Consider the following 57,671-nt stretch of genomic DNA (forward strand, 5'->3'; position numbering starts at 1 on the left):
GGTACTAACTATTAAAGATCCGGTTACGGGAACTTCCTGTACAAGAGATAGATGTATATCGCCTGTTCCCGGTGGAAGGTCTATTAAAAGAAAATCCAGTTCTCCCCAATTCGCATCATGTAGCAATTGGTGAATAGCCTTGGATGCCATGGCACCGCGCCATATAACAGCTTGGTTTGCACCTGCAAAAAAGCCTAAAGAAAGAAGTTTAACTCCATAGCTTTCCACAGGTATGATTTTATTATTATCAGATAACGGCTTTTCATTGGATACATCAAACATGGTAGGTATCGATGGACCATATATATCGGCATCTAATAATCCTACTTTAAACCCCATTTTAACTAAAGCTACAGCTAAATTGGAAGCAACGGTAGATTTTCCCACTCCACCTTTTCCTGAAGCTACTGCTATTATGTTTTTAATACCTGGGATAGAATTCCCTCTGGAATCTTTTTTTTCAGGCATCTCTACAGATATATTCAATTTAAGCTGAACATCTTTTCCAAATTTTTGTTCAAAAGCTGTTTGCATAGCTGTTTCCAATCTTTTCTTTTCATGTAGGGCAGGTGAATGAGAAAGCATATCTATTATAATGGTATCTCCCATTATTTGTAAATTTCTAACTAAATCATCGACCTCTATTTCCTTCAAAAAAATTTTAATTTCTTCTTTACTTGCCATGTTGTATTTTCTAAAAATAAAAAAGTATAATATTCTTTTTTATTGCTTTTACAAATGTATTAATCTTTACGGATTTATAAATACTTTTTATTAAAGAAATTTAATAATCAAATTAATGAAATTAAATAAATTTTTTTAAATTTTTAATATAATAATTATTATCTGTACTTAAATAAACTTTAAATTTACAATAATATTTATTTTTAAGGTAAAAAATAATTTTATAAAAATTCAATACATGGAAATAATGTATCTTTACCAAAGATAACGTATTCAACTTATTATGGAATTGAGAAACGTACACGTTACAAGATACATTACACCATTAAGAGAAGGAGGATCCTTACCTGCTTTAGCAGAAGCAAATGATGGTTTCAACTATGTTGTAAAATTTAAAGGAGCGGGACATGGTACTAAAGCCTTAATTTCTGAATTAATTGGAGGGGAAATAGCACGATTGTTAGGATTGAACATTCCGGAAATTGTTTTTATCTATTTAGATGAAGCATTTGGTCGTACAGAAGCTGATGAGGAAATACAAGATTTGCTTAAAGCAAGTAGAGGTCTTAATTTAGGCTTACATTTTCTATCCGGTGCATTAACTTTTGATCCGGTTGTTACGCTTGTTGATCCCTATTTAGCTTCAAAAATTGTATGGTTGGATGCCTTCTTAACTAATATCGACAGAACTGTAAAAAACACGAATATGCTTATTTGGCATAAAGAATTGTGGCTTATAGATATGGGTGCATCTTTATATTTTCATCATTCCTGGATAAATTGGGATAAGTTATCGGCTACTCCTTTTGCTGAAATTAAAAATCACGTATTATTACCTTTTGCTTCGCACCTTAATGAAATTGATAATAAGTTTAAAGAAATTCTAACTTGGGAAAAAATTGGTGAAATTGTAAATTTAATACCTGATAATTGGTTGGATTGGAAAAGCCCGTGTGAAACAGTACAAGATATCAAAGAAATATATATTAAGTTTCTTGGTAATAGATTAAATAATTCACAACTATTTATAAAAGAAGCTAATAATGCAAGAAAAACGATTATATGAATATTCAGTAATACGATTGGTGCCGAGAATTGAAAGAGAGGAATTTATCAATGTGGGAATAATTTTGTTTTCAAAAGAAGCTAGTTATATTAAAGTTGAATATATAGTAGATAAAGAAAAATTAAAAAGCTTTATCAAAAAAGAAAATTTCGAAATAGATTGTATTATAGACGCATTAGAAGCATTTAAAAAAATTAGTATTGGTGATTCTTCGGGGGGGACTATAGCTGTTATGGATATACCGGAAAGATTTCGTTGGTTAACTTCTGTTCGAAGCACAATAATACAAACATCCAGACCACATCCCGGATTTTCTTCGAATCTTGATCAAACCTTTTTTAACTTATTTAAAGAATTGGTGTTATAAATTGAATTAATATGCTTAGCTAAACGTATGAATAAATATCTATAAATTTACTCGCAAAGTATATCGGGATTTAATACTTATTAATTACTAATTCAGCAAGTTATATCCTGCCTGTTTTTATAAACTTATAACATTCTACTATCTACGATTAACGGTATTTTTCTCCCAATACCAGTAAAAAATTTATTATTAAAAAGAGTTATAAAAATTATTTATGGAAATTATTAATTTATGCATCTTTATTGTAATAAACTAAATGTAAATATTTTATAATTTGAAATAAAATAATATGAAATCGATCTATTTATTTTTATGTGTTTGGATAATTCATATAGGTATGGCACAAGAAATTAATTATGAAAAAAAGTGGCAAGAAATAGATAAAGAAATGAATAATGGAGAGTTTAAATCTTTACTCCCCCAAATTAATCAACTATATAATCAGGCTAAAAAAGAAAATAACACTTTAGAAATAATTAATGCATTAATTTATCAATACCGTATTATATCACAAACGAAAGAAGATAAAGATTATGATCCATACAAATTAGTTATCCATAATTTCGAAAAAGAAATGAATTCTTTTAAAGGAATTACATTATCCATTACAAAATCTATGTTAGCTAAAATTTATGAAGATTATTTATTTCGAACAAGTTGGGAAAGAAGAAATATTATTAACACTGAATTTCTTTCCAATGATATAAGCAATTGGTCTACTAAGCAACTAATGCAAAGAAGTCTAAGTCTGTACAAGGAATCTGTTGAAAATGATCATTTATTAAAAAAAGAGACAACTTTAAACTGGAAAAATATTTTAAACACAGATGAAAATATAGATTTATATCCTACTTTATATGATATTTTAGTTTCCCGTTATATAGAAGCCTTAAAAGAAATTTTTTCACAAATTGAATTTAATTCTTGGTCAGATATGGAAGAAAATAAAGAAGTTATAGGTATCAAGATTAAAGAAGAAATCGATAATCTTTATAATGGCTTGTTAGAATTTCACAAAAATGATGTTGATAAATCAGCTTTTTTAAATAATAAGCTTAATCAAATTGAAGAAACTAATCGTTCCTTGGAAAAGACAGAGAATAAAGCCCATTTAATTGAGAATTTAGCAAACTCATACTCCGACCAAAAGTTTACTGCCTATTTATATTACAGAGCAGCCGCTACGTATGTAAATACAAATAAGGAAAAAGCATTTAAAATATGTAAAAATGTTACTTATACACAAAATAATCCTTGGTCAATAAATTGTAAAAATCTTATCGATGAAATTCAGAAAATAAACATCCATGCTTCATTGGATGAAATATTATTGCCGAATGAAAATATTCCTTTGATCATAGAAGCTACCAATGTTAATAAGGCTTATTATAGAATTTATCAAGTAAATCCGGATATTGATTCGATCAATACTTCAAGTAATACAGAATTTAAAACTAATGGAATTTATTCATTAAATAAAAAACTTGTTAAGAATGGTATTTTAGAATGGAAATCGTTTTCAGATTTTGATTCTCATTCAACTTTAGTTAAGTTAGATGGATTACCTGAAGGAAATTATATCCTGGAATTGTCAACTAATTCAGAGTTTTTGACAAAAAAAGAAATTAATTCAGATATAAATGGTTCGTTGTACTTTATGGTTCATGATTGGAGTATTGTTAAATTAGGAAGATATGTAGATCCACTATTTCAATTATTGAATCGTAAAACCGGAGAAGTATTTTCCAATAGATCAATTACCTTATATAAAAAACAGAAAAGTAAAAATAATTCAAAAATTCTCTTTGAATCCTTTTCTATTAATACAGACTCTCATGGATTTTTTGACTTGTCTAAACTCAATGCACAGTATGGTGAAATATATGTTTATGTTCCGTCTTCACATTCTTATATGAAACTTCCTTCAAACTTTTATAATAATGAAGTTGAGGAAGTTAAAAATGATTTGGAAAAGATAAGCGAATTTTTTACGGATAGATCCATGTACAGACCCGGACAAAAAGTTTTTTTTAAAGTTATAATATATACTAAAAATAAAAATAAAACTTTATTAGTAAAAAATCAAAAAGTTATTCTTTCATTAAATAATGCGAACGGAAAGGAAATCTCAAAACTAGAATTAATATCTAATGAATATGGAAGTGTATTTGGAGAGTTTATTTTGCCACAAGAAGGATTGACAGGTAATTATTATTTAACTTCCAATTTTAGTAATGATGCTTATTATTTTTCAGTAGAAGAATATAAAAGACCAAAATTTGAGATAATATTTGATGAGTTTTCAGGAAATTATAAATTAGATGAACAGGTTACAAGTAAAGGTAAAGCAATTTCTTATAATGGAACTCCTGTTTCCAATGCAAAAGTTCAATACAGAATTGAAAGAAAAGACCTATTCCCTTTATATCGGCTGTATAATCCAATACCGTATCTAGATAATTCAGAAATAATAACCCAAGGAGAATTGACTACAGATAAAGAAGGGGTTTTTACAATCTCCTACCCAGCTATCGCAAAAGACATAAAAAAAGATAATGAATATAGATATTATACGTATATTATATCGGTTGATGTAACAGATATAAACGGAGAAACGCAAACTAAAAAAACTAAAGTGACCATTGGAGATTTACCCATACAATTAACACTACAATTACCGGAAGTATCCACACAAAAAGATTTTACGAAAATAATTATACAATCTACCAATTTAAATGAGGTAAGAGTATTTTCTCAAGGTATAGTTAACCTATCAAAATTAATTAATCCTTCAAGGGTGCTTCTTCCTAATAAGGTAGTTTATATTCCGGAATATCAGCTATATGACAATGTATCTTTTGAACGATATTTTCCACATTTACCCTACTCCAAAGAAGAGCAGAATCCAGCATCCTGGAAAAAAGAAAAATTATATACTTATAATTTTGATACCAAAACATCAGATACTCTAGTTGTTTCCTCCCAATTGCCTAAAGGATTTTATCTCGTAGAAGCTGAAACTTTGTTGGGGAAAGATACCATTAAAACTCAAAAAATTATTGAAATTAAAGATAATGAATCATTAAAATCATCAGATAGTGAATATTTTAGTGTGAATACTTCTCAATCCTCATATAAAATAGGAGAAAGAATTACAATTAACTTTTATTCAGATTTAAAAAATTCAACTGCTATTTTACATTTAGAAAGTAACGGAAAATGGATTTTACATAAAGAAATACCTATAGTTAAGGGTAAAGGAACTTATACCTTGATCGCGAAAAAGGATTTTATTACTAAGGGTCTTTATGTTTTATCTTATTTAATTAAAGATGGTGGATTTCAAGCAAAAAGCTTTCAAATAGATATTATGGATGAGCCTAGGGACTTAAAAATTACTACTAAAGTTTTCAGAAATAAATTAATTCCGGGAGAAAAGGAAAGCTGGGAATTAACCGTTAGTGGTAAAGACAAAGACAAAATTGCTGCAGAAGTTCTTGCTACCTTATACGACGAATCATTAGATCAATTTGCTCCTAATGCTTATACATTCACTCCTTGGAAGTATTTTCCTAGTGGAATATTATATTATTCTGTATTTGAGATGGGTTATAATTCTTCATCAACCAGATTATCTGAAAACATTCCTTATTTAATTTATAAAAATCCAAAAATCGTTAATTTGAAGGATATAACTATTAATAAAATTTATGATAGAGATGGAGTTGCTGCTTCCGCATTTGCCATTCCTATAAGAGCTGAATATATGTTATCAAATTCAATTTTGGATAACAACCTGAATAAAATGCGTACCGGGGGAAAGGTTTCTAAGCAAGAGGTTATTAAAGATAATAGTCTTTCAATGGTGAAATTTCGTACTAATTTAAAAGAAACAGCTTTTTTTTATCCTAATTTATATACTGATGAACAGGGTAATTTTACATTTTCATTTACCTGCCCCGAGGCCTTAACTAAATGGAAACTCCTTATTTTGGCTCACACCAAAGATTTATATTCAGGAACAGCAGAATTTCATGTACAAACACAAAAAAATCTTATGATAGTACCTAATACTCCTAGATTTTTAAGAGAAGGAGATGAAATAATTATTAGTGCGAAAATTAATAATTTAACAGGTAAAAGTATGGAAGGGAATGCTCAACTTTTTCTTTTTGATGCACTTACCCGAAAACCGGTAGATACCAATTTTAATAATTTGTCTCCCATTATTCCCTTTAAAGCCGAACTATCTAAAAATGCAGAGGTAAGTTGGAAAATAAAAGTTCCAAAAAATATCCAAGCCGTTTCTTATCGCATAGTGGCTCAAGCGGGTAATTTTTCTGATGGAGAAGAAAATTCGCTTCCCATAGTAACCGATAGAGTGTTGATAACAGAAACTGTACCTATCAATATAAAAGAAAATGAAAAAAAAGAATATCGTTTAGATAAGCTTATTACTAATTCTTCAAGTTCGCTTTTGAATTATAATTTAAGTCTTGAGGTAGCTACAAATCCTGTTTGGTTGGCATTATTCTCCATTCCTTATTTGAGAGAATATCACTATGAAAATTCTGAGCAGGTATTTAGTCGTTTGTTTGGGAATGTGCTATCGACATTTATATTGAATACATTTCCGAAAATTAAAAATGTATTGAATGATTGGAATGTTAAAGGGGTAAATCCATCTAATTTAGAATCCAATCAAGAATTTAAAAATATACTTATAGAGGAAACACCTTGGATACGTAATGCTGAAAATGAAGCGGAGCAGAAAAAGAGAATTTCTTTGCTATTTGATTTAAACAAAATGGCTCAAGAAAACTCTCAAGTTCAGGAAAAACTTATCAAATTGCAGAATACAGACGGCGGCTTCGCTTGGTTTGAAGGAGGAAACTCCAATCCATATATAACTGATATTATTATATCCGGAATAGGGCAATTAAGAAAAATGTTAGGTACTCAATATTCAATCTATATTCAGAGTGATTTGGAAAATGTAATTAAAAAAGCTGTTGCCTATTCAGATCGAGAGGCATTACATTACCTAAACCAAAAAGAATTCGAAAAAATAGGCAAGGAGGGTGATTTAATACAATATTATTATATCAGAAGTTTTTGGAAAGACCGGTATCCGTTACCGATGCAAACTGAAAAACACATCCAAGATATAAATAAAAATATTACGAAGTATTTGAAAAAATCGGGTACACAAATAAAAGCGATGTTGGCGATAATTATGCAGAGATTTGGATATGCTTCAACAGCAAGAACTATAATTCTTCATTTAAAAGAAACTTCGGTGGAATCAGAATCTATGGGCATGTATTGGAAAGATAATCAGGCAGGATGGGATAGGTATCAAACTCCCATAGAAGCGCAAACCAAAATAATAGAAGCCTTTGCAGAGGTAACTCCTGAAGATACAAGGTCGGTAGAGGAAATGAAAATTTGGCTATTAGGTAATAGACAGACTCATTCTTGGAGCTCTACTAAAGCAACTACTCATGCTATTTATGCTTTGATGAATTTCGGAAAAGATTGGTCTGATGAAAAAAATAACATTAAAATTTTTAATGGAAAAAAGCAAATCTATCCAACTTCCGATTCTACAATGATTCAAACTACAGGATATTTAAAAAAATCTTGGAATTCTGAGCAAATTCAATCCGATATGGGTATAATAAAAATAGAAAAAACATCTCCCGGTATAGCATGGGGAGGATTATATTGGCAATATTTTGAAAATTTAAATAAAATAACCAATACAGGGAATGAAATTAAAATTCAAAAAAAATTATTTATAAAAACTGTATCAAATAAGAGTTTTGAATTACAAGAAATAACCAACCAAAATTACATTAAAATTGGAGATATTATCACGATTAGATTAGTGATTAAAGCCGATCGTGATATGGATTTTATTTATGTCAAAGATATGAGAGCTTCCGGATTTGAACCGATGAATATATTTACTGCCTACCAATATCAAAATGGTTTAAGTTATTATGAAAGTACTCGAGATGCTGCAACTAATTTTTTCTTTGAACATATGAGAAAAGGAACGTATGTATTTGAATATGAGGTTAGAGCTGCTTATGAAGGAAATTTTTCAAGCGGTATTACCTTAGTACAATCCATGTATGCTCCTGAAATGTCCGCATACAGTGGTGAAAATCATATAATTATTAAAAAATATAAGTAGTTGATATTTTAATTGAAGTATTATAAAAAACATATGATTGTTCATATGTTTTTTATATTTGCATCGAAATGTATGATCTATGAAAAAATATTTTTGCCTAGTTGTTATTTATCAATTCTGTTTCTTTTTTTCTCAAAGTCATAATTCGTTTGCATTGGATCTTAAAGAGGGCGATTTAATATTTCAAGAATCCTTTTCTAAAAATATGGACAGCGCAATTAAGCAAGTTACATCGGGGATTGGCAATTATAATTTTACTCATGTAGGAATAGTGTATAAAGATTCATTATCGGATTCTTTTTATGTAATTGAGGCTACTCATCCCAGAGTAAAAATTACTCCATTAGAAGAATATTTAATTCAAAAAAAAAATGAAAATTATCCTCCCATTTCTGTGGTAGGTAGATTAAAAGCTCCTTATCAAAAATTGATTCCTCAAGCGATAAAAGAGGCCCTAAAATTAGTTGGGAAAGAATACGATGATGCTTTTGATTTAACTAATGATCGTTATTATTGTTCAGAGCTTATATATAAAATATTATATATTTCCAACCAAAATAAAGAGATATTCCCTTTAAATGTAATGACTTTTAAATCACCTAAAACAGGCGAATATATCCCATATTGGGTAAATCATTTTCAAAAATTAGGAATCCCCATTCCGGAAGGAGGATTAGGTATCAATCCGGGGGCCATGTCAAAATCAGACGTGATTGATATTCTATATTCTTATAAACCTTAATTTTCAAAAACTAGTGTCAATTTAAAAATCTTTAAATTTTTTATTAATTTGAAATATAATATTCTTAGTTTTTCAAATTAGTTACTTTATTGCTGTTCACGAATTATTTACATTGGATCATTTGACGGAGATATAGGATTTTCATTATATATTTAGTAATTTAAATTAAACCAATCGCCCTCCAATGAAAAAGCAAAATAAAGTTCATAGATTATTTTATTTTGTTGATAGTTAACCAACTAATATTGTCTAAATATTTTGTTTTAGTATTATATTAATGAGAATATACTACTCATAATAAATATTGCATACCTGTTCTATATTGAACTTTATAAATTAATAATGATATAAAAATCTATTTTATTATCATAAAAGAATCATATAAACTCAAATTCAAAGTAGATAGTAAAGTAACTAATTGTATATTCCCATATAGGCCCTTTCTAAAAGAAAGGGCTTTATTTATAGGCATATATAAACTTCTAAATAGTAGTAAAGTTATATAATACATTGTAAAAAATTGTTACCATTTCTTGAAATGGTATATGTTTTTAATAAACATATTTTCAGTACAAAATTTGCATTATAATCTATAAGTTTTATACATAATTTGATAAAATATAAATAAAATTAAATTTTGCTATATAAAAGATGACTGAAGGAAAAGTATCTAAATTTTTACCATGGATAGCGGCAATGGCTATATTTATGCAATTTCTGGATTCAACCATTTTGAATACCGCTCTTCCTTCTATAGCTAAAGACTTAGATAAATCTCCACTTGAGATGCAGTCAGTACTTATAGCTTATGTATTAACTATAGCGTTATTAATCCCGTTAAGTGGTTGGCTTTCAGATAAATTTGGCTCTAAAAATATATTTATTTTATCAGTAACTGTTTTTACCATAGGTTCATTTTTATGTGCATTGTCAGTATCTTTAAAAATGTTGGTATGTATGAGAATAATACAAGCTGTAGGAGGTTCCATGATGGTGCCTGTTTCCAGATTAACACTTATATATTCGTATCCTAAACATCAACTTTTAAGAGTTATAAATTTTATAACCATACCCGGCTTACTAGGACCGGTTATTGGACCCACTTTAGGAGGTTGGTTGGTTGAAATAGCGAGCTGGCATTGGATATTTCTAATAAATATTCCTATTGGAATTTTAGGAATATTAGTCGCTGGGAAATCGTTTCCAAACTATAAAATAATTAATGGAAAATTCGATTTTATCGGATTTATTTTATTCAGTTTAAGTTTAGTATCACTGTCCTTAAGCTTAGAATTTGCGGTAGATGGAAAAACGACTATGGTGAATATAATGATTTTATCATTATTAAGCATGAGCTTACTATATACATATGTAATATATTCTAAAAAAGTGGTTCGGCCCATTATTGATCTAGATTTATTTAAAATAAGAACCTTGAAGATTGGAATAATTGGAAATTTAATAACCCGATTAGGTATCGGTGGGGTTCCGCTAATGCTTCCACTAATGTTGCAAGTAGGTTTCGGTAAATCACCTACAGTATCCGGAGTGATGCTTATATTTTCTGCCATCTCCACCATTGTTGCGAAATCCTGGGTAATTCCATGGGTAAAAAGGTTCGGTTATAGAAAATTATTAATTTATAACACAATCATTTTAGGCATTTCTATCTCATTATTTTCTTTGCCTGATAAAAACACTCCTATATTTTGGTTGATTCCTATTCTTATATTATATGGTTTTTTTAATTCTGTTCAAATGACCTCTATGAATAGTATTTCATTAGCAGAGTTAACACCTGTTAATGCAAGTGGAGGTAATACCATACTATCCGTTACTCAACAATTATCCATAAGCTTTGGAATATCTCTAAGCTCCATAATTTTAAGAGGATTTAATCTTTCGGATGTCTTTACAGAAGTAAGTTCAAGCTTTAGAGCAACTTTAGTGGTCTTGGGTTTAATTACTATAGTTTCCTCATTCACATTTAAATATCTTAAATCTGAAGATGGAGCAGAAATGTCAGGAATTAAGAAAATTAATTAAACTTATTTAAAATTACTAGTATACAATTTACTACTTAATTATAAATTCCAATATTTAATGTAAAATATATGGCATAATATTTTTAATAAGCTTTTATTTTGTGATACTCTAAACAATTAAATAAACAATTAACCAACTGTCCACAAAACTTTTATAAATTAATATAATAAATTGAAGGTTTGTATAAAAAAATAAGGTAAATTTGCAGTTATACATATTTGTGTATTTTTGCGTAAATAAACATTTTTATATGAAAAAAACTTTTTTGAGTGTATTGGTATGCATACCTATTTTTTTTATGGCACAAAAAAAAACACTTTACTCGCAAGCCGGAGAGAGAATTGATCCTTCCTTAGTTAATGAAAAAGTTGGGGATAGTGTTAAAAAGATAAATACCATTTTTCATTTTAAGAATGATATAAAAAATTTTTACATTAAAATTTTAAATCTGGATGGTAAAACCTATGCACAAGGAATAAGTGAATTTATAAAAATTGATTTTAATAGTAGAAAAGGAGGCGATTTACATCGAAAGGTTGAAAAATTAACCAATATAAAAATTGAGGATGGAAATTTTACTTCAGATCAGATTAAGGCATCTTTTATATTTTTAAAAGAAAGAGAAAATCCAGAAAAGGAATATCAAACAAATATTAAATTGATGGTCTGTACTGAAGATGAGATCGGAAATAGAAATTGTCGTATTAATGATGACGAAGTTATCTTAACACCTCGAGAATTTCCCGGTAAATATCCGCAAACTGCTTTTACCCGTTTAGGAGTAGAAGATTTAAAAAATAAAAAACCAAAAGAATTAGATTTGATGAAAAAAGAAATTTATGCCAGATATGGGTATCGTTTCACAAATCCTGAAGATGTAAACTATTTCTATAAGCAAGAATGGTATGAACCGGTTATTGAAAATAAAGATATAGAGTTAAATGAACTTGAATCAGATAATGTGGCTATGATTGATTTATTTAAAAAATTAATAGCCTATAAAGATATAAATAAAAAAACGTACAGTCATATTTTGCCTTTAGAAACTACCAGTAATACTTTATATGATAAAGATGCGCTAAAAAGAGTACAGCATATAGTTAAAGATAGTATTTATGGTAAAAAATGTAAATTGACGGAATTTAACAAAAAAGGAATTGCAATATTTCAGCAAGATTGTGTAGCTAAAAAAGATATTTATGTTAATTATTTTCATAACGATTTTCTTATACAGCATATAGATGATTTAAATGATACCTTTTATTATTATAATGAAAAGGGACTGCCCTACAAATCTGTAAAACTCGATTATACTAATCAAACAACTGAAATATCATATTTTAATTACGATGCAAATGAAAATATAATTAAAAAAGATATTTATCAAAATAATGATTTTAATAGTTCCATATCATATGATTATGATGTTGAAGGAAATTTGAAAAAAGAATATTATAAAGATGAAGATGGATCTGAACATATGGTTAAGGAATATATATATGATGATAATAATATTTTGAACGGATATATAAAGGATAAGGATCTAAATTGTAAATACACTTACAATCATTACAAGGATGTACTTCTGCAAAAGAAATGTTATAAAATCATCAATGATACAGAAAAGATTACTCAAAAAAAGGATATAAAAGTTTTTGTTACCAATAGAGGGAAAGACAAAAGGTTAATATCTGTAATATTCAAAGAAAAAGATAGTAATAATTCTTCATTAAATAAGATTGAAGTTAAATATAACAAATAATTTATTACTGATTTTTAAATGTTAGATATATTAATGCATTAATTATATCTAATATTTAAAATAAACTATTAAAGAAATAAAAAATAGATTATACAAAACAAGTATCCGATTATTAAATAGCAACTTCTGCTTTAATATGAGGATGAGGATCGTATCCATCGATAGAAAAATCTTCATATTGAAAGCTAAAAATATCTTTTATTTTAGGATTAAGATGCAAATTGGGAAGGAGGCGAGGCTCTCGTGTTAGTTGAAGTTTTACTTGATTAATATGATTTTTATATATATGGACATCCCCGAAAGTATGTATAAACTCTCCCACTTTTAAATTGCAAACTTGAGCCACCATATGTAACAATAAACAATAGGAAGCAATGTTAAAAGGTACACCCAAAAAAACATCAGCGCTTCTTTGATAAAGCTGTAAAGATAATTTTTTGTCTGCAACATAGAATTGAAACAGAGCATGACATGGTGCTAGAGCCATTTGAGGAATATCTGCAACATTCCAGGCTGAAACAAGAATTCTTCGTGAATCGGGATTATTTTTAATTTGATCTATTATTTGTGAAATTTGATCTATATATTGTCCATTCGGAGTTCCCCAGCTTCTCCATTGATGGCCATAAACAGGACCTAAATTTCCATTCTCATCAGCCCATTCATTCCATATTCGAACTTTATGATCATTCAAATATTTTATGTTAGTATCACCTTTCAAAAACCAAAGCAATTCGTAAATTATGGAACGTAGATGAAGTTTTTTAGTAGTTATAAGAGGAAATCCATTTTGTAAATTAAATCGCATTTGATATCCAAAAGTGCTGATTGTACCCGTTCCGGTTCTATCTTGCTTACTAGTTCCTTTGTCTAATATATGCTGTAAAAGTTCTAAATAGGCCTGCATAGACGATAAATTATATTTTTTTTCTTAATCTTGCAACAGGAATATTTAGCTGATCTCTATATTTGGCTATGGTTCTTCGAGCTATATTATATCCCTTATCATTAAGTATTTTCATCAAATTATCATCGGTAAGAGGCTTTTTGGTGTCTTCATTTTCAATTACTTCTTGTAAGATGGTTTTAATTTCACGCGTGGAAACTTCATCTCCTTCCGAATTGGTAAGGCTTTCAGAAAATAAATCCTTTATAAGCAAAGTTCCATAAGGAGTATTTACATACTTACTGTTCGCAACCCTTGAAATAGTGGATATATCTAAACCGGTAATTTCAGCTATATCTTTAAGTATCATCGGTTTAATTTGTTCTTCATCTCCGGTTAAAAAATAATCCATTTGATAGTCCATAATTGATTTCATGGTTATATATAAGGTTTGTTGACGTTGTTTAATGGCATCAATAAACCACTTAGCAGAATCTAACTTTTGCTTAACAAACATTACCGCGTCTTTTTGTTCTCTCGATTTATGTTCGGTATTTTTATACGTATCCAACATTTCAGAATATTCTCGGGATATTTTTAACTCAGGGGCATTCCTTCCATTGAGTGTCAGTTCCAAATCACCATCAACAATTCGAATAGTAAAATCAGGAATAATTTGTTCGGTATTTTTTGAATTATTTGTAAAAGCTTTTCCTGGTTTCGGATTTAAACGTTCAATTTCATTAACAGCACGTTTAAGATTTTCTTCAGAAATAGAAAATTTTTGCTGAATTTTATTATAATGCTTTTTTGTAAAAGCATCAAACATTTCATTAATAATTTTGTAGGCAAGTTCTGTAGATTCAGTGGGATTTTTTGTTCTAAGTTGCAGTAATAAACATTCCCTGAGATCTCTAGCTCCAATACCTGTAGGATCTAATCTTTGAATATAATTTGTTAGTAATTTTTCAATTGTTTCTACATTAGTATAAATACCTTGAGTAAAGGCTAAATCATCAACTATAGAAGATAAATCTCTACGTAAGTATCCGTCATCATCCAAATTTCCAACAATAAAATCGGCTATTTCTTCTTCATTTTCAGTTAATCTAAATGTATGTAATTGTGAGCTTATATGTTCTTGAAAAGATTCATATTGAGCATACGGTAATTCCTTATTTTCATCATCGTCATTATAGTTATTAGATTGAACACGATAGCTGGGAACTTCATCATCACTCAGATATTCATCTATATTAATGTCCGGAGCATCAATAATTTCACTATCTCCTGAATCATCAAAATCATTCTCAGAATCAAAGGAATCTGAAGAATCATAATAATCATCATTGTCATCTTCCAAGGCAGGATTTTCTTCAATTTCTTGTTTTACTACTTCTTCAAATGCAAGGATTGGAAGCTGAACTAGTTTCATTAGTTGAATTTGTTGAGGAGATAGTTTTAAAAGTTGTTTTAGTCTTAAATCCTGTTTTAACATAAAATAGTTTCTTTATAAAAGTAGATTAAGTAAGGTTTATAAATTCAAATTTACACTATTAATATTTAAGATACAAATAAAGGCATAATTTTTGTGATAAAAATTTTTTGTGAAAGTTTTAATTTATACTATTTATATTAAAATAGAACTTTACTGCATTTATTAAGTAAAGCGCTTATATAATCACACATTGACTAAACTTATATAGTTAATCAACTATATAAATTTAATTAATAGATAAAAAAAATGAATTTATGTTTTAATCTAATAAGGTGCTTAAACCATTTAAAAATCCTGTTAGTATATATTTTTTAATGAATTTTTTAGAATTCAGCATTTTTAGGAGTTCTTGGAAATGGTATTACGTCACGAATATTATTCATACCTGTAACAAATAATACTAAACGTTCCAGACCTAGCCCGAATCCGGAATGAGGGACTGTACCAAATTTACGAGTATCTAGATACCACCATAATTCTTTTTCATCAATGTTCATATCCTTCATTTTTTGTTTTAAAACATCAATTCTTTCTTCCCTTTGCGACCCCCCTATGATTTCACCGATTCCGGGAAAAAGGACATCCATGGCCCGAACGGTTTTATGGTCGTCATTTAAACGCATATAAAATGCCTTTATTTTTGCCGGATAATCATATAATACGACCGGACTTTTAAAATGTTTTTCAACCAAATATCTTTCATGTTCAGATTGTAGGTCTGCTCCCCATTCATCAATAAGATATTTAAATTTTTTCTTTTGATTAGGCTTGGAATTTTTAAGTATTTCGATAGCTTCAGTATAGCTGAGCCTAATAAATTTATTTTTTAATACAAATTCTAATTTTTCCAGTAAATTTTGTTCCGATTTTTCTTCTTTTGACTTTTGTTTTTGCTCTTCTTCAAATCTTTTGTTTAAAAATTCTAAATCTTCCTTACAATTTTCTATAGCATATTGAATACAGTATTTTAGAAAATCTTCTGCGAGATCCATATCATGCTCCAAATCATAAAAGGCTACTTCCGGTTCAACCATCCAAAACTCTGCTAAATGTCGAGTAGTATTAGAATTTTCTGCTCTAAAAGTAGGTCCAAATGTATATACTTTTCCAAGCCCCATAGCAGCAGTTTCTGCTTCCAATTGTCCTGAAACGGTCAGATTGGTTTTTTTACCAAAGAAATCTTGAGAAAAATCTATATTTCCATTTTTATTTTTAGGAATATTATCTAAATTAAAGTTGGTTACGGTAAACATTTCCCCTGCACCTTCAGCATCTGATCCGGTAATTATAGGGGTATTGATATAACAAAACCCATTTTTGTTAAAATATTGATGAATGGCAAAGCTTAGTGCGTTCCTTACTCTCATTACAGCAGCAAAAGTGTTAGTACGAAAACGAAGATGGGCTTGTTCCCTCAGTTTTTCCAACGAATGTCTTTTAGGCTGCAAAATGGTTTCCTGAACATCTTCAGGAACAGCATAACCATAAATTTTTATTTTACTGGCCATTACTTCTATTTCTTGTCCTGCTCCTTTACTTTCAGCAACTTTTCCTTCAACATATAAGGCAGATGCAGTTGTAATTTGTTTTAATGTTTCAGTATCAAAATCGTTGTAATTGATAATTATTTGGATATTATTTTGCCCGGAACCGTCATTTAACGCAATAAATTGATTGGAACGAAATGATCGTACCCATCCTTTAATTACTACTTCTTCCTGTAAAGCTTTTTTCCCTTTAGCTAACAATTCTTTAATACTGTAATCGTTCATTTAATAATTTTTAATCGATAAGCAAATATAACTAAATTTCAACGTAATTTATGGTATTACTATATTCAAATATATTTAGATATGATTAAATATTAATATAGTAATTGAATATGCTGTTTATTGATATTTATATTTATTTATATTTGGTAGAGGATAGTCTCCGAATAAAGGCGCTAAACGTATAGCTGAATATACCATATTAGAATACTTGTTTCCTATAGCTATTATCGTAACTTTTTCATCTAATAAATGAATAAATATTGCATTGCTGCCATGCCACCATCCGGTATGGTAAATTAATTTTTTACCGTTATTAAATACCATCAATCGTATTCCTAATCCGTAATTTTTAATATTCGGTACTTCATTACTGTAGGGAGTAAACATTTGATCTAATAAGTTTTTACGTAAAAAATTAGGAGCAAACATAGCCTGACTTAATCTGAAAAGATCTTCCGGAGTGGTATATACGTTCTTATCCCCATAAACCAAGTCGAGATGATTGAATTTATATGGTCTTCCGTCAGGATAATAGGATACATTAGCTTGATTTAAATCTTTTTCTTGAAGTACATAGGAATGTTTCATTCCCAGAGGTGTAAATATCATAGTATTTATTGCTTCTGGAAAGGACATTTTTGTTATTTTTTCTACTATTAAAGCTAAAAGGGCAAAATTAGTATTTGAATAAGAAAAATGAGTATTCGGTTTTGATTGTAATAAAGGAATATGAGTAGAAAATAAATGTAAAACATCTTCATTTGACATTTTTTTTCTTTTATCCCACGTATTGATTATATCAACCAAATGAGTATATTCAGGAAGACCGCTTCGGTGCGTTAATAAATCATGTATGGTTATATCCGAATAAGGAAACTCCGTAAGTATAGAATTTACTTTTTCGTCCAATTTAATCTTATCGGCTTCCACTAATTTTAAAACAGCTAAGGAAGTTAAAATTTTACTTACCGAAGCCACATGTAAAGATGTTTGAGAAGATATTAATGTTTTATTTTGCAAATTTGAGTATCCATTATATTTTTCCAGTAAAATAGTATTGCCCCGAGCAACTAAAACCCCTCCGCTCAAATTTTGAGATTTCCAAACATGGGTAAAATATTTATTCAGTTGATTTATAATAGTTTGGTCTTCAGATGAATAATTATCTTTTATTGTAAATATAGTGTCAAAATTTATGTTGTAATATCCGGGAACTAAGGGTATATCATTCTGAACAACTTTATTAGATTCATAATTTGACTTTTTGCAATGGATTAAGGTTAGATTAAAAAGGCTAAATAATAATAAAATATATAAAATTTTTTTACACATTTTTTTAATGAATATTTTAATAATTAGTTCTTATAAAATGATTTTGCAAGTTAAATTTAATATTGTTAATTATTTCTTAAATTAAATATAAAATGTTATAAAATTAAATTATATTTGAAACTATAAATTTAAATAATTTCCGCTAAAATGCAATGATTCCGTTGTAAAGAGCGTGTAAAAATTAAATACTTATTTCCACCATCCATTAATTGGTATTTTTTTTTGATTTCTTCAGGTTTAATTGGGTAATTTCTACTGATTATATTAAATTTTTTATGAACAGATTTTTTAGGATTAAAATTTTTATCAATAATTAAAAATGTACGTCCCGGAAAATTTTCCAATTTATTTTCTGATGTGTAAATATGTGAATTCGAATGCAGTTTACTAATTTTAAATTTGTAACTTATTTGTTTAAATGCTCCTGATTTTAATAGGGAAGAGTTGGGTAGATATAAATATGATTTTGGGTTAGAGTAGGGGGGGGGGGGTGATATTTTTTCCTCTTGCCAATAAAAGCAAAAATCCGGTTGATCTGATTGAAGATTGACACAGTGAATATATGGATTGAATGGATGCATTTTATTTTGAGGATTTAATTGAACTAGTAATTCTTTAGTTTCATTTTTAACAGATATAATATAAATTTTCAAGATGGGTAATTGTTCAATCGCTCTTTGCAGATCAAGAAGAGGAGAAAGTTTTATAAAAATGGATGTTGAGAATTTGAAAAGTTTATTCAGGAGGTTTAAAATATTAGGTAATAAATCTTTTAACTCAATTTTTTTATTTTTATTTTCGTCTCGTCTCGATGGATCTATATAAATAAAATCAAATAAACAAGTATTTTTAGAAATAAAATCTTCGGCAGTTTTATTGATAAATTTAACATTTTTTTTGCCAAGAACTGAAAAATTATGTTTTACTATTTCCAACAATTCAAGGTTCGGTTCAACATAATAAAATTCTTCAGTATTTTCCGATAAAAAAAAACTATCTATTCCTGTACCTCCGGTTAAATCAATTCCGGTTTTTCCGGTTATCATTGATTGTTTAAAAATAGCTGTGCTTTGTGATGAAGCTTGTTCAAGATTAATATGTGGTGGATATATAATCCGATTATTTTCATATAGAATAGGAACTTTTTTTTGGGCAATTTTCTTTCCTTGAATTTGCTGAACTAATTCAAGAGAAGATAAATCTGTAAAAGGAGATTTTTTTACTATTAATTCAGATAAATTAGAATATAAATTATTGTTAATATATTCTTGAACATCTTTATTTATTAATTGGGCATTAATCACTATTAAAGAATACAATATTTATTGCAAAAATACATTATATTAAATAATTTTAATACTTCTTTAGCAAACACTATACGTACAATGGATATTAGTAAAAAATACTATTTTATAATTAAATATAAAATTTGACTTACTATAAATTTTTAGTTATTGCTTGAACAATTTTAAAACGGTTAAAGAAACTCTTCATAACAACCCTTAAAACAGTATAACCGGGAATTGCAAAAGTAACACCTAGGGCACCAAATAGTATACCGAAAATTAACATAACTAAAAAAATTTCTAAAGGATGAGATTTTACACTTTTTGCATAAATCAATGGCTGAAAGATTGCATTATCAATCAATTGTGCAATTAAATATAAAATACTTATCCAAAATATAGTAGGTATAATTTGTGAATTAAAGTCCATCCCCAATGATAACATGCTGCTCATACTTAATAAACTGATGATAAAAAAACCAAGCAAAGGACCCAAATAGGGTATGAGATTACAAAATGCACAAAACATAGATATTATTACCATATCTTTTATGTTAAAACCACCTAATATAGCCAAGTAAAGTAAAAACATGGAGAATATTTGCAAACATAATCCAAGAAAATATCTTGTTAATAAATCATTAATATTAGAAAGAACTTGAATGACTTTTTTGATATCATTTGTTGGTGCGGCACCTATTATAATTCGGTTAAATAAATCTTTTTCTCTTAAAAAGAAAAAGGTAATAAAAGTGACAGAAAATATGGAAATACCCAATTCAGCTAAAAAAGAAAATCCACTTTGAAGAGTATCCATATGTATTCTAAAATTAAATTTTGAAGTAAATAATTGTGCATAATTATCTTCAAATAAATAGATATGTTTACTTTTCAGAGCTTCGTCAATTAATTTTACCTGTTCTGTAATTGAATTTTGTAATTTATCCGTATCTAAAAGAGATAAATTTGAGGCTTGTTCTAAGGCTAATGGAATTACAAAGCTTAAAAAGGTAAGAATTGTTCCCACCATAACTAAAAGTGTGATAAAAGCAGAAATGGTATTAGATATATGTACTTTTTCGCTTAAAAAATTCATTATTGGTCTTCCCATTAATGAAAAGGCAAAAGCGACAAAGATATATCCTAAAACAAAGCGGATTTTCCATAATAGAAAAAACAAAAGAACTGTGAGGAAGATTACTGTTACAGCACTGATTATACCTTTACTAATATCTTTGTAATTCATATATCATAAATATCTATTGCCTTATTAATCTATTTTTTAACACATATTCCATTGGATACTATTATACTTTATTCATATAATGAACAATTAATAATACAGAAATACTAAAATTATCAACATTAACAAAATTATTTTCTTTTATAAGAATATTTTTAACTATACTTTATAATATAAGTTGTTTTATAATTTATTAATTACTTTAATAAAGTAACGTAATATACATTATATATTCTCATTAACAAAAAAGAATTTAAATGAGGTTTTTATAAAGTAAATTTAAAGTTTCGTTTTTGGCGCAATAGAATCATCTTTTGTTACCATAATAAAAATATCTTCATTATTTTTTTTAAAAAAATAATTTTCACGAGCATATTTTTCACGAGCTTCTTTATTATTTTTTAAATTTTTATACTGAATATTTTCAGAATCTAATTTACTCTTATAAAATTCTTTTTCATGCTTTAATTTAGAAATTTCATTATTTAATTCTTTATGAGTTAAATAGGAATTGGTATCAAAAAAAAGCATCCATATTATAAACATAATTGAGAGTATTAAATAAATATTGGAATACCAATGTTTACCGAAAATAGATTTTTTATCTGAGGATTTATTGCCGTTTTTTTCCATTTAACTGGAATGATTTTTCAAAGTATTTTGTATAACCGTACTTAATACATCTATGGCTACTGTATTTTTTTTCAACGTTGGAATTATAATGTCTGCATAAGCCATAGATGGTTGTATAAATTCCTCATGCATGGGTTTTAAAGTGGACTGATACCTTCGTAATATTTCTTCTAAATCTCTTCCCCTTTCCTGTATATCCCTTCGTATTCTTCGAATTAATCTTTCATCTGAATCTACATTGACATATACTTTAACATCAAATTGTTTTCTTAATTCTGGATTTGTTAAAACCAATATTCCTTCAACAATCAATATTTCTTTTGGCTGTATAATGGTAATATCTTCGGTTCTGGAATGAGTTATAAAAGAATAAATTGGTTCCTCAATAGCTTGACCGGATTTTAATTTTTTTACATGTTCAATTAATAGATCAAAATCAATGGCTCTTGGATGATCGTAGTTTAACAATTCACGTTCATCAAATGAAAGTTCCGGATTATAGTGATAATAATTATCTTGAGTTAGAACATTCACATTATTGGAATCCAATTGTTTAAGGATATTATTTACAACAGTTGTTTTTCCTGATCCGGTTCCTCCGGCTATACCAATGGTTAACATTTATTTCGTTATATTTTTAAGTTAAAATTTCAATGCAGAAAATAATGTACCAAAATTAAGTTAAAGTAAAAGATTAAAGCTCTTTAAGCTTTCCTTTAAAATCGGATAATGAAGTATAATTTTTAGATTTCATAATTTCTTTCAAATCAGAAGATAATTTTGAAAATATTTTAACATCATCTTTCATTAGCTGTGTTCCTACTTGTACCATGGAAGCACCGCATAAAATATGTTCGAAAACATCTCTGCCGGTTTCAACACCTCCACAACCAATAATTGATATATTTTTTCTTAATAATTTATAAAACATTCTTACGTTGGCTAATGCAGTAGGTTTTACATAAGCACCTCCAAGTCCGCCAAAACCACTTTTAGGTTTTATAACAACGGATTCATCTTCAATGTACAATGCATTGCCAATACTATTAATACATGTTACAAACTGGATCGGATACTTATTTATAATTTCTGCGATCATTTCAAAATGTACCATATCAAAATAAGGAGGTAGTTTAACCCCTAAAGGTTTAGTATAAAATGAAAAAACCTTTTTCAAAACTTCTTCGGTTCGTTCAAAGTCGTATCCGGTTTGAGGTTTTCCCGGAATATTTGGACAAGATAAATTCAATTCAACTAATCCTTGAAAATCAGAGTTTTCAATTTGAGTGAGCATTTTAATATTATTTTCCAAGGTTAAGCCGGCAATTGAAAAAAATAAGTTATCATTTCCCATTTCATGTTCAGTAAGAACATAATCAAGATAAAATTCAAATCCTAAATTAGGTAGTCCCATTGAATTAATGCTTCCTAATTTTAAATCAACATATCTAGGAGAAGGGTTACCTTCTCTGGGAGATAAAGTACAACTTTTTGTTATCCAAGTTCCTGATTCGGAGTTCTTCAAATTTGATAGTTCTTCTATGGTCATACATTTAACTCCCGAAGCATTCATCAAACAATTGCTAAACTTTTTATTGAAAATGGTTGTTTCTATAGAAATCATTACTATACTTTTTGCAAATATCAGAATATTTATGATGAATAGAAAAGTTATTTAATGTTTACCCAATAAAAAAAATACTTATACATAAACAAATTCGTAACTTAATCAAAGAAAATTTTTAAACCTGAAAACTTTTAAAACTTAAGGTAACTATTATAACTTTTCTTTATTATGATGTAAATTATTCATTAACGTATATATAACGACTTTAAAGATCATTTGTTGAAACCAATTTTACAATAAAGGTATAATTTTTGCATTTATTAAGTTAAGTAAAAAATAATTTTTATTTTAATCAATTAAAATTAATAATAGGAAAAATTTATATTAAGTAAATATTCAAATAAATTATTAAATATATCTCACTTCCTTTTGTTTATAAAATATTAGAAATTATAAACAATATAAAAAATACAGTCATGGAAGAACAAGATTTTAAAATGCAAAAGGAAAATTCGAATAATCTATCTGTTTCGATTAATGATAAAAAAGAAAAATTACCTAATAATCATATAACTTTTGCTATTATTTCAACTATTCTTAATCTATTTACTTGTAATTTTATAGGGTTGATTTTTGGAATTTTGTCGATCATATTTGCGAATCAGGTCAATATAATATATAATACCGGAGATTATTTGGGGGCAATTTTGAAATCCAAAAATGCTCGAATTTTATCAATAATTTCTTTAATCATATTTTTTTCCGGTATCTTAATTTTTATTATATATATACTTTTTATAATATTTTTTGGTAATATCACTTATTACCAAGGATGGTTCAAAAATACTTATAAAATTGTATATAACAATTGAATTTAACATCCATAAATATGAGTTAATTTTTAATTAAGAAATGTCAATCAAGATTTTTCTAAATAGAAGTTTTTTGTGGATCTGCTTACTATTGTTATTTACATTAGTATGTGTTTATTACTATATTACTAATCCGAGCAAATCTAATTATTTTGTGCCGTGTTTATTTAAAAAAATAACCGGAATGAATTGTGCAGGTTGTGGCGGACAAAGAGCATTTCATTTATTGTTACACGGAGAATTTTTACAAGCATTACGTTATAATTTTTTAATTTATTTTTTACCCTTTTTTTTATATTTATTATGGGTATCCATAGAAATATATATTTTCAAAAATAGAAGGTTTGTATCTAAATTTATCTTTTCTAATAAGTCAGGAATAATAGTTTTAGCAACTATAATTATTTATACAGTCTTAAGAAATATCCCCTATGAACCATTTATTTATTTATCACCACCTAAGTAACATGACAAATATCAATAGGATAAAAGTATAAATACAAGATAATATTTTTTTCATGTTTTCTTACTTTGTACCTTTGTTAAAGATTGTATGTAGCAATTTTTTTAACAAAAAATAAATTATTAAATGAGTAGATATACTATAACTACAGCTCTTCCCTATGCAAATGGACCTTTACATATAGGTCATTTAGCAGGAGTATATATACCTGCAGATGTATATGCCCGATTTTTAAGAAGAAATGATCATGATGTTATATTAATAGGGGGATCGGACGAACACGGAATTCCTATTACTATAAGGGCAAAAAAAGAGGGTGTTACTCCTCAGGATGTGGTAGATAGGTATCATGAATTAATGAAGCAAACATTTACGGAATTAGGAATTTCGTATGATAATTATTCCAGGACAACAGCACCTATTCACATTAAAACAGCCCAGGAATTTTTTTTGAAACTACATCAAGAAGGTAAGTTCATAGAGGAAGAAACGGAACAGTATTTTGATGAAAAAGCAAACGAATTCTTAGCAGATCGATATATCGTAGGAACTTGCCCAAAATGTGGTAATACGAATGCCTATGGTGACCAGTGTGAAAAATGTGGTACAACATTAAGTCCAGATGAGCTGATCGATCCTCATTCCATGTTAAGTGGAGAAAAGCCCATATTAAAAAATACGAAACATTGGTATTTACCCCTTCATGAATATCAAGATTTTATTTCCGATTGGATATTAAAAGGTCATAAAAAAGATTGGAAACCTAATGTGTATGGTCAAGTCAAATCTTGGTTAGAAGATGGGCTTAAACCCCGTGCTATGACACGTGATTTGGATTGGGGAATACCGGTACCTTTAAAAGGTGAAAAAGGAAAAGTTTTATATGTTTGGTTTGATGCTCCTATAGGCTACATATCTTCTACTAAGGAGTGGGCCGAGAGAACCGGTAAAGATTGGAAGCCTTATTGGCAAGATAAAGATACTAAGCTTGTTCATTTTATTGCAAAGGATAATATTGTATTTCATTGCATAATTTTTCCCGCCATGTTAAAAGCTCATGGAGATTATATATTACCGGATAATGTACCTGCCAATGAATTTTTAAATTTAGAAAACGATAAAATTTCCACATCAAGAAATTGGGCAGTTTGGGCGCATGATTATCTTACTGATTTTCCTGGAAAGCAAGATTCTTTAAGATATACATTATTAGCTAATGCACCTGAAACTAAAGATAATAATTTTACTTGGAAAGATTTTCAAACTAAAAATAATTCTGAATTAGTAGGAATATTAGGTAATTTTATTAACAGAGTTTCTGTTTTAATTAATAAATATTATGAAGGTATAATTCCTGAAGTTAGAGATAACTTTCAATCGGAAGAGTTGGAAAATCTTTCTAAAATATCAAAAGAAATATCGACATACTTGTCTAAATATGAATTTAGAAACGGATTAGGCTCATTAATGAATTTAGCACGTTTAGGGAATAAATTTTTGCAAGAGCAAGAACCTTGGAAAAAAATTAAAGAAGAACAGGAAAAAGTAAAAGAAACCTTATATGTAGCAGCTCAAATAGCAGCTTATCTTGGTGAACTGTCAGAACCTTTCATCCCTTTTGCTTCAAAAAAAATAATGCAGGGTTTTAACTTATCTTATCATTCTTGGAAAGAACTTGAATCGGGTAAGATACTGTTACCATCAGGAGCTAAAATAAATCTTATTCCACTACTTTTTGATAAAATTGAAGATAAAGAAATTAATTATCAAATAGCAAAGCTTGAAAATTCAAAAAGACAAAATGCGATTGAAAACAACAACACCTCAGAACCGCAAAAAGATATCATTAGTTTTGGTGATTTTGAAAAGATTGATTTAAGAATAGGTACCATATTGGAAGCAAAAAAAGTTGAAAAAGCTGATAAATTGCTGCAAATTAAAGTGGATATAGGTGTTGATGTTCGAACTATTGTTTCAGGAATTGCTGAAAGTTTTTCACCCGAAGAATTAATAGGTAAACAAGTTACGGTAGTTCTTAATTTAGCTCCTAGGAAAATACGCAACATTGAAAGTCAAGGTATGCTGTTGTTGACTCAAAATTCAAATGGAAAATTTTCATTTATAACCCCTGATGATATAATTGAAAATGGTTCATCTGTAAAATAATTAAAAATTTAATTATTATAATATAGAAATCCCTTATAATTAAGGGATTTTTTATATAAAATATATATATTATATCTAAATAAAATAATCTTATTTAATTATATATTAAATATTAATTGGTATAATTTTTGTTTTAAGCTTTATCAGAATATTAACGCTAAAAAATTATGGAATACTTATTTAATTCAATTTCTGAGTTTATTACACCTGATATAGTCTCAAATATTTCTAAAATTTCAAAAGAAAAAGAATCCAATATTACACAAGCTATTCACACAACAACCGCAAGTCTTTTAGAATTAATTTTGGAGAAAGGGGAGCAAAAAAAAATGGAATCTATATTAAAAGGAATCGCTAACATGCACATATTGTTTAGCGTTTCCAATTTATTTTTAGATAAAACGAACCTAAAAAAGCAATGTGCAAGTTTAAAGTTTTTAACTTATTTACTTAAAGACCGTTTAGAAGAATACTATTCATTAATTGCTACTTCTTCTCATGTATCTTTAATAAATAGTAAGAATATTGTTGCTAGATTAGGCTTATTAATACCTGCTTTTCTTGGTGAAAAAATAGTTTCAAATATAAGTTTAGCAACTTTACTGAACCAACTGCAAGATGAAAGAGATGATTTTCAAATATATATACCTTTTGAAATGTCTGAAATTTTAGAACAATCACGTATAAAAGCTTTTCTTGAACAAAAATTTTGGATGTCGTTTTTTTAAAATGTTTTAATGAAATATTTTTATAAACTTTAAAAAAATATTTTAAAATTTACGCTTTAAATTAGTTTTATATTGCTTTAACGTTCTGCTGTTTTAAATTTATTTAGGTAAATTTTACTTTTACTAACATAATTTATATAATATTGAATCATGTTTGATAATAGTATGTAAATCAATTAATATTCATAATAATTTTGCAAATAAGATTAATGTAAAAATCACAAGTATATGATTTTATACCACAATTTAATATAACTACTGATTTTTTATAGAAGTTTTTATAGTATTCTGGTAATAGAAAAATATTTACCATCTATTAGTCTGGGAATAGATATTGCATTATGTTATACAATTAATAACTTTATGAATTAATAAATACTTATTAAAATTAAGTTAGTTAGGATATACAATTAATACATTAGATATATAAATCATATTTATGCACCATACCATTGCATTTTATAATGTTGAGAATCTATATGAATCCGATATTTATAAAAATAAATTAATCAGTAAATTACCATTTCAAGGAAGTCGTTCCTGGGATATTTCAAGATATAGAAATAAACTACTTAAAATAGCCAAAACTATTAGTAGTATAGGAGTTAAAGAAACTCAAAAGTTACCCACTTTTTTTGGCTTATGTGAAATAGAAAATAAAAAAGTTATTGATGAACTACTCGAAAAATTCCCTTTTAAAGCAAATTATGGATATGTTCATAAAGACTCATTGGACGAAAGAGGCATAGATACAGCTTTTTTTTATAATAAGGAGTTTTTAACAATTCAAGAATCGGAATTTTTACGTATTCCTATTTTTAACGATGATGGTACAAGAGATTACACAAGAGATATAACTTATACCAAAGGAAAACTAGAAGGTAATATGGTTCATTTTTTTGTTTTGCATTTACCCTCTAAACGAGAAAATAATATCAATGTTTCTAAACGAATTTATATTCTGCGCGAATTAAGAAAAAAATTAAATGAAATTTTTGATAAGGATGCGTTTGCAAATATAATAATAATGGGAGACTTTAATGAAGACCCTACTACAACATATTTATATCAACAGCTTTGGAATAAAAAAACGGTACAGGAGTTAAAAGAGCGCGAACTCTATAACCCATTTGAAAACTTATATAAAAATAATGTTTATAGTACTTTTCATGAAGGTAAAGGAATGCTCTTTGATCAAATTATTTTTTCCAAATCCTTTTTTGAAGAAAAAAATAAATTAAGATATTCAAGCTCCAATGTTTTTAATGCCCCATATCTTCAAAATACGGAAAGGGAAAAATTAGGAACACCTTGGAGAACCTATTCCGGTAGCAGATATTTAGGGGGATATAGTGATCATTTTCCAGTATATGCTATTATTGAAAGTATAAAATAAACTAATCTTATATTTTAAAATATTTCTTTTTTAACATATAGATAATATCTGTTTGAGTTATAAATATTTCATCAATAAATGAATCAGAATGTTTTGTTGATAAATTGACTTTAGAGATATCATCAGTTTTTGATAATAACATAGGTCCATTTCCTGTAAGTAGCCATGTAGGATTTAAATCCGGAAACGTTTTCAATATTTTTTCAATGGTGTCAGTATGTAAACCGGACTTTTTCCTTCGTGCCCTACCGATAAGTCCGACAGATAAATTTGCTAACTTAGTCAGTTTATTATCATTTAGGTTTTTAAAAACCATAAAATCTAGTAATCTATCAATAGTGGTTTTATGTTTATTTTCCATAATTTTATGATTAAAATAATGAATATATATAAAATAATGTATGTTTATTAATGGTACAAAAATAAAAAAAAGTTTTATATTGATAATATTCAAGATTAAATAGTTATCTTTACAATGTAACTATTTGAATATATGATACAAAAAGAATTTATAGAAAACATTATTGAAATTTTTAGACAGAATGATAAATTTGAGTATGTTGACTTTAAAATTGATATAAATCAAAATACTATTAAAATTATATATTTAATAGAACCCAAATATTTTATATTATGTAAGGATGAAAATTATTTCATTGAAAAAATAGATAATGAGAAATATAATATTTCAGGAGAGGTGGTTCCAGGAAGATTTTCAATGCATGAAAATTTTGTACTTGATAAAATCAATGATGTTTATATTAGAATTGAAAAATGGCTAGATGTTATATGGAATGAAATTTCTTTAACATCTCCATTAAGCCTTTTGGCTGAAGAGCAAGAACAAATAGATAAAATTTGTGAAAAATTTGATGAATATGATGATTATTTCAACACTGAAGAAATTATAATAATTAAACAAAAGCTCAAGCTTCTTAGAAAAAATCTTGAAGAAGAAATTATATCTATTGTCGATGATTATGAGTTAAGTAGATTGGAAATTGAAAAAATGCATAAAAATTTTGATACTTTGGAACAAATTCTACCATCATTAAAAAAGAAAGGGTGGGTAAGAAGCCTTACCGGTAGAGTGTTTCATAATACGAAAAGGTTATTGGAACTTAGGCAAAAATTAATATTGAATACATTTAACCAACATAAAGAAGAATAGGAGAATACTATTATGGATTTATATATGAAAAAAATCTATTAAATAAAATTCGGAAGATAAAATATTACGTTAAAATTTTCAAATATTTCAGCATATAATTTTATAATAACTTTAACACTGCCATTATTTTATCTTTTATAATATCGTAATTTATTAATAATCAAATAAATAATTTTTTTAAAACAGTACAAATATATAGTTTTTTATCTATTTTTATAGAAATCAATATAAGCAGTTTTGGATGTTAGAAAAAAATCTATAACTTTGTACTCAAATAAGTGAGGCTAAGTAAAATAAAGATTTACTTATGAAATTAAATATTAAAAATTAAATAAATAGAATAAGAATAATAAACACTAAAAAGTAAAAATTATTAATTTAACACTAATGCTTAACAGAACAACTTAACACTAATAACTTTATAAGAATTAATTAATTATGACACTTTAACACTAAAAAAACTATTAATTAACACTAAGACTTAACACACACACTTTAACACTAAAAACTTAGAAGAATTATTAATTAATTAACACTAAAAACTCTAAAGATCATAATTGATTGAGTATTTATTAAAAAGTCATCTTTTTTGAACTGAAAGGATGGCTTTTTGCTTTGCAATATACATACATAATTTATTTAATACAATTTTTTTATAAATTTTATAAAAAAACAGACTATTTGTTTAATAGCCTGTTTTAAAATATATTTTTAAAAAAAATGGGTCAATGCATAAAAGTATATTAACTTATTTTTCAGTTTTCATTTCTTCAGATTCTTTTTTCAAGATAGCATCAAACTTTTCCAAAGTTACTGTTTTCTCCTTTTTCTGAATTTTAGCGTCGAAAATTTTTAACAATTCTTGTTGAATTAAGTTACCGGATGATTGACGAACATGTTCTTCATTTTTCATGGCATTCGCTACATACTTGTCTAATTCTGCATCAGGAATATCGACATATCCATACATAGCAAATTGTTGTTTCATTTGGTTTTTAGTGTATTCAACCAAATCGTTATATTGTACACTTATCTTGTTATCAGAAAGAATTTGACCTTCAATTAATTGATAACGCAAAGCTTTTACCGATTTTTCGTATTCAGTAGCTGCATCTTCATCACTCATAGGCTCTTTAGCCTTACTTTTAATGAATTTTTTCAAAAATTCTGTAGGTAAATCGAATTTTATAGTATCTAATAGCCATTCTACAGAGTCATTCATAAATTTTGTATCAGATTCTTTTTTATAATAATTTTCGATTTCGTCTTTAATTTTTGCTTTTAATTCTTCCTCACTTTTAACTTTATCTTTACCGTAAACTTTATCAAAAAGTTCTTGATTTAATTCAGCTTTGGTTCTAATAGAAGTTTTTTCAACATTTATTTTTAAATTGGCATTATAATGATGAGCATCTTCATGAGAAAGTCCAAAGAAATGCTGAAGTTGATGAACATCATTAAACAAATCTTGAGCTTGTATAGTAACAATATCTCCTTTTTTCCTACCTAAAAATGAATTTTTATCTTTTAAATCATCTACTAAAAAAGTTATAGTAGTATTTATTCCCTCCTCAACTTGGTTTCCCTCTGCGTCAATTTCTAACACCTCCCCAACAAAATTTCCTCCTTCTTCAATTTTATCTGCATCTGTAACTTCACCCAATTGAGTCTGCATTCTTAAAACAGTATCATCAATTTCTTTATCAGTTGCTTCAATTTTGTAATAAGGAATTTTAGCCTTAGAAAGATCTATGCTTAAATCAGGAGCTAAGCCTAATTCAAATTCAAAGGTCATATCTTGAGCATTAGGGTCCAATTCATTATTTGTTCTTGGTAAAGGTTGCCCTAAAATGGATAATTTATTTTCAGAAATGAAGTTACTTAAAGTATCATTTAAAACTTTGTTGATTTCTTCAAAAGTTACAGCACCTTCATATTGTTTTTTTACAATACTCATCGGGGCTTTCCCTTTTCTAAAGCCAGGCATATTCAGCTTTTTACGATAATCATTAAGTGATTTTTCAACATTGGGTTTATAGTCTTCTGGCTTAATGGTGATTTTAACAATAGTATTTAAATCATCTATTTTGTTTTGTGTAACGTTCATTTATATTCTAATTTATGAGCCGGCAAATTTACAAAAAGTATTTAAAAAAAGGAAATTTTTAACACTAAGGATAAAATTAAAACCTCATTTAATTCTCAATAAATCTGTAATTTATCAAAATTATTTATCTAAGTTTTTATAGATTCTTATATGGATGGCTAAAAAAAGATATTCATTAGATTTATGTTTAACATTGTAAAAATGCCATTCTTTACTACTAACATATATAGGCATATATATATAGCATATAAATTGATTAGAATAAATTTTAATGTATGTAAATTTTAATTTTAAATTGAGAAACTAATAAAAATATAATAGAAAGTAAGTATATAATTTTGATAAAAAATCCAATAAAATTAATTCATTATTTTAAATTGATTTTTTAGATAGTTTATAATATTTATGAAAAATTGTGTATGATGTTGATATGATTTATATTTGCCTTATATAATAATAATCAAGCTTTGAAAAAAAGTAAGCGATTACATACTCCCAACCAACCATTATCTACTACATTAAATTTTTTATTTGAAGATAAAAAAGCATCTTATATTGTTAATAATGAAAAGAAAATTATACATTATGAAAGTATATTGACTCAAGTAGATAAAGAAACTATACAAAATAAGCTTTTAAAAAATAATTTTTTTAACACAAAGTGTAATTTTTTAGATGTCACCCTATTAAATGATAAATTTACGCTGATTCCCCATGAATTTTTTGAAGAAAGAACTGCTGAAATGTTTTTAAATTTAAATGTTCCTCATTTAGAAAATATGGGTATACGATTTAATTTAATACCCAATTTTGATTTAGTATTAGTCTTTTATTATCCTGAAATAATTGAGGCACTTTTCACATCGTTTTCAGACAAAATTAGAATTTCTCATACAGGATTTAAATTCTTATCAAAAATTAATAAAGATTTTTATAAGAATGGTTATTTTATTCAAATTTATGATAATTATTTTGAGATATCCATTATAGAAGAAGAAAAATTAATTTTATATAATATATATCCTTACAAAATAGTGGATGATATAGAATATTTTTTAAAACTTATATCTACTACATTAGACAAGAAACTTTCTATGTATAATTTATATTATTACAATATTCCTCATAGAGTTAAATCCTTAAAAAGATTTGAAAAACTTTTTCATGATGTTATTTTTGGTGTAGAAAACGTTTTTGAAAGAGAAAATTATACAATTTTAGATATATGATACGAATTATATCAGGAAAACTCAAAGGAAAGAAAATTTCTGCACCTAAACATTTTGAGGTTAGGCCGACCACTGATTTTTCAAAAGAAGCATTATTTAGCATCATTACCAACAGATACACTATACCGGATATATCAGTACTTGATTTGTTTTCGGGGATAGGTTCAATAGATTACGAATTTGCTTCACGTGGTTGTAAAGATATTACTTCTGTGGAAATGAATGAAAAACATGTTAAATTTATTCAAGATACCACCAAGATTTTAGGGATAAGTGATATAAACGTGGTGAGACAAAATGTTTTAAGTTTTTTAGAAAAGGGAAGCTATAAAAAATATGATATTATATTTGCAGATCCACCTTTTGATTGGGAAGATAAGCAATATGAAAATTTAATTCAGTCAGTACTTCAACATAATTTTTTATCAGAAAACGGTGAATTTATTTTAGAGCATAATACACGCAAAGATTTCTCAGAATTTCCCAATTTCACTGAATCCAGAAAATATGGGAATGTACGTTTTTCTTTTTTTAATTTTAAAAATTAAATTTTTACCTGAAAAATAAATCTCAAAAATTTATAAATAATTTATAAATGATCATATATTTTTTTATATCACTTATCTAAATTTTGAAATAATTTAGTACATTAAAAAAATTGTGTCTATTGATTATTTCGTTTATCGAAATAGATTATTTATATAATTTATGGTTGGTTATTATTTCTTATTTTTTCAATAGGCATAAAAAAAGAGTACTCGGTGTTGTTGAGCCCCATTTTGACCGAATCAATTCAGTATACTTCTCAAATATAAATTATAATTACACGACGCGGACTTTTAAAAAATATATTTCAGGCAGTTTATTTATGTATCTGTGAATATTCAATTTATTTGATGGTTATACTATTCTAATCATAATGAAAAAATTAATTTAAAAAATTATCTTTATATAAAAATAGATCAAAGCATTAATTGAACAGCTTAAATAATATAAAATAGTTAATCATAAGAACAACCATAACCCAAATTAAAAATTGTGACGAATCTAGTTGTTTTAAGAAATAATTCATAAAAAATAAAAATTTATCAATCTCACATTGTATTTCATAAAAAAATTAACATTTGAATATACTTGGGTTTGTATTTTATTCTTTTGTAATACAACTTTGTATGTTTTTAATTTTTAAAGATAAATTTATGTTGTAAGTTGTGATTTAAATTAATAACTTTGAATAAATTTTATTAGTATGAGCACAAAAATTGATTACATTCCATATAAAGTTAAGGATATTTCATTAGCTGATTGGGGAAGAATGGAAATTGAATTAGCAGAAGCTGAAATGCCCGGATTAATGGCACTTCGTACAGAATATAAAGAAAAACAACCCTTGAAAGGAGCTAGAATTGCCGGTTGTCTTCATATGACTATTCAAACCGCTGTTTTGATTGAAACCTTACAAGCATTAGGGGCTGAAGTTTCTTGGAGCTCATGTAATATTTTTTCCACTCAAGATCATGCTGCTGCTGCTATAGCAGCTAAAGGCACATCGGTATATGCTTGGAAAGGTATGAATGAAGAAGAATTCAACTGGTGTATTGAAAAAACCCTTTTCTTTGGAGAAGATAAAAAACCTTTGAACATGATTTTAGATGATGGAGGAGATTTAACTAATATGGTTTTAGATAAGTATCCGGAATTAGTTTCAGGGATTAAGGGTCTTTCTGAAGAAACCACTACTGGAGTACATAGATTACATGAAAGAGTTAAAAACGGTACTTTGTTAATACCGGCTATCAATATTAATGATTCCGTTACAAAATCAAAATTTGATAATAAATATGGATGCAAAGAGTCTGCTGTTGATGCAGTACGTAGAGCTACCGATTTAATGATTGCAGGTAAAGTAGTAGTAGTAGCAGGATATGGAGATGTAGGTAAAGGTTCGGCTGCATCATTTAGAGGAGCCGGAGCGAGAGTTATTGTCACGGAAATTGATCCTATATGTGCCTTGCAGGCAGCAATGGATGGATATGAAGTTAAAAAAATGGATTATGCCATTACTAAAGCAGATATTGTAATTACCTGTACGGGAAATTGTGATATTATACAAGGTAAGCATTTTGAAAAAATGAAAGATAAAACCGTTGTTTGTAATATAGGACATTTTGATAATGAAATTGATATGGCTTGGTTAAATGCCAATTACGGTTCCACTAAAGTTACCATTAAACCACAAGTCGATAAATATACAATTAACGGAAAAGATATTATTGTTCTTGCGGAAGGTCGTTTAGTTAATTTAGGATGTGCAACCGGCCATCCAAGTTTTGTGATGAGTAATTCTTTCTGTAATCAAACACTTGCTCAGATAGAGCTATGGCAGAACTCTAATAAATATGAAAATAAAGTATATACTTTGCCCAAGCATTTAGATGAAAAAGTAGCTAAGCTTCACCTGGCTAAAATAGGAGTGGAACTAGACATTCTTTCAGAGAAACAGGCAAAATATATTGGAGTTCCTGTTAAGGGACCGTTTAAATCGGATGAATATAGATATTAACATATTCATTACTACACTAATATGATCCGGAATTTTTCCGGATTTTTTTATTATATACTAAATTTCATTTAATATTCTTTTGTATAATTCAATATTTTTTTCATTTTCCATTTTTTTTATTTTTTGTAAATTAAAATCCGGATATTTTTCAGAGATGAACTTTTTAAAACGTTTAGGATTTCTTATTAAAAAGAAGCTGTTATCTTCTTCCAGATATATGATACCTCTTGGTTTACAAATTACTGGATACATGATTAATCCACCAATACCTCCACCTAATAAACCCGAACTAAAAGCAGCTGAACTACTTCCATATATACCCTCAGCATAGAGAAACTTGCCTTGTTCTTGTATCTTTAAAAAATTATTAGCTCTTTCCGGACCAAAATCTTTTCCTTCAGAGGTAAATACTGATTTAATTTTTTTAGGACTGATATATAGATTTCCTTCATATACTATAGCAAAAACATTTTTTACTCGTTTATTTTTTTCATCGTAAAATTTATAATCCGTAATCTTTCCTATATGAGTTTTTACCGTTAGTTGATAATTAGTTTTTGAAGGTATTTTTTGAGAGAAATTTTCAAATGAATCATAAATGCCTTCAGGATAATCCTTTATTTTAGTTTGCGAGTTTACAAATATACTCAAGAAGGATAAAGTAGATGTGACAAGAAAGATTTTAAACATAATGAATATTTTTTGATTTTTCAAATATAATTAATATTTTAATGAGATAAACTAATCCAGTAAATTAATTATTGTTTAAAATACTTAAAAGCTATACTTTTGCATTAAAAATTATTAGGATGTTAATATTAGTTATTAATGCGGGAAGTTCTTCTATTAAATATCAATTGCTAAATATGGATTCAAATTCTGTAATTGCTAAAGGATTGGTAGAAAGAATAGGTACTACTGGCGGAATTATCACACACAGGTATCTGAAAAACGGAGTTTCAGACAAAAAACAAATTCATCAAGAATTTCCCACTCATGTAGAGGGAATGAAACTTATTGTTGAATTGTTAACAGCAAAAGATTTTGGAGTAATTAGTGATCCATCAGATATTAAAGGAGTGGGGCACAGAATTGTACAAGGGGGAGGGAAATTTAACATTCCGGTTTTAATTACCGATGAGGTTAAGAGTGAAATTAAGGAAATGAGTGCTTTAGCTCCATTACATAATCCTGCTAACTTATTAGGTATAGAAGTTGCACAAAAATTTTTTCCCAATATTCCTCAGGTAGCTGTTTTTGATACTGCATTCCATCTTACTATGCCACCCAAAGCATACAGATATGCAATTCCCAACAATTTTTATACAGAATATAAGATAAGATCTTACGGAGCTCATGGTACTAGTCATAAATATGTTAGAAGACAGGCCGTAAACCATTTAAATAATCAAAAAGCAAAAATCATAACTATACACTTAGGAAATGGATCAAGTATTACCGCTATCAATGAAAAAGGTGAAAGTATAGATACATCCATGGGCTTTACTCCTCTTAACGGTTTAGTTATGGGTACTAGAAGTGGCGATATAGATCCTTCTGTTTTATTTTATATGGTAAGAGAATGCGGGATAAAATTTGAAGAATTGGATGATCTTTTAAATAAAAAGTCAGGAATGTTGGGACTTACCGGAAAAAGTGATGCGAGAGATGTAGATGAAATGTATTTAAAAGGTGATCAAAATGCTATTTTATGTTTAGACTTGTATTCCTATAGAGTTAAAAAATATATAGGTGCATATATAGCAGCTTTAAATGGGGTGGATGCGATTGTTTTTACAGCAGGAATAGGGGAAAATGATGCCCAATTAAGATCATTAATATGTAAAGACTTAGATTACCTTGGTATTAAATTGGACGAAAATAAAAATGTTGAATTAAGCGGACCGGATACGGTTGAAGAAATTCAGGCATCCGAATCAAAAGTTAAAATAATGATTATTCCTACTAACGAAGAATTAGAAATAGCTAACGATACTTTGAATATTTTAAAAGAAATGTAATGTCTATATCTAATATTTAAAAATAAATAAAAAGCTGCAAATTATTGCAGCTTTTATTGTATTAAATTTACTTATTTTATATAAACTACTTCCACATTCTGTTGATGAGGAAGAGTTTTAGATCTAACATCATCAGGAGATACATTTGCATTAATTTTACCTCTATTTTCGGCAATACCGTATGTTAACCAATATGGAAGGATACATACCAAAAAAGTAAGGCACCAAAATCCTAAAAAGGCAATTAATAAAAATAGAATAAATCCTATAAATTTCATAAATGGCCAAGCACCTATATAAAGCAATGTCACCATAATACAATTATTATATATTGTTTTGCTCAAATGTAATAATTAATTTTAATCAAAACAAAAAATAATTTGATTTATTGTAACCCAATTCATCAAAAAAATTTCAAGTCTTAAAAATTTTTAATAGAACTTAATTTTAAATGCTGTATCTTTATGCTGACTTTTAAAACTAAAACCTATTATATATAATTGAACAAGATGTTTTATTCATTTATAATCTATTAGTTTTAAATAATACTCAAATAAACATCAAGCTTCTTCTACATGTTTTAATGAGGTTTTTACTAAAGTTGAAAATAATTATTTTGTTAGATTAATTGCTTTGTTAGTATTAACAATAGCTCTATTATTTTTATAGTCAATCCATTTTTGACCTTGTTTTTTTCTCATAAAGTTATCATAATTTCTTTTAATGAAAATATTTAAAACTGCATTGATAAAATTTGACGGTTTTTTAGCTAAAGATCGTAAGCTCATTGAAAAACTTGGAGTTAAATATTGCATATAATGCCACCATCCTTCAGGCATATATAACATTTCACCATGAGATAAATGTGCCTTATAAGGAGTAATATATTTTAATCCTGGCCATTTAACAAAATCAGGATTATCAAAATTTATATCTTCTCTGCAAATAGTTGCATAGGGAATCTTATACATATACTTCGTATCTTGAGGTTTTATCAGTATACATTGTTTTTCACCTGCAAAATGAAAATGTAAAATATTTGCTAAATCTATATCAAAATGCATAAAGACATTAGAACCTGCTCCTCCAAAAAATAACATAGGTAAACTTTTAAATAAATTTAGACCAAGATCAGGAAATTTAAAATCTTCCTGCATGGCAGGTACTTGTTTCAAAATATTAAACAAAAAAATCCTTAAATCAGTAGGTCCCTTTTGTAATAAATCTATATAATCAGTCATTTTCATTTTGGCATCCGGTTCATTTACCTTTTTATCTGCACTTACCGGATCGTTATTATACAGTGGAACGATTTTATCTCCGGCAATTTTTTTTATATAGTCAAAATTCCATTTTCTATAAGCAGGCCAATCCTCTGTTAGTTTTTCAATTATAACTGGTTTTTGAGGTTTATAATATTGATTGTAAAATTCATCTTTAGATATTTTTTCAACTCGGTCAATTACTTCATAATTAAACATAGGTTTTAGGTTTAGGGGTTATTTCTATTAAAATTGTTATGAATTCATTAGATCTTCTAATTCTTCTATTTCAATAGGTATGTTTCTCATTAAATTATGTGGATTCCCATTGGACTGAATCACTACGTTATCTTCTATTCTTATCCCGAATCCTTCTTCAGGTATATATATACCCGGTTCAACAGTAAATACCATATTTGGTACGAAAGAGTCAGTTAATATTCCATAATCATGAGTATCAAGACCTAGATGATGGGAATTACCATGCATAAAATATTTTTTATAAGCGGGCCATTTCGGATCTTGATTTTTTACTTCTTCTGAAGTTAAAAGATTTAACTTTAATAATTCTTCAGTCATTATGTTACCAACTTCTTCATGGTAACTATACCAGTTATTGCCCGTAATTAATAGTTTAGTGGATTCATTTTTTACATTTAAAACTGATTGATATACTTCTTTTTGTCTTGAAGTGAACTTTCCGTTAACGGGAAGCGTTCGTGTCATATCCGAAGAGTAATTGGCATACTCAGCCCCTACATCTAACAAAACTACCTCTCCATCTTTACATTCTTTATTATTTAAAATATAATGCAAGATATTACTGTTTTTACCGGAAGCTATAATAGGAGTGTAGGCCCATCCTTTGGAACGGTTTTTAGTAAACTCATAAATTAATTCCGCTTCAATTTCATATTCCCATACACCCGGTTTAACAAAAGGAAGAATCCTTCTAAATCCTTTTTCTGTTATATCACAAGCTCGTTGAATTATATTGATTTCTTCAGGCTCTTTAATAGAACGTAAATGTTGTAATATAGGATTGCTCCTCAAATACCCATGCCCTCTATACTTATTTTGCAATTTTTTAATAAACCTATCTTCCCTAGTTTCTACTACTTTTTCAGCACGATAGTGTTCATTTATATTTATGTATATAGTATCCATTTGAACCACGACCATGTCAAGAATTTTCTCAAAATCTTGTAACCAATAAACATTTTTAATTCCGGATACCTCTGTTGCCTGTTCTTTAGAATATTTTTCTCCTTCCCAAATTGTAATATGTTCATTGGTTTCACGTAAAAATAGCATTTCTCTATGTTCCTCTAAATAAGCATACGGACACAGTACTAATATGGATTCTTCTTGATCAATTCCTGAAAGATAAAATAGATCACGTTGCTGTTGAAAGGGGAGGGTACTATCAGCACTGACAGGATAAATATCATTACTGTTAAATATAGCTATTGATTTTGGAGCCATTCTTTGGACAAATTTTTTTCTATTTTTAATAAATAAATTTTTGTCTAAAGTACTATATCTGGTATTCATTTAAATTTTTTTTATTTATCAAAAATAACAATAATACTTAAACTCTTTATAATTTTAATGAAATTATATGACCTTTTTTAGTTTATTTATATATTTATTGCTAGGCAAGTAAATTTTTTTTATTACAAAGAGAACTAAAATGAATAATTAATAACAAAATGAATAATAAAATTTATAATTATTATGTTAAATATTGTTATTGATCTGATGTATAAATAATAGATCAACAAAAACGTTAAAAATGTTCAGTATTTTTAATTGATTCAGCAATTAAAAATGCATGTTTTTTTATAAAAAAGACGAAATTTGTTTAATAGAATTTCCCTTAATAAGATAAGATATGAATAATAACACTATTAAGAAATTGAAACCTGAAACTATATGGAATCATTTTGCGGATTTAAATTCCGTACCCAGACCCTCTAAGAAAGAAAAAAAAGTTATCAAATTTATTAAAAATTTTGGTGCTTCATTAAATCTTGAAACTATTGAAGACACCTGTGGCAACGTAATTATAAAAAAACCGGCAACCCACGGATATGAAAATAGAAAAAAAGTAGTTTTACAATCCCATTTGGATATGGTTTGCCAAAAAAATAATGAGGTAGAGTTTGATTTTGAAACTCAAGGAATACCAATGACCTATGAGGGAGATTGGGTTTATGCATTAGGAACGACATTGGGGGCGGATAATGGAATAGGAGTGGCTGCCATCATGAGTGTGCTGTCTTCGAAAGATATTGAGCATCCGGCTATTGAAGCATTATTCACCGTTGATGAAGAAACCGGTATGAGCGGAGCATTTGAATTAAGCAAAGATCTTTTATCGGGCGATATATTATTGAATTTGGATACGGAAGAAGATGATGAAATTGACATAGGCTGCGCAGGTGGAATTGATGTAACAGCTAATGCGCTCTACGAAGAAAAAGATATTAATAGAAATTTTTTAACCTATGTTATAAATCTTACCGGCTTACATGGAGGTCATTCCGGAATGGAAATTCATAAAGGATTAGGTAATTCTAATAAATTACTGAATAGGTTTTTATATGATTTTTTAAAATTAAATATTCAATTGGTCAGTTTTAATGGAGGTGGTTTAAGGAATGCAATACCCAGAGAAGCTTCCGCTACATTTTCAATTTCTTCTGAACATAAAAATGAATTGCAAGAAAGATTTAGCTATTTATATACTGAGATAAAATCAGAGTTCAGTTGTATAGATAATAATTTGACTATTCACCTGTCTCAACTGGATAATGCCAAAAAAGGATTAAGTATTGAAAACAGTAAGAAATTTATTTCAAGTCTGCAAGCTGCTCATAACGGAGTATTTCGAATGAGTCCAGATATTGATGGACTGGTTGAAGCTTCAAATAATATCGCCAGAGTTAAATTGGAAAATGGAAAAGCTGAAATACAGTGTTTAACGCGATCTTCTGTAGAAAGTACTAAAATGTGGGTAGCCACTTCACTTAAATCAGCATTTGAATTAGGGGGAATGAAGGTTGAATTATCCGGATCTTATCCAGGATGGAAGCCGAATGCATCTTCAGAAATTTTGAAATTGGCCGTAAGCATTTATGAAAAAATACACGGAGAGAAACCTTCCGTTCAGGCATGTCATGCCGGATTGGAATGTGGTATTATAGGAGAAAAATATCCACATATGGATATGATTTCATTCGGACCTACCATAAAAGGAGCGCATTCTCCCAAAGAAAAAGTAAGTATATCATCGGTACAAAAATTTTGGAGTTTCTTATTAGAAATCCTTAAAAACATACCGATTAGATAAAATATTAGTTATTTATATGATGAAAAATGATTGGTAATAAGAAGAAATATTTAATACACAACATATAGTCAGTAATTAAAGTTCTGAAACACATATTTTATATAACTCAATAAATACACAACAATTAATTGTTACTCTTACTAAGTTTTGTTAAAAAAAACTTATTACTTAATTGGTAAAGTATTACCGATTAATAATAAACAATTATTTTTGCAAAAAGAGTTAATTTTTTTTAATTAAATTTTTATAAAAGAGGTATAAAACTAATATAAATTAAACTTATATGTCAACATACGTAGTTGTCGGCTTACAATGGGGCGACGAGGGAAAAGGAAAAATAACAGACGTTTTAGCGGAAAAATCAGATTATGTAATACGCTATCAGGGAGGAAATAATGCCGGACATACTGTATATGTAGGAGAAGATAAATTTGTTTTACATCTTTTACCTTCCGGAGTTCTTCAATGTAAAGGAAAATGTATATTAGGAAATGGAGTAGTGGTAAATCCTCAAGCATTTTTTAATGAAATTGAACAAATTGAAAAAAGAAGATTGAGTGTCAACCATGTATTCATTAGCAGCAGGGCTCATATTATTATGCCTTATCATATCTTACTTGATACCTATAGAGAGGAATTTGCAGGAAGTCCTCAAATTGGAACAACAAAAAGAGGTATAGGTCCTTGTTATGAAGATAAGGTAGCAAGATCGGGAATCAGAGCTATTGATTTATTAAATCCCGATGTTTTAAAAGCTAAAATAAATGAAAACCTAGTTGTTAAAAATGCTTTATTTCAAAAGTTGTTTGACAAAGAACCTCTAAAATTTGAGGATATTTATACAAAATATCTGGAATATGGGATGAAGCTTAAGAATCGTATTATAGATTCAGAATATGAAATAAATAAAGCTATAAAAGATGATAAAAACGTGCTTTTTGAAGGTGCACAGGCTCTTATGTTAGATATTGATTTTGGGACTTATCCTTATGTAACATCATCATCTCCCACAACAGGAGGCAGCACGGTAGGAGCCGGAGTTCCGCCAACCAGTTTAAAAAATTTAATAGGAGTTTCCAAAGCTTATTGTACGCGAGTAGGTAACGGAGCTTTTCCCACAGAATTAGAAAATGAAACAGGTGATCTTATACGTAAAATAGGAAATGAATATGGAGCATCGACAGGGCGACCGCGTCGTTGCGGATGGTTAGACCTGGTAGCTTTGCGTTATTCTTGTATAATTAATGGGATTACACATTTAGTAATAACTAAATTGGATGTATTAACTAATTTTGATAAAATCAAGGTGGGTATAGCTTATCGAACACTTGAAGGAAAAGTTAAGGATATTTTTCCATCGAGTATTGAAGAATTATCAACCTATGAAGTGATTTATCAAGAATTAGACGGCTGGAAAGAAGATATTTCAAATGTAAAATCGCATGAAGATTTGCCTATCTCAGCTAGGAAATATTTACAATTTATTGAAGATTTTCTCGGTGTTCAAATATATTTGGTTTCTGTTGGTCCCGAAAGATCACAAAATATCATTATGTCCAATTTAAATTAATTCATACTTAAACATTAATTTTTTTAGATATCCTTTTTCCGATACTTCATTAAAAAATTGTTTTATAATTCATCAGTAAGTTTGTATCGTTGAAAAATTAATGATTTAAAACTATATTTATTAACGTATTTAATAGTAACGAAAATGAAATTCAATCATAAAATTTACACTTTCCTTTTTTATTTTATTTAATTAATTTATTAATATAGTAATTAAATCTATATCGATTATTTATTATTAAAAGTTATTTAAGATGTTTTATTGGTAAACATAAAACATATATATTATAAATTTATATATATAATATGCTTTATATAAAATTTATAAAATCAAAAATTTTTATTGTTTTTAGTTTTCATTATAAAATATTAATTATATAATAAATATTATTCTATTTTTTTAAAATAATTTGTTATTTATGATAAATTATTGTTTAAATTGCAAATTATTTGATTGGGTAATACCGTATTTAAATATAAAATTACTTCGATCGTCTATTAATATTTAAAGATAAATTATACCAAGCTTAATTTTAAATATTTTTTTAAAAATTAATTATACAATTAAATCTATTAATAAGTTTACTAGTATTGTTCATCTATTATAACGAGAAAACTAATTATTTATACACTTATGAAAGAAAAATATTTACTTATTATTCTACTCATGTTTACTATTTATAATGCTCAAGAAACAGAGAATAAAACATATGTAGATTCTTCCAACACCAATAATTCTTATCGTAAAGAACGTTTAAAAAATTCTATACCATCGTATAATCTTTCTAAAATTGAAAAGCTGATTGCTAAATCGATGTCAATGAATAGTTTTGAAGAAACAAAAAATACAGATAATATTAATTTTCATTTATCGGAAAAAGATTTTAATAAACTTACGATAAAGGAAAAATTTACCTACACTATGATTTATCCGGAAATCATACCTTCAAATGTTAATACTGATTCCACAATTATTCATGAAGAAAATAAAATTTTCGGTATGCTGCCTTCCTCAAATAATTATCCAAAATGGAGTGTAAGACAGAAAAAGTTTTTAAATCAATACCGAAAAAATATACAAGAATTTATACAAGAAAGTTCTTCAAAGAACCAATATATGGGATTAAATTTTAAAAAAGCATTATTGGAAATCAATGCAATAGAATCTATACCTTTTCTGATAAACTTTTATAATTCAACAGATAAAAATGATAAAGATTTATTAACTGTATTGATGCTTTTAGTTAAAAACGGAAAATACTATCCGTTTATTCGATCAAATGTTTATCGCCAATTGTACAATGACAACGAAAATATACAGGAATTCTACATTGATTATTCGGATAAAAATGAAGAATATATTTTAAAAACCGCCCATAATTTTTATTTACAGTCTCCCAAAATTAAGTAAGCTTGATTTTATAATATAATAAAACAGAAGCTATATTTTTGTTTGATTATTTTTAAAAGTAAACATTATTCAATGATAAGTTTTCCTTTCATGGTAGCACTATGAGTAGGAAATGTACATAAATAATCATAAGTTCCTTTTTCATTTATGATAAATGTAATAGTATCTTGTTCTCCACCTCCTAATAATTTAGTATGAGCTACAATCGACGGATCGTTTTTAGGAATATAATGGTCCATAACATCCCTAGCGGCACGGTTTACAAAATCATTAAAATTGGTACCGAGCTTTATTATAACTAAATTATGTCCCATATCTTTAACGCTTGCTTTACCTACATGTTTAAGAGTAAGAGTTATGAGTTTTCCTGCTTTTGCTTTTAATTCATGTATGTTGAACTGCATAGCGTCATCTGCTTCTATTATAAAAGTATTTTCAGGCAAATTTGCAATTTCTTCCATTTTTCTTTGTCTGTGTCCTCTTTAGTCATTGAAGCTGCTGCTGATAAAGGGTCGATCTTTTTAGATGAATCATTTTTATTACAATCAATGAAAAGAGTTAATGATGTTAAAATGAATGTTGACAATAAAATGATTCTGTTTTTCATGAAAATATTTTTTAATTATATAATTATATTTTTTTTAAATATTAAGATTCTACAAAATTTAGATATATAGAGTAGAAATATAATTTTATTCAAAATTAATAATTTTTTTGATAAAATATAATTAAAAACTTTTTATATATAAAAGCTATGTCAATTAATGATATTTATTGATGATAAAATGATATAATATTTAAACTCGGGAATTAATCAAAAATAATAATTTATCTAACTGAATTATTAAAGTTTTGTTAGTATTTTAAATATTGTTATATTTATATAATATTATATTCTAATATATTTCTATATTAAAATATATTTTTTTATATTGATGGTAAAATTTGTTTTAAATTATAAATAGTTAAAGGTGGATTTGCAGAATGTTTTAAAACGTCTTCCGGTTAAGATAAATAAATGTAAACCTATTTCGGGGGGAGATACGAATAAGTAGAATCAGACCAAGGGAATTTATTTATTAAAATTAATAATACTAAAGAATTTCCAGGAATGTTTAGAGAAGAAGCAAAAGGATTAAAAATTATTGCTGAAACCAATAAGTTAAGAACCCCAAAAATTATTAAAGTAGAAGATAGTGATAAAGAACAATATTTAGTTTTAGAATTTATTTCTAAAGGAGAGCCAAGTAAAAAAATATGGGAAAAATTTGGAGAGTCTCTTGCATTAATGCATAAAATTCCTCAACCGTATTTCGGATTCAATAACGATAATTATATTGGACGTTTACCCCAAAAAAATACTCAAACATCAACATGGAGCGAGTTTTATGCTCAATGTCATTTACAACCTTTAATAAAAAGATTAAATGATTTGAATGCTTTAACTAATCAAGAAGTACAAGCAGCAGAGAATTTTTATAAAAAAATTGATGAAATTTTTCCTAAGGAATCTCCATCGCTAGTTCATGGAGATTTATGGGTTGGAAATTTTTTAATTTCAGATACCGGAGATCCCGTGGTAATAGACCCTGCAGTTTGCTATAGCCATAGAGAAATGGATTTAGGTATGACGCATCTTTTTGGTGGTTTTTCTAATTATTTTTATGAGGCATATAATTCATCATATTCTATGGAACAAGGATGGGAGAAGCGTATACCTTATGCTCAACTATATCCTTTACTGGTACATTCTATTCTATTTGGAAGCTATTATATTGAGAAAGTCAAAAATATTTTAAAAGATTTTTAATATCATTTATATTTTGGTACTTATCTATGGTTTAAAATTTATTATTTTAAGAAGATGTCTCTATTTTATTTCTTTTATAAACCAGAGATGATACTAATATACTGGCTTCGTATAATAAATATAAAGGGCAAGAAGCAACAAGCATAGAAGGAATATCACCGGGAGTTATAAATCCTGCAATTATTAATATTATGACAAGGGCATGTCTTCTGTATTTTTTTAAAAATTTTGGAGTTAAAATACCAACGCTCGTAAGAATATATACAATAACAGGCAACAGGAAAATCAACCCCATACCTAAAACTGTTTGTAATAAAATCCTTATATAGCTGGACAAGTCTATGTTGACTTTAATAGTTTCTGAAATATTGAAAAAATAACCAAAGTGCATGGTTAAAGGAGTAACAAAAAAATAACCGAAACAACATCCTGTAATAAATAGAAAATAGGTGGATATAAAAAATGTCAAGGAGTTTTTCTTCTCATTAGGTTTCAGTCCGGGAGAAATAAATTTCCATATTTCATAAATAACATAAGGAAAAACTAAAATAAAACCTCCAACTACAGAAACATAAAAAGCAGTGTTTAGTTGCTCAAAAATTCTTCGAACTTGAATTGGGAATTCATCAGGCATTTCAAACACATCATCAGAGCTAAATATTCTACCAACTAAATTCATAAGCTTAAAAGTTAAAAAATCTTTATGAATTGGACCAAATATAATATGATCCATTACAAAATGAATTTTATATCCGATTAAACATGCACCCAAGCATATAGCAACTAACGATCGTAAAATATGTTTTCTTAATACACCAACATGAGCAAGAAACGGCATACTTGCGTGATCACTCTCTTTCTTTTTAGCCATTGAATTTTTTAGTTAAAAAACATACTAATTTAAATAATTTTATTTAAATCCGTTATCCAACAAAGTATGCAGGTCTATAATACCTACATAATTTTCTCCATCTAAAACAACTAATTGACCAATTTGGTTATTTTTAAGTTCTTCAAAGGCAATACTGGCTAATTCGTTTTTTTGAATCGTTTTAGGAGTTACAGACATAATATCTTTGGCTATTATTTGGTTATAGTCAACATCTTTAGCCAAAGTCCTCCTCACATCTCCATCGGTAATAACTCCCCTGACCTTATGATCTTCGATCACAACGGTAATACCATAAGAAGAGTAGGTTAAAGAATTAATAATTTCTTTGAGATGAGCAGATAATTGAATTTCCGGTCTTCTATCAGGTTTTACTAATTGTTCCACTTTTAAAAGCAGTTTTCTTCCCAAGGCACCTCCCGGATGATACTTAGCAAAATCGGAAGATTTAAAATTTTTTGCTTGAAGTAAAGCAACAGCTAGGGCATCGCCCATAGCTAATTGAACAATTGTGGAAGAGGTAGGAGCAAGATTATTAGGATCAGCCTCTTTTTCAATATAAGTATCAAGAACCACGTCGGCCAGTTCAGCTAATAAACAATTTTTATTTGAGGTCATGGCTATAAGTACTGATGAATATTCTTTAAGAAAAGGAACAATTTCCTGAATTTCTGAAGAAGTACCACTGTTGGAAATACAAATAATAACATCATTTGTATTAATAATTCCTAAATCACCATGTTTAGCTTCAACAGCATGTAAAAATTGAGATGGCGTTCCGGTAGAATTAAAAGTAGCTACTAATTTATTGGCAATATGTGCACTTTTTCCTACTCCACATAAAATAAGTTTACCCTTCGAATCAAGTATATACCGTACCGCTTTAACAAAATCATCACCTAAACGATTATATAATGATTGTAATTCGGTTGTTTCAAATAAAATAGTATCTTTGCCTGCTTTTAGTATCGTTTGATCATTCAAAATAAATAATTTTTTCGTTTAAAAAATTTGTTGTATATTTAAATTAACAAACAGCAAATTTAATAAAAAACTAAAGTTTAAGAATGAAATCTTTGGAAAAAGACTTGCCTAAATTATTAAAAAAGTATTTTGGTTTTAATTCATTTAAAGGGCCGCAAGAAGAAGTAATTACTAATTTGTTGGGCGGCAACGATGTATTTGTATTAATGCCCACAGGGGGCGGAAAGTCCTTATGTTATCAGTTACCTGCTTTACTATTGGAGGGTACTGCTATTGTAGTTTCTCCCTTAATAGCCTTAATGAAAAATCAGGTAGATGCTATTCGAGGTATTTCCTCAAGCGAGGGAATTGCACATGTTCTTAACTCTTCATTAAATAAAACTGAAATTAAAAGAGTTAAAGATGATATATTATCCGGTACAACCAAATTGCTTTACGTGGCTCCAGAATCTTTAACTAAAGATGAATATATTGAGTTTTTAAAAACCATAAAATTATCGTTTTTTGCTATAGATGAAGCTCATTGTATTTCAGAATGGGGACATGATTTCCGCCCTGAATACAGAAATTTAAGATTCATCATTGAAAAAATCGGTAAAACACCTATTATTGCTTTGACAGCAACCGCAACTCCTAAAGTTCAGGATGATATACAAAAAACATTAGGAATGATGGATGCTAAAATTTTCAAATCTTCTTTTAACAGGCCGAATTTATATTATGAAATAAGACCTAAAATCAATCCGGAGAAGCAAATTATCAAATATATTAAAGAAAATCCTGGTAAGTCCGGCATTATATATTGTTTAAGCAGGAAAAAGGTAGAAGAATTAGCTGAATTATTAAAAGTTAATGGAATTAATGCCTTGCCATATCATGCAGGTTTAGATAGTAAATCCAGAGCAGCTCATCAAGATAAATTCTTGATGGAGGAAACTGATGTAATATGTGCTACCATTGCTTTCGGAATGGGGATAGATAAGCCGGATGTACGTTTTGTAATTCATTATGATATACCTAAAAGCTTAGAAAGTTATTATCAAGAAACAGGTAGAGCCGGTAGGGATGGAGGAGAAGGTTATTGCCTTGCTTTCTATGATTATAAAGACGTTGAAAAATTGGAAAAATTTTTGGCATCGAAGCCTGTCTCCGAAAGAGAAGTAGGATTGCAACTTTTACATGAAGTGGTCGGGTATGCAGAGACATCCATGTCCAGACGTAAATATTTGCTTCATTATTTTGGAGAAAATTTTGATGAAAAAAACGGCTTAGGAGCTAAAATGGATGATAATTCCATGAATCCGAAAACTTTGGTAAATGTTTCTCAAGAGATGCAACAGATTCTTACAGTAGTAGAAAGTACTAACGAAAAATTAAAATTAAAAGATTTAGTAAATGTAGCTGTTGGTAGAGAATCGGCAATAACCAAATCGTATAAGTTGGGATTTGAAAATTATTTCGGGTTTGGAAAAAATAAATCAGATAACTTTTGGAAATCTATTATACGACAGGCTATAGTTAATAATTTTCTTTATAAAGATATAGAAACTTATGGATTATTAAAATTATCCGATTTAGGTAAAGAATTTATTAATGAAACTAAGGAAATTTTGATAGCCGAAGATGTTGACTTTGAAAAAGAAATGGAAACGCCTATTGTATCTGTACAAGCTGCAGGAAGTAATGCATTAGATAAGAAATTATTTGATGATTTAAAAGATATAAGAAAAAGAGTTGCCAAGAAAAATGCAATTCCCCCATTTGCAGTTTTTCAAGATCCAAGCTTGGAAGATATGGCATTACATTATCCGACTACCCTTTCAGAGCTTTCCAATGTGTTTGGTGTTGGAGAGGGTAAAGCTAAGAAATTTGGAAAAGAATTTGTAGAATATATAGCCAAGTATGTTGAAGAAAATGATATTGAAAGACCGGATGATTTGGTTATTAAACAAATTGCCAATAAGTCTTCTCATAAAGTTTTTATAATTCAAAGTACAGACAGAAAATTGGATTTTGAAGATATTGCCAAAGCTAAAGATTTAACAATTAATGATTTGCTTAATGAAATGGAAAGTATTGTTTATCAAGGAACTAAACTAAATATTGGTTACTATGTGGATAAATTATTGGATGAAGAACAACAAGAGGAAATTATAGATTTTTTAATGGATTCAGAGAGTGATAAAATGTCTGTTTTACTTGATGAATTTGGAGAAGATTATTCTGAAGATGAGCTAAGGATTATGAGAATTAAATTTATTAGCGAGGTTGCTAACTAAGTTCATACGTGATAAATTGTAATCATTTATCTTATAAACTATTAATAGTAAATAATTTTTAAATAAATTATTTACTATTTAAATAGTAGAATAAAGTAAGTTTTTTATGAGATATAACTATATCTTTTAAGATGTCAGCATTTTAAAATAATCCATGAATATTAGCCTCTACCTTATCGATAATTTTTCCTAAGTCTTCCTTATTGTCTACAAAGTCCATATTATCAACATCGATAATTAATAATTTTCCTTCTGTATAATTAGTAATCCACTCTTCATATTTATCATTTAATCTTTGAAGATATTCTATACTTATGGAAGTTTCGTATTCTCTTCCTCTTTTTTGAATTTGATTTACTAAAGTAGGGACTGACGCTCGAAGATAAATGAGAAGATCCGGAGCTTGGATATACTCTTTCATTAAGTTAAAAAGATTCAAATAGTTATCATAATCTCTTGTCTGCATCAATCCCATTTCATGAAGATTGGAAGCAAAAATATATACATCTTCATAAATCGTTCTATCCTGGATTATATTTTTCTTATGCTCTCTAATTTCTTTAATTTGTTTAAAACGAGAACTTAAAAAGTATATTTGTAGATTAAATGCCCATTTAGCCATATCATAATAAAAATCATCTAGATATGGGTTTTGTTCTGTATCTTCAAATTGTGCTATCCATTTATAATTGTTTGATAATAATTTAGTTAATGTAGTTTTACCTGCGCCGATATTTCCGGTTATAGCAATATGCATTGTTAATAAATTTATTTTTCAATTTCAACAGTGTAAAGGTACATAACCTTAGATTTCCATAGAAATAAATGCTTATTTAAAATATAATATTTTTTACCTAATTTAGGCAATTGTATTTGGAATGGTTTATTTTCAAAATCATAGAGATATAAAAAACCCTTATGTATCCAACAAAAATTCTGTTCATTCCAACCATAGTTTTCTAACTCAGGAACTTCAAAGGTATCTATATTTTGACTATTTTGCTTAATAATTTTGTAGTGGTGAGCTTTATTGGATTCTTCATTACTTTTTAAAAGAAGGAATTTGGATTGTTTGGAACTATATACCGTTTTAATTACATAATTATCTAATAAATCTTTAGACAAAGTATTTGAAAAAAGTATAGTTTTTTTGGATCTGTAATCATATTGGATAAAATTTAAAGAGTTCAATTCATCAAAATACAGTAAAGAGTGGTTGTCTTGAACGTAAATTAAGTCAGGATTTATAAGTTGATTAGTTAAAATTGGAACGTTATCCTGAGTACTTATTAACTTATCATCATAAAATTCAAGAACTTTATTGATTTTATCTAAGGAAACTAAAAATAAGGGATTTACGATAAAAAGCTTTTTGGAAGAGCTAAAACTTTTCAGAATATAAGTATTCTTGGATGTATGATCGTATTTTAATAAAGTATTATCTTCATGAGATACAAAATACAACGAATTGAAAATATCTGCTTGATAAAAAGTAAATGAATCGGGAACATCTATTTTTATACTATCTAGCAAAACCAATTTTTGTCCCCAAGAAAGATTGATGAAAGTTACTAAAACCAGTAAGTTGATAAATCTTGACATTAAAATTTCAAAAATATAAAGTAAATGTAATAGAAATAATTTTATTGTTAAATTATAAAAATTTATTCATTTAAGGAAGAAAAAAATAGTCGTTTAATTGGGAAAAGCTTTTCAAAAAAAGATGATTAAAATTATATGTACTCCTATGCTATCATGTATTTTTATATATTTAAAATAATTTGAGCTATTAAATTTTTTAAATTTGCGATATTTAAATAATTAAATGAAATATACAGAATACCAATTCTATGTGAAGCCTTTAGAGCCCTGGAGAGACATTTTATTGGCCTATTTATCAGAGTTGCCTTTTGAAAGTTTTGTTGATACCGAAAACGGTTTTTTAACCTACATAAAGGTGGAAGAAGATGATGAGCAATTAATTCTGGAATTACCTATTATGTCTTCGTCCGAGGTTGAAATTTCATATGAAAAAAAATTATCTCCTGATATTAACTGGAATGAAGAATGGGAAAAAAATTTTCCACCCGTAGTCATTGAAAATCAAATTTATTTACATGCTGATTTTCATCCTATAAGAAATGATATTCCTTTCTCAATTAAAATTGATCCTAAAATGTCATTTGGAACGGGACATCATGAAACTACTTATAATATGCTTCATGCCATGTTGACCATTGATTTTAAAGGTAAGGATGTGTTAGACATGGGTAGTGGAACAGGTGTATTGGCAATTTTTGCTAAAATGAGAGGAGCAAATTACGTGGAAGCTATAGATATTGATGAATGGTCTTACGGTAATGCTTTAGAAAATTCGAAAAAAAACAAGGTAGAAATAGATATTAAATTAGGGGATGCCGAATTATTAGGAAAATGTACATTTGATATAATTTTAGCAAATATTAATAAAAATATTTTGTTAAAAGATATGTCAAAATATGTTGAAAATTTACATCCTCATGGATATATATTGCTTAGTGGAGTCTTTGAGCATGATTTTGATGACATTATTGCAGAAGCAACAAAGAATGGCTTAAAATTTGTTCGGAAATTGAGTAAAAATAATTGGATTTCAATATTATTTAATAAATTATGAACTACAATAATCAACCCAAATGGAAAGATCAGGAGAGTGTTGATACATTGGTAAAAGAAGCTGCTCCTCATGTAATAATATTGCATAATGATGATTTTAATACATTCGATTATGTAATTGATTGTTTGATTGAAATATGTGAACATACCTTAGAACAAGCGCAGCAATGTACTTTTTTAGTACATTATAAAGGAAAGTGTGAAGTTAAAACCGGGTCCTTAGAAGAACTTACTCCAATAAATCAGGCGTTGCTAAAAAAAGGGCTTTCTTCACAAATTGTCTAGAACTTGTACTTATTCTTATAGTTTCTATACTATTTACTTTGATCTCGTATTTAAAGAAGTAAATCATTAAGGGGGCTTCATTATTTTTAATTAAATTAGTTGCAGTAAAAAAAATACTTTGATGAAAATATTAGTAGCCATTAATTGCGTACCGGATACTACATCCAAAATAAATTTTACAAATAATAATAAAGAATTTGATAAAAATGGGATTCAATATATAATTAATCCACAAGATGAATATTGTCTAAGTAAAGCATTATACTTCCAAGAGAAACAAGGAGCAGAAGTATCCATTATTACGGTTGGAGATATTTCAGTGGAACCTGTAATGAGAAAAGCATTAGCAATAGGTGCCAATAATGCGATTCGTGTGAATATTCAACCGACAGATAGTGAATTAGTGGCTAAAGAAATTGCCTCTGTTGCAAAAGAGGGACAATACGATTTGATACTTTTAGGTAAAGAATCTATTGATTATAATGGAGGGTTAGTTCCGGGGTTAGTTGCTGCTGAACTTAATTGTGCATTTGTCAATGCTGTTACTGGATTGAATATAGATGGAAAAACCATACAAGTAGTTCGAGAAATAGATAATGGAAAAGAAACGATTTCTATCGAATTACCGGCTGTTTTAGCAGGTCAGGAGGGTTTAGTTCCTGAAAATCAATTGAAAATTCCCAATATTAGAGGAATAATGACTGCAAAAAATAAACCATTTACAGTTGTCGAACCTAAATTTTTTGGAAATAAAGTTAACGTTGTAGAATTTGAAAAACCTATCATAAGATCCAATGTAGTTTGGGTAGATAAAGATAATTTAGATGAATTAGTTCGTCTTCTTCATGAAGAAGCGAAAGTAATTTAGGTATGAGCAAATACACTTATTTTTGTAAAACAAACTTTGAAAAAAAATGATTTACGCATATATAGAAAATTCCAAAGGGAAATTTAAAAAAGCTGCATATGAATTAGTTTCGTATGCAAAAAATTTGGCAGATACAGTTGGAGATTCAGTTACGGCACTAACCATAAATTCAGAAGATTCTTCAGAACTATTATACAAATATGGGGCAAATAAAGTTATAAACATTCAAGATGAGGCCCTTAAATCATTTAATCCTAAAGAATATGCTTCGGTATTATCAGAAATAATGCATGGAAATTATATCCTGTTTACGCATACAACAGATAGTGCTTCTATAGCTCCTTATATTGTCAAAAAAAAATCTGCAGCCTATATTACTCAGGCAATTTCAACTCCGCTTTCAATGGTACCGTTTAGGGTTAAAAGATCCGTTTTTTCCGGAAAAGGAATTGCTGTTGTGGAAACTAAAGAACCCATTATAGTTCTTACTCTTTCTGTTAATTCTATAGGAGCAAAAGAAAATCCGGTTTCCGGTACTGAGGAAAATATTACAGTATGTACTGATATTGACCCAAGATATACAGTAAAACAAGAAGAAGTAATAACAGGAAAATTAGATGTAAAAGATGCCGAATTGGTTATAGGAGCGGGGAGAGGAATGAAAGGTCCCGAAAATTGGGGTATGATTGAAGATTTAGCAAATATACTGGGTGCTGCAACTGCATGTTCCAAGCCGGTTTCTGATTTGGGATGGAGATCTCATTCCGAACATGTAGGACAAACGGGTAAAATTATCTCACCGAAATTATATCTATCGATAGGCATTTCGGGAGCAATTCAACATGTAGCTGGAGTTAATAAAAGTAAAACTATTGTTGTTATAAATAATGATCCAGAGGCTCCATTTTTTAAATCGGCTGATTATGGAGTAATTGGTGATTTATTTGAAGTTGTACCGATATTGACAAAAAAATTAAAAGCTTTTAAAGAGGCTAACTAATTTATTATCCTCCAAATCTTTTATTTTTTTACTATTTCACATCTAGCCTGCAGACAACTACCCATTAATATTGAGAAATATTAATTAGTCATCCTAGAAGAAAAACTTTATTTTACTGTGCTTACTATATGGATATGGAATCAGTTTATTCAAGTCTGCTTCTTTATACATATAAGTGTTGGTTATTTTTACGTTTTAATTTTTCTTTATAATAGTGTCTATCCGCCACATATATTTTTTTCTCTAGATAACAAAAAATCTGACCTTTAGTATTAGTGATATTTAAGTTCTTTTTAATAGTAATTTCTTTATCTATAGTAATGAGTTCCTTTATTTTCTTTATTTCATCTTTTTCAAATTCAAACACCGCTACAGCTTTATCGTTAATTGGTTTTATATAATCTATATATGCAGATTTATCCCAAACAATATATTTTTTTCCTAAAATATGAATTAGTTGCAACATATATATAGGATCGGTGGAGGAGAATATGCTTCCGCCAAACATAGTTCCGGAATAATTTCGATTTTTATATGTAAGAGGAATTTCAACAACTATTTTATATACGTCTTCAGAAACGTATTTGATTTTTCCTGTAGTTCTTATATATAAAGGTGAAATGTTAAAAAAATATTTGTATACGGTAGAAGGTTTAAATAAAAAAGTAAGTAGCTTATTTATTTTTTTGTACATTAAAATCTATCTATTTGATCCTATAAAAGTATAATTTTTAACTAAATAATACAAATATAGATGATAACTTATAAAATTAATCAGGAAAATAGATCTTTCCGACTTTTGGAGTAATAGTTTTTTCTGTATTTTTTCTTGCTTTATATAGGTATATATTTTTATCGAAAATATTTAAAATCTGAAAATAGTTGTTGTGATCATAATAAAATTTTAAATTATGATTTAAATAAGCATATAATATAAAATCATTTATTTCATTTTTTTTCAAACCTAATTCCTCAAAGTAAGTATCTCCAAAATATTCTCTTACTTTTTTAATTATATTGGATTGTTCTTCGAAAATGGATAAACGTTCTTTACGCTTACCATCCCCGGATATAAAATCTAAAATTCCTTCAATACCAAATTTCATTGACGATAATTTAGCTAATTCGGTATTAACGTCTGTACTACCGTCCATTTTTTGCGATGGATTTAAATTACCTAATTTTTTTAGAATTTCATTGGTTTTGTTCATCATTGGAATTCTTCTTACGTCCAATTCAATGCTGCCAAAAGTTTTAAATGGAGTAACACTAATATCTTCTAATTGTTTTTCTTTAAGGTCCAATTGAATTTTCATTTGCAATTGATCAAACATTTTTTGGGTTACCAAAATAGTCCTTTTTTCAATATTAAAAGATTGAAATGTAATTTGATCGCCGATTTGAGCTGGAATGATAAAATTACCTGTAATATCGGTTAACGTTGTATAATTGATAGAAATATTTTTAACATAAATCCCTGAAATCATTTCATGATATTTATC

Annotated in this window: 48 protein-coding genes and 1 pseudogene (2 of these 49 cut by a window edge); 25 read left to right on the plus strand and 24 right to left on the minus strand. The window is 27.8% G+C overall.

Annotated features, from left to right (window positions below; all coding sequences use genetic code 11):
- Positions 1 to 684: the 5' portion of an Mrp/NBP35 family ATP-binding protein gene (locus ASC36_RS07360; RefSeq protein WP_055425850.1), read on the minus strand. The gene continues 396 nt to the left of window position 1, outside the view; the window shows 684 of its 1,080 coding nt (coding positions 1-684); its start codon is at positions 682 to 684; its stop codon lies off the left edge, out of view.
- Between the two features lie 283 nt (positions 685 to 967).
- On the opposite strand from ASC36_RS07360, the gene ASC36_RS07365 reads away from it, so the two are divergent.
- The 6 genes from ASC36_RS07365 (at position 968) to ASC36_RS07390 (ending at position 12,869) form a co-directional block, all read left to right on the plus strand.
- Positions 968 to 1,750: a HipA family kinase gene (locus ASC36_RS07365; RefSeq protein WP_055425851.1), complete on the plus strand. Its 783-nt coding sequence runs from the start codon at positions 968 to 970 to the stop codon at positions 1,748 to 1,750.
- Positions 1,728 to 2,117 carry a DUF3037 domain-containing protein gene (locus tag ASC36_RS07370; RefSeq protein WP_055425852.1) on the plus strand — a complete coding sequence of 130 codons (390 nt, stop codon included), beginning with the start codon at positions 1,728 to 1,730 and terminating at the stop codon, positions 2,115 to 2,117. The genes ASC36_RS07365 and ASC36_RS07370 overlap by 23 nt, the downstream gene beginning before the upstream one ends.
- A gap of 289 nt (positions 2,118 to 2,406) precedes the next feature.
- Positions 2,407 to 8,319 (plus strand): alpha-2-macroglobulin family protein, encoded by a 5,913-nt coding sequence (locus ASC36_RS07375; protein WP_055425853.1) that lies wholly within the window; start codon positions 2,407 to 2,409, stop codon positions 8,317 to 8,319.
- 79 nt (positions 8,320 to 8,398) lie between these two features.
- Complete coding sequence (locus ASC36_RS07380; protein WP_055425854.1) at positions 8,399 to 9,061, plus strand: YiiX/YebB-like N1pC/P60 family cysteine hydrolase; 663 nt, start codon at positions 8,399 to 8,401, stop codon at positions 9,059 to 9,061.
- 651 nt (positions 9,062 to 9,712) lie between these two features.
- A complete protein-coding gene (locus tag ASC36_RS07385) occupies positions 9,713 to 11,107 on the plus strand; it encodes a DHA2 family efflux MFS transporter permease subunit (RefSeq protein ID WP_055425855.1) in 1,395 nt (464 codons plus the stop codon).
- Between the two features lie 250 nt (positions 11,108 to 11,357).
- The gene (locus ASC36_RS07390) at positions 11,358 to 12,869 is read left to right on the plus strand and encodes a YARHG domain-containing protein (RefSeq protein WP_055425856.1); all 1,512 of its coding nucleotides are present in this window, start codon (positions 11,358 to 11,360) and stop codon (positions 12,867 to 12,869) included.
- Positions 12,870 to 12,981: 112 nt separating this feature from the next.
- Here the strand turns inward: ASC36_RS07390 and ASC36_RS07395 are convergent, their stop codons facing one another.
- The 9 genes from ASC36_RS07395 to ASC36_RS07435 form a co-directional block, all read right to left on the minus strand.
- Positions 12,982 to 13,776 (minus strand): thymidylate synthase, encoded by a 795-nt coding sequence (locus ASC36_RS07395; protein ID WP_055425857.1) that lies wholly within the window; start codon positions 13,774 to 13,776, stop codon positions 12,982 to 12,984.
- 10 nt (positions 13,777 to 13,786) lie between these two features.
- A complete protein-coding gene (gene rpoN, locus ASC36_RS07400; RefSeq protein WP_055425858.1) occupies positions 13,787 to 15,253 on the minus strand; it encodes an RNA polymerase factor sigma-54 in 1,467 nt (488 codons plus the stop codon).
- Positions 15,254 to 15,576: 323 nt separating this feature from the next.
- The gene (gene asnS, locus ASC36_RS07405; RefSeq protein WP_055425859.1) at positions 15,577 to 17,025 is read right to left on the minus strand and encodes an asparagine--tRNA ligase; all 1,449 of its coding nucleotides are present in this window, start codon (positions 17,023 to 17,025) and stop codon (positions 15,577 to 15,579) included.
- Between the two features lie 117 nt (positions 17,026 to 17,142).
- Entirely contained in the window at positions 17,143 to 18,357 is a 1,215-nt protein-coding gene (locus tag ASC36_RS07410; protein ID WP_055425860.1) for a serine hydrolase domain-containing protein, read from the minus strand.
- Between the two features lie 128 nt (positions 18,358 to 18,485).
- On the minus strand, positions 18,486 to 19,676 hold the full coding sequence (locus ASC36_RS07415) for a class I SAM-dependent methyltransferase (protein WP_245630760.1): 1,191 nt from the start codon (positions 19,674 to 19,676) through the stop codon (positions 18,486 to 18,488).
- Positions 19,677 to 19,794: 118 nt separating this feature from the next.
- Positions 19,795 to 20,889 (minus strand): AI-2E family transporter, encoded by a 1,095-nt coding sequence (locus tag ASC36_RS07420; protein WP_073961242.1) that lies wholly within the window; start codon positions 20,887 to 20,889, stop codon positions 19,795 to 19,797.
- A 276-nt stretch (positions 20,890 to 21,165) separates the two neighbouring features.
- Positions 21,166 to 21,519, minus strand: a complete 354-nt coding sequence (locus tag ASC36_RS07425; protein WP_055425863.1) for an FtsB family cell division protein — start codon at positions 21,517 to 21,519, stop codon at positions 21,166 to 21,168.
- The gene (gene udk / locus ASC36_RS07430; protein WP_055425864.1) at positions 21,520 to 22,140 is read right to left on the minus strand and encodes a uridine kinase; all 621 of its coding nucleotides are present in this window, start codon (positions 22,138 to 22,140) and stop codon (positions 21,520 to 21,522) included.
- A gap of 73 nt (positions 22,141 to 22,213) precedes the next feature.
- On the minus strand, positions 22,214 to 23,143 hold the full coding sequence (locus ASC36_RS07435) for a dihydroorotate oxidase (RefSeq protein ID WP_055425865.1): 930 nt from the start codon (positions 23,141 to 23,143) through the stop codon (positions 22,214 to 22,216).
- A gap of 419 nt (positions 23,144 to 23,562) precedes the next feature.
- Between ASC36_RS07435 and ASC36_RS07440 the strand changes: the two genes are divergently transcribed.
- The 5 genes from ASC36_RS07440 (at position 23,563) to ASC36_RS07460 (ending at position 28,711) form a co-directional block, all read left to right on the plus strand.
- A complete protein-coding gene (locus ASC36_RS07440) occupies positions 23,563 to 23,958 on the plus strand; it encodes a CD225/dispanin family protein (RefSeq protein ID WP_055425866.1) in 396 nt (131 codons plus the stop codon).
- A 40-nt stretch (positions 23,959 to 23,998) separates the two neighbouring features.
- Positions 23,999 to 24,424 (plus strand): DUF2752 domain-containing protein, encoded by a 426-nt coding sequence (locus ASC36_RS07445; protein WP_073961243.1) that lies wholly within the window; start codon positions 23,999 to 24,001, stop codon positions 24,422 to 24,424.
- 123 nt (positions 24,425 to 24,547) lie between these two features.
- Complete coding sequence (metG, locus tag ASC36_RS07450; RefSeq protein ID WP_055425868.1) at positions 24,548 to 26,587, plus strand: methionine--tRNA ligase; 2,040 nt, start codon at positions 24,548 to 24,550, stop codon at positions 26,585 to 26,587.
- 167 nt (positions 26,588 to 26,754) lie between these two features.
- A complete protein-coding gene (locus ASC36_RS07455) occupies positions 26,755 to 27,315 on the plus strand; it encodes a hypothetical protein (protein ID WP_055425869.1) in 561 nt (186 codons plus the stop codon).
- Between the two features lie 439 nt (positions 27,316 to 27,754).
- Positions 27,755 to 28,711: an endonuclease/exonuclease/phosphatase family protein gene (locus tag ASC36_RS07460; RefSeq protein ID WP_055425870.1), complete on the plus strand. Its 957-nt coding sequence runs from the start codon at positions 27,755 to 27,757 to the stop codon at positions 28,709 to 28,711.
- Positions 28,712 to 28,718: 7 nt separating this feature from the next.
- Here ASC36_RS07460 and ASC36_RS07465 read toward each other — a convergent pair whose 3' ends face one another.
- Positions 28,719 to 29,072, minus strand: coding sequence for a hypothetical protein (locus ASC36_RS07465; RefSeq protein ID WP_055425871.1), 354 nt, complete (start codon positions 29,070 to 29,072; stop codon positions 28,719 to 28,721).
- A 132-nt stretch (positions 29,073 to 29,204) separates the two neighbouring features.
- Here ASC36_RS07465 and ASC36_RS07470 point away from each other — a divergent pair, with 132 nt between their 5' ends.
- Positions 29,205 to 29,882: a hypothetical protein gene (locus tag ASC36_RS07470; RefSeq protein WP_055425872.1), complete on the plus strand. Its 678-nt coding sequence runs from the start codon at positions 29,205 to 29,207 to the stop codon at positions 29,880 to 29,882.
- A gap of 748 nt (positions 29,883 to 30,630) precedes the next feature.
- On the opposite strand, the gene ASC36_RS07475 is transcribed toward ASC36_RS07470, so the two are convergent.
- A complete protein-coding gene (locus ASC36_RS07475) occupies positions 30,631 to 31,989 on the minus strand; it encodes a trigger factor (protein ID WP_055425873.1) in 1,359 nt (452 codons plus the stop codon).
- Positions 31,990 to 32,456: 467 nt separating this feature from the next.
- On the opposite strand from ASC36_RS07475, the gene ASC36_RS07480 reads away from it, so the two are divergent.
- From ASC36_RS07480 to ahcY, 3 genes are all read left to right on the plus strand, one after another.
- Positions 32,457 to 33,218, plus strand: a complete 762-nt coding sequence (locus tag ASC36_RS07480; RefSeq protein WP_055425874.1) for a DUF3822 family protein — start codon at positions 32,457 to 32,459, stop codon at positions 33,216 to 33,218.
- A complete protein-coding gene (locus tag ASC36_RS07485) occupies positions 33,215 to 33,766 on the plus strand; it encodes an RsmD family RNA methyltransferase (RefSeq protein WP_055425875.1) in 552 nt (183 codons plus the stop codon). The genes ASC36_RS07480 and ASC36_RS07485 overlap by 4 nt, the downstream gene beginning before the upstream one ends.
- A 701-nt stretch (positions 33,767 to 34,467) precedes the next feature.
- On the plus strand, positions 34,468 to 35,781 hold the full coding sequence (ahcY, locus tag ASC36_RS07490; RefSeq protein ID WP_055425876.1) for an adenosylhomocysteinase: 1,314 nt from the start codon (positions 34,468 to 34,470) through the stop codon (positions 35,779 to 35,781).
- Positions 35,782 to 35,838: 57 nt separating this feature from the next.
- Here ahcY and ASC36_RS07495 read toward each other — a convergent pair whose 3' ends face one another.
- On the minus strand, positions 35,839 to 36,471 hold the full coding sequence (locus ASC36_RS07495; protein WP_055425877.1) for a hypothetical protein: 633 nt from the start codon (positions 36,469 to 36,471) through the stop codon (positions 35,839 to 35,841).
- Positions 36,472 to 36,590: 119 nt separating this feature from the next.
- On the opposite strand from ASC36_RS07495, the gene ASC36_RS07500 reads away from it, so the two are divergent.
- On the plus strand, positions 36,591 to 37,802 hold the full coding sequence (locus ASC36_RS07500; RefSeq protein WP_055425878.1) for an acetate/propionate family kinase: 1,212 nt from the start codon (positions 36,591 to 36,593) through the stop codon (positions 37,800 to 37,802).
- 71 nt (positions 37,803 to 37,873) lie between these two features.
- On the opposite strand, the gene ASC36_RS07505 is transcribed toward ASC36_RS07500, so the two are convergent.
- The 3 genes from ASC36_RS07505 to ASC36_RS07515 form a co-directional block, all read right to left on the minus strand.
- Positions 37,874 to 38,116 (minus strand): hypothetical protein, encoded by a 243-nt coding sequence (locus ASC36_RS07505; RefSeq protein ID WP_055425879.1) that lies wholly within the window; start codon positions 38,114 to 38,116, stop codon positions 37,874 to 37,876.
- A 297-nt stretch (positions 38,117 to 38,413) separates the two neighbouring features.
- On the minus strand, positions 38,414 to 39,283 hold the full coding sequence (locus tag ASC36_RS07510) for a cupin-like domain-containing protein (protein WP_055425880.1): 870 nt from the start codon (positions 39,281 to 39,283) through the stop codon (positions 38,414 to 38,416).
- Between the two features lie 36 nt (positions 39,284 to 39,319).
- On the minus strand, positions 39,320 to 40,618 hold the full coding sequence (locus ASC36_RS07515; protein WP_055425881.1) for an aminopeptidase P family protein: 1,299 nt from the start codon (positions 40,616 to 40,618) through the stop codon (positions 39,320 to 39,322).
- A 340-nt stretch (positions 40,619 to 40,958) separates the two neighbouring features.
- Between ASC36_RS07515 and ASC36_RS07520 the strand changes: the two genes are divergently transcribed.
- From ASC36_RS07520 to ASC36_RS07530, 3 genes are all read left to right on the plus strand, one after another.
- Positions 40,959 to 42,419, plus strand: coding sequence for an aminoacyl-histidine dipeptidase (locus ASC36_RS07520; RefSeq protein WP_055425882.1), 1,461 nt, complete (start codon positions 40,959 to 40,961; stop codon positions 42,417 to 42,419).
- A 283-nt stretch (positions 42,420 to 42,702) separates the two neighbouring features.
- Positions 42,703 to 43,989: an adenylosuccinate synthase gene (locus ASC36_RS07525; protein ID WP_055425883.1), complete on the plus strand. Its 1,287-nt coding sequence runs from the start codon at positions 42,703 to 42,705 to the stop codon at positions 43,987 to 43,989.
- Positions 43,990 to 44,622: 633 nt separating this feature from the next.
- On the plus strand, positions 44,623 to 45,399 hold the full coding sequence (locus tag ASC36_RS07530) for a hypothetical protein (RefSeq protein WP_141656228.1): 777 nt from the start codon (positions 44,623 to 44,625) through the stop codon (positions 45,397 to 45,399).
- A 65-nt stretch (positions 45,400 to 45,464) separates the two neighbouring features.
- Here the strand turns inward: ASC36_RS07530 and ASC36_RS07535 are convergent, their stop codons facing one another.
- Together ASC36_RS07535 and ASC36_RS10695 are read right to left on the minus strand one after the other, a co-directional pair.
- Complete coding sequence (locus ASC36_RS07535) at positions 45,465 to 45,860, minus strand: plastocyanin/azurin family copper-binding protein (RefSeq protein ID WP_055425885.1); 396 nt, start codon at positions 45,858 to 45,860, stop codon at positions 45,465 to 45,467.
- Positions 45,821 to 46,006: a hypothetical protein gene (locus ASC36_RS10695; RefSeq protein WP_141656229.1), complete on the minus strand. Its 186-nt coding sequence runs from the start codon at positions 46,004 to 46,006 to the stop codon at positions 45,821 to 45,823. Before ASC36_RS10695 ends, ASC36_RS07535 begins: the two co-directional genes overlap by 40 nt.
- 459 nt (positions 46,007 to 46,465) lie before the next feature.
- Between ASC36_RS10695 and ASC36_RS07545 the strand changes: the two are divergent.
- Positions 46,466 to 47,209, plus strand: a pseudogene (locus tag ASC36_RS07545) (fructosamine kinase family protein); the annotation flags it as partial.
- Positions 47,210 to 47,255: 46 nt separating this feature from the next.
- Here ASC36_RS07545 and tatC read toward each other — a convergent pair.
- Positions 47,256 to 48,080 (minus strand): twin-arginine translocase subunit TatC, encoded by an 825-nt coding sequence (gene tatC / locus ASC36_RS07550; RefSeq protein ID WP_055425888.1) that lies wholly within the window; start codon positions 48,078 to 48,080, stop codon positions 47,256 to 47,258.
- A gap of 39 nt (positions 48,081 to 48,119) precedes the next feature.
- Positions 48,120 to 49,082 (minus strand): KpsF/GutQ family sugar-phosphate isomerase, encoded by a 963-nt coding sequence (locus tag ASC36_RS07555; protein WP_055425889.1) that lies wholly within the window; start codon positions 49,080 to 49,082, stop codon positions 48,120 to 48,122.
- 83 nt (positions 49,083 to 49,165) lie between these two features.
- On the opposite strand from ASC36_RS07555, the gene recQ reads away from it, so the two are divergent.
- Entirely contained in the window at positions 49,166 to 51,361 is a 2,196-nt protein-coding gene (gene recQ, locus ASC36_RS07560; protein WP_055425890.1) for a DNA helicase RecQ, read from the plus strand.
- 142 nt (positions 51,362 to 51,503) lie between these two features.
- Here the strand turns inward: recQ and ASC36_RS07565 are convergent, their stop codons facing one another.
- Together ASC36_RS07565 and ASC36_RS07570 are read right to left on the minus strand one after the other, a co-directional pair.
- A complete protein-coding gene (locus ASC36_RS07565) occupies positions 51,504 to 52,118 on the minus strand; it encodes a deoxynucleoside kinase (RefSeq protein ID WP_055425891.1) in 615 nt (204 codons plus the stop codon).
- Positions 52,119 to 52,129: 11 nt separating this feature from the next.
- A complete protein-coding gene (locus ASC36_RS07570) occupies positions 52,130 to 52,963 on the minus strand; it encodes a hypothetical protein (protein ID WP_055425892.1) in 834 nt (277 codons plus the stop codon).
- Between the two features lie 223 nt (positions 52,964 to 53,186).
- On the opposite strand from ASC36_RS07570, the gene prmA reads away from it, so the two are divergent.
- From prmA to ASC36_RS07590, 4 genes are all read left to right on the plus strand, one after another.
- Entirely contained in the window at positions 53,187 to 54,017 is an 831-nt protein-coding gene (prmA, locus tag ASC36_RS07575) for a 50S ribosomal protein L11 methyltransferase (protein WP_055425893.1), read from the plus strand.
- On the plus strand, positions 54,014 to 54,301 hold the full coding sequence (locus ASC36_RS07580; RefSeq protein ID WP_055425894.1) for an ATP-dependent Clp protease adaptor ClpS: 288 nt from the start codon (positions 54,014 to 54,016) through the stop codon (positions 54,299 to 54,301). Before prmA ends, ASC36_RS07580 begins: the two co-directional genes overlap by 4 nt.
- A gap of 121 nt (positions 54,302 to 54,422) precedes the next feature.
- Entirely contained in the window at positions 54,423 to 55,169 is a 747-nt protein-coding gene (locus tag ASC36_RS07585) for an electron transfer flavoprotein subunit beta/FixA family protein (protein WP_055425895.1), read from the plus strand.
- Between the two features lie 46 nt (positions 55,170 to 55,215).
- Positions 55,216 to 56,169, plus strand: a complete 954-nt coding sequence (locus ASC36_RS07590; protein ID WP_055425896.1) for an electron transfer flavoprotein subunit alpha/FixB family protein — start codon at positions 55,216 to 55,218, stop codon at positions 56,167 to 56,169.
- Between the two features lie 163 nt (positions 56,170 to 56,332).
- Here the strand turns inward: ASC36_RS07590 and ASC36_RS07595 are convergent, their stop codons facing one another.
- Together ASC36_RS07595 and ASC36_RS07600 are read right to left on the minus strand one after the other, a co-directional pair.
- Positions 56,333 to 56,863, minus strand: coding sequence for a DUF4442 domain-containing protein (locus ASC36_RS07595; protein WP_055425897.1), 531 nt, complete (start codon positions 56,861 to 56,863; stop codon positions 56,333 to 56,335).
- A gap of 76 nt (positions 56,864 to 56,939) precedes the next feature.
- Positions 56,940 to 57,671, minus strand: partial view of a hypothetical protein gene (locus ASC36_RS07600; protein ID WP_055425898.1) — the 3' portion only. The gene runs 93 nt beyond the window's last position; 732 of the gene's 825 nt are visible here — the last part of the coding sequence; the start codon falls outside the window, past its right edge — the gene reads right to left on this strand; the stop codon is at positions 56,940 to 56,942.

The sequence above is a fragment of the Apibacter mensalis genome (genome assembly GCF_001418685.1).
GTDB classification, from domain to species: Bacteria; Bacteroidota; Bacteroidia; order Flavobacteriales; family Weeksellaceae; genus Apibacter; species Apibacter mensalis.

Excerpts from the sequence above, each read along its gene's own strand:
- ASC36_RS07365 (WP_055425851.1), top strand. The coding sequence starts at position 968 with ATGGAATTGAGAAACGTACACGTTACAAGATACATTACACCATTAAGA.
- ASC36_RS07370 (WP_055425852.1), top strand. The coding sequence starts at position 1,728 with ATGCAAGAAAAACGATTATATGAATATTCAGTAATACGATTGGTGCCG.
- ASC36_RS07375 (WP_055425853.1), top strand. The coding sequence starts at position 2,407 with ATGAAATCGATCTATTTATTTTTATGTGTTTGGATAATTCATATAGGT.
- ASC36_RS07380 (WP_055425854.1), top strand. The coding sequence starts at position 8,399 with ATGAAAAAATATTTTTGCCTAGTTGTTATTTATCAATTCTGTTTCTTT.
- ASC36_RS07385 (WP_055425855.1), top strand. The coding sequence starts at position 9,713 with ATGACTGAAGGAAAAGTATCTAAATTTTTACCATGGATAGCGGCAATG.
- ASC36_RS07390 (WP_055425856.1), top strand. The coding sequence starts at position 11,358 with ATGAAAAAAACTTTTTTGAGTGTATTGGTATGCATACCTATTTTTTTT.
- ASC36_RS07395 (WP_055425857.1), bottom strand. The coding sequence starts at position 13,776 with ATGCAGGCCTATTTAGAACTTTTACAGCATATATTAGACAAAGGAACT.
- rpoN (WP_055425858.1), bottom strand. The coding sequence starts at position 15,253 with ATGTTAAAACAGGATTTAAGACTAAAACAACTTTTAAAACTATCTCCT.
- asnS (WP_055425859.1), bottom strand. The coding sequence starts at position 17,025 with ATGAACGATTACAGTATTAAAGAATTGTTAGCTAAAGGGAAAAAAGCT.
- ASC36_RS07410 (WP_055425860.1), bottom strand. The coding sequence starts at position 18,357 with ATGTGTAAAAAAATTTTATATATTTTATTATTATTTAGCCTTTTTAAT.
- ASC36_RS07420 (WP_073961242.1), bottom strand. The coding sequence starts at position 20,889 with ATGAATTACAAAGATATTAGTAAAGGTATAATCAGTGCTGTAACAGTA.
- ASC36_RS07425 (WP_055425863.1), bottom strand. The coding sequence starts at position 21,519 with ATGGAAAAAAACGGCAATAAATCCTCAGATAAAAAATCTATTTTCGGT.
- udk (WP_055425864.1), bottom strand. The coding sequence starts at position 22,140 with ATGTTAACCATTGGTATAGCCGGAGGAACCGGATCAGGAAAAACAACT.
- ASC36_RS07435 (WP_055425865.1), bottom strand. The coding sequence starts at position 23,143 with ATGATTTCTATAGAAACAACCATTTTCAATAAAAAGTTTAGCAATTGT.
- ASC36_RS07440 (WP_055425866.1), top strand. The coding sequence starts at position 23,563 with ATGGAAGAACAAGATTTTAAAATGCAAAAGGAAAATTCGAATAATCTA.
- ASC36_RS07445 (WP_073961243.1), top strand. The coding sequence starts at position 23,999 with ATGTCAATCAAGATTTTTCTAAATAGAAGTTTTTTGTGGATCTGCTTA.
- metG (WP_055425868.1), top strand. The coding sequence starts at position 24,548 with ATGAGTAGATATACTATAACTACAGCTCTTCCCTATGCAAATGGACCT.
- ASC36_RS07455 (WP_055425869.1), top strand. The coding sequence starts at position 26,755 with ATGGAATACTTATTTAATTCAATTTCTGAGTTTATTACACCTGATATA.
- ASC36_RS07460 (WP_055425870.1), top strand. The coding sequence starts at position 27,755 with ATGCACCATACCATTGCATTTTATAATGTTGAGAATCTATATGAATCC.
- ASC36_RS07465 (WP_055425871.1), bottom strand. The coding sequence starts at position 29,072 with ATGGAAAATAAACATAAAACCACTATTGATAGATTACTAGATTTTATG.
- ASC36_RS07470 (WP_055425872.1), top strand. The coding sequence starts at position 29,205 with ATGATACAAAAAGAATTTATAGAAAACATTATTGAAATTTTTAGACAG.
- ASC36_RS07475 (WP_055425873.1), bottom strand. The coding sequence starts at position 31,989 with ATGAACGTTACACAAAACAAAATAGATGATTTAAATACTATTGTTAAA.
- ASC36_RS07485 (WP_055425875.1), top strand. The coding sequence starts at position 33,215 with ATGATACGAATTATATCAGGAAAACTCAAAGGAAAGAAAATTTCTGCA.
- ahcY (WP_055425876.1), top strand. The coding sequence starts at position 34,468 with ATGAGCACAAAAATTGATTACATTCCATATAAAGTTAAGGATATTTCA.
- ASC36_RS07495 (WP_055425877.1), bottom strand. The coding sequence starts at position 36,471 with ATGTTTAAAATCTTTCTTGTCACATCTACTTTATCCTTCTTGAGTATA.
- ASC36_RS07500 (WP_055425878.1), top strand. The coding sequence starts at position 36,591 with ATGTTAATATTAGTTATTAATGCGGGAAGTTCTTCTATTAAATATCAA.
- ASC36_RS07505 (WP_055425879.1), bottom strand. The coding sequence starts at position 38,116 with ATGGTGACATTGCTTTATATAGGTGCTTGGCCATTTATGAAATTTATA.
- ASC36_RS07510 (WP_055425880.1), bottom strand. The coding sequence starts at position 39,283 with ATGTTTAATTATGAAGTAATTGACCGAGTTGAAAAAATATCTAAAGAT.
- ASC36_RS07515 (WP_055425881.1), bottom strand. The coding sequence starts at position 40,618 with ATGAATACCAGATATAGTACTTTAGACAAAAATTTATTTATTAAAAAT.
- ASC36_RS07520 (WP_055425882.1), top strand. The coding sequence starts at position 40,959 with ATGAATAATAACACTATTAAGAAATTGAAACCTGAAACTATATGGAAT.
- ASC36_RS07525 (WP_055425883.1), top strand. The coding sequence starts at position 42,703 with ATGTCAACATACGTAGTTGTCGGCTTACAATGGGGCGACGAGGGAAAA.
- ASC36_RS07530 (WP_141656228.1), top strand. The coding sequence starts at position 44,623 with ATGAAAGAAAAATATTTACTTATTATTCTACTCATGTTTACTATTTAT.
- ASC36_RS07535 (WP_055425885.1), bottom strand. The coding sequence starts at position 45,860 with ATGGAAGAAATTGCAAATTTGCCTGAAAATACTTTTATAATAGAAGCA.
- ASC36_RS10695 (WP_141656229.1), bottom strand. The coding sequence starts at position 46,006 with ATGAAAAACAGAATCATTTTATTGTCAACATTCATTTTAACATCATTA.
- tatC (WP_055425888.1), bottom strand. The coding sequence starts at position 48,080 with ATGGCTAAAAAGAAAGAGAGTGATCACGCAAGTATGCCGTTTCTTGCT.
- recQ (WP_055425890.1), top strand. The coding sequence starts at position 49,166 with ATGAAATCTTTGGAAAAAGACTTGCCTAAATTATTAAAAAAGTATTTT.
- ASC36_RS07565 (WP_055425891.1), bottom strand. The coding sequence starts at position 52,118 with ATGCATATTGCTATAACCGGAAATATCGGCGCAGGTAAAACTACATTA.
- ASC36_RS07570 (WP_055425892.1), bottom strand. The coding sequence starts at position 52,963 with ATGTCAAGATTTATCAACTTACTGGTTTTAGTAACTTTCATCAATCTT.
- prmA (WP_055425893.1), top strand. The coding sequence starts at position 53,187 with ATGAAATATACAGAATACCAATTCTATGTGAAGCCTTTAGAGCCCTGG.
- ASC36_RS07580 (WP_055425894.1), top strand. The coding sequence starts at position 54,014 with ATGAACTACAATAATCAACCCAAATGGAAAGATCAGGAGAGTGTTGAT.
- ASC36_RS07585 (WP_055425895.1), top strand. The coding sequence starts at position 54,423 with ATGAAAATATTAGTAGCCATTAATTGCGTACCGGATACTACATCCAAA.
- ASC36_RS07590 (WP_055425896.1), top strand. The coding sequence starts at position 55,216 with ATGATTTACGCATATATAGAAAATTCCAAAGGGAAATTTAAAAAAGCT.
- ASC36_RS07595 (WP_055425897.1), bottom strand. The coding sequence starts at position 56,863 with ATGTACAAAAAAATAAATAAGCTACTTACTTTTTTATTTAAACCTTCT.